A 57,671-nucleotide genomic window follows, 5' to 3' on the forward strand; every position below is an offset into this window, starting at 1 on the left:
ACTTCTGTCGATGACATGGCTTTGGCTCGATCGTTCTCTACTCAAGCCTTTATCCTAGCATTGATAACCCTTAGCTATTAGCCGTCAGCTATCAGAATCATTCCAACATCGTCGGGTTTGCTCGGTGACAGGTTGCCAATCCAGAACTCAACCCACCAGAGCAGCATCGCACTTTAACCCACGGCTGCAATAAATGTGCATGGTGCGTTCCCCAAAAATCGATCAGTGGAGCAGTAGGACTTGCATTAGGGAACGCACCCTACAAGATCGGCGATCGCACTTAACAAGCAATATAATCGTGAGTGGTTAATCAGTTTGAAGGTGGTCGCCATTCTTTCTGATCTGCTCTATTTCGCTCTACAAGAATTTTAATAGACTCATCGGGAAGGTTTAGCTCTCTTAATAAGCAAATTTGTAGAATCACAGTCAACGTATGAAAAAGTTGAAATAACTCCCGACCCCTTGCCGCCTGTTGTCGTTTTTCTTTATTATGATGCGTCAATGCATTCCGAGTTGCAGAAGCTCTCTTAGAAAATAATTCCCTATCTTTTTCGTTTCCTATAAAATTATTTGGCAGCAAGGAGGACACTTTATTAAGAATTTCTTTGAGTCTTGTCTCTAAAGTAAAGCTTGTTTGATTTTTTAGTTTTCCCTTTAAAGCCTTTCTAAACTCATCACTAATTCCATTTTCTTGATTATCACTTTCACTTGGAAATTTGTCCAATACCTCTCTAAATTTCTTATAAAGTCCTTTTTCGTAAATCTTTTTATCTTGATATGAATCTTCATACTTGCTTGTATGATAAGCCTCCAAAGCTTGGATTATATTTAGAAATTTATAACCCAAGTAAAGGCTAGAGCTATACATTGTTGCCATTAACAAGTCAAAAACAGGTTCATATTCCTCCCTTTTATTAATCCATGCTTCAAAGAATGATCCCAAATTGTTTTCTACATCACTAAATCGAAATAGCATTTTATCGTGGGACAAGTTTATCTCAGAACTCTTCGTAGGATTCCATAAATCAAATATTATGATGACTTGAGTTTCCCGCGCCTCTTTTTCCAGTGTGAAATCTCCATTTGCTTGCTGTACAGGCTTTTCATGAATGACATCTGCTTTCCCAGTAACCTTAATTACTGAAGTTGCTTTTGTCATTGCAAAGCTTAACAAATCACTAAATTTTATCAATAAATTGACACAATCATCTATTGGTTTATTGCAGGGATTTTGTATGGTCAGATAAGTTTTTTGCTCAATACTTGCATTGTACGCGTCAGGGTAAAATGGATAAACACATACTGAAGAAAAGGTAATATATAAATCCAGACTGCCAATTTTCGCCAAATGAATACTCGATGGCGGCTGATAACTCATCCATATTTCGTTCTCTTCTACAGAAAACTGCATTCCAGATTTGCCAACCCATTTCTCTAGATGAGAATATTGAACAGAAATAGATTTAAATTTTATGTCCTGTTCATATTCAAAGTGAATTTTTCTAAAAACATACCTGACATTGAATGAAAGACTCGCTGTGAGTTTTGTAAATTCAAAGCTTTTAACTTGTCCAGAACACCTGTATAAGGTAATTTTTTCATTGTTATCAAGCAAACCGAGAATAATGATTTCCTCAGGCTTTATAAAGTCAAGTCGTACACCTGATGTTAGATTTGATTCCCCTTCAATGGAAGAAATCTTTACCTGACCTATCTCTTTAAGGTGTGAACTATAAAACGAACCAATTAATTCTAATGTTGCGCCACTCTCAGGCGAAAAGATTAGTTTTCCTGGAACTACTACTTCTGGTTTGTTAGGAAGCCACCACTTCCCTAAGCTCACAAATTCTTCAAGCATCTGCGTTCAGTATGTATTTGGCTCGGCGCTGATTATACTATGAAATTTTCTCCAGAGCAATGTTTGCTCACAAGTAACCTTAAATTACATTTTACTAAAAACTTTCCGCCAGTCTAACCCTACATCCCAAAAGCTTCGCCTCCGGTTACGCCCCTACCAAGGACTAAGCGGCATAACTACATATTATAGGTCAACTTTCTGCATAACACTCTCCAGAGTAAAAATATACGAAAACTTTCTGCATAATACTCTATTTAGGCGCAATCGCCAGAAGTTTTCCCCATATCACCCCACATCTCCGAACAGTTGTCAAGACTCCTGGGGAAAAAGCCGCGTTTGTTTACACAGCTTAATTAAGAGTTGTAACTTTTAATGAACAGGAAGGGAGTCTAGGGCTGAGAGCTTGCTATAGTGAATCCTAGCCGTTTTTTCACGGCTGGTCATTATCATCTCAGAGCCTTTACTCGTCTCAACCATCACATCATCCCAGAGTAAAATCAATAATCCCTATGGTCAGCACGATCCAAAAACCAGAATTCGAGGAAATCCGTCCGGGTATAAAAGTTCCCGCTAAAGAAACGATCCTCACTCCCCGCTTCTATACCACTGATTTTGAAGCGATGGCGGAAATGTCGATCGCCGCTAACGAGGAAGAACTGAAAGCGATTTTAGAGGAATTCCGTACCGATTATAACCGGCATCACTTCGTTCGCAATCAAGAATTCGATCGCTCTTGGGAGCATATTGATGGCGAAACTCGTCGCTTATTCGTGGAATTTCTGGAAAGATCCTGCACGGCTGAATTTTCCGGCTTTCTTCTCTACAAAGAACTCGGCAGACGTTTAAAAAACAGAAATCCCGTCCTCGCAGAATGCTTTAACCTCATGTCCCGGGACGAAGCGCGTCACGCTGGGTTTCTTAATAAGGCTTTATCGGATTTTAACCTCTCCCTTGACTTGGGATTTTTAACCAAAAGCCGTAACTACACCTTCTTTAAACCGAAATTTATCTTCTACGCCACCTATCTTTCCGAAAAAATCGGTTATTGGCGCTATATCACCATTTATCGTCATCTCGAACAACATCCCGAAGATCGGGTTTATCCGATTTTTAACTTCTTCGAGAATTGGTGTCAAGACGAAAACCGTCACGGGGACTTCTTCGATGCGATCATGCGTGCGCAGCCTGATATTCTTAATGATTGGCGCGCTCGTCTCTGGTGTCGTTTCTTCCTGCTTTCGGTCTTCGCTACGATGTATCTCAATGATACTCAGCGCTCCGGTTTCTATGCCATTCTCGGTTTGGACGCTCGCGAGTACGATAAGTATGTGATCGAGAAGACCAATGAAACCGCCGGCCGCGTCTTCCCGATTGTTCTCGATGTGGATAGTCCTGAATTTTATGATCGCCTAGAAATTTGTGTTCGCAATAACGAGGGATTACGGGCGATCGATAGCGAAAACAGTGCCGCACCGGTTAAATTCCTGAAGAAATTGCCTATCTTCGCCTCTAACGCTTGGCAATTCCTCAAATTGTACCTGATGAAACCGATTCGGGTCGATAAATTAGCCGGTAGCGTCCGTTAAAAAGTTTGTTTTCTTGAGACATGGTGAGGGTGGGTAAAACCACCCTTTTTTTGTCGATAAAATTCTTAAGAAAATCCTCTAACATTTCTATCCTCGCTAGACTGGATCCTAGGGGTGTGAACTAGGTTTTTACTTTTTACTTTTCACTGTCAAAAATATGGCTATTTATAGTGAATTACCCACAGGACAACGTCTCTATCTCGATAATCAGGGGCTGCAGACGATTGTAACCCTCGCTAGTGGTGCAGTGGGACAACAACAGCAGTCTAGCAGTAGTTTTGCTACGGGAGTTTGGACACAAGAACCCCAAATAGAGATAATTCCCCAAGGGGCAATTATTGAAATTATCACCAAAACCGGACCCCACAGAATCCAAATTCAAGGAAGCAGTATCGGTTTTTCCTCCCCTCATACCTCTGGAGTTTCTCAGTCCTCTCAATCGACAACCGCTACCAGTTTCTCCTCCTCACCGATGCAACCGATGCAACCGATGCAACCGATGAAAATGGGTAATATGTCGATGAATTTTGCCCCCATGGAAATGGAGATGGGAGATATGAAAATGAGCATGGGAGACACAAAAACCGTCAGCAAAACGCGATTTTGTAGTCAATGCGGGGCAAAAGTAGCGGCAACCGATCGCTTTTGTAGTAGCTGTGGTCATCAGTTACAGTAATAAAACCTGTTTAGCTAAATCTATAACTCCTTTTCGGGCAAAATTTTGGGGAGCATCTCATTTATGCAGGTTAGTAGTTATACTTGTCACTAAAACTGTTTTCTAGCAAGGCTTTCAAAATAGCTTGACATAAAAACCTGATTTAAAGGTTACAAAGGTGAGATGCTACCAAATTTTGTTTATATTAGCTGAATTGACCTGCTTCTAACCAGATTCGTCCACAGCGATCAAAAAGTTTATCGAATAGGGAATTGGCTGTGCCAAAGTAATAAAGCAACCGGTGTAAAGATCAGTTGCTCTGGAGAAGAACTGTATTTCAAGGGGGAATTGCTGAACTGCCCAATTTTGCTATACTGAAACCCATAACTCAAAATAGCGTTTGTTAAGTCGAGGTGTTAATGCAAGCAATGACTCCTATATACATAGAACGCCCTCCTATCGAGGAGACCTGTCGTCAGGCAATTCAAAATCCGGCTCTTCTGGTTTCTGTGTGGAAACGAGGTCTATACTGATACTTTCTTCCGCAAAATAGCCCTAAAAGTCTTGCCCGATAAGCATTTCACGATTCCATAAGCAAAAATTATCACACAAAGTCGAGAAGAGCCAAAATCCTGGAGGCCTGATTCGTATTAAAGCTCCTCAAAAAATGGGCAAAACTCTCCTACTAAGAAAAACTCTAGATTATGCTAGAAGCCTTGGATACCGAACCGCTAGTATTGATTTCTCGGAGTGGGGACCGAATAATCCAATTTTTAATGATTATGACCAATTTCAGAGGTCACTATGTGCTGAAATTTCTAGGTGTTTACAAATGGAGGATGAGGATATTGAAAGTAAAATTTCTGAAACTTGGGAAACTGAAAGTGTAATAAAATCTACTAATTATTTTGAGGAATATTTACTTGATGAGGGAGGGCTAGTCGTTAGCTTTGATCGGTTTGAGGTTTTATTTGATAAAGTAAATATTTTTGAAGATTTTTGTTGTTTGTTGCGAGCATGGCACGAAAAAACAGAATTACAGTGGCAAAATTTGAAATTGATTCTTGTTAATTCAACAGATGACTACCCAGAACTTGATATTAATCACTCACCATTTAATGTTGGTATAGGAGTGAATGAATTAACTGGATTAACTGGATTTTCACCTTTACAAGCAGAAAGATTATTGAGATTTTATCTACAGGAAAATCCCAGTAGGACTAATGAGCTAATCCTGGAGGATTTTGTTGATTTTGTGGGGGGTCATCCTTTTCTTTTAGATGAATCCTTCAAGTATTTACGAAGAAACCCGACTCAAACTTTACAACAAGTAAAGGAGGAATCTCCTACACAAACAGGGATTTTCAATCATCATCTTGGAGAAATTCTAGAAACTCTATCCAAGGAGAGCCACGAATATCTTAAAAATGATTATATTAAAATAATTCAACAATATCCAAACTCAGTAGATTTACCTCAAAAATCTGCATTTAACTTGCGTAGTTTAGGATTAATCAAAAACGCTGATAATGGTTGTTTCGTTTCAAGCTGTGATTTATATCGTTTATATTTTATTTCTTCTTTATTTATGCAGGAAGTTGGTCAACTGCTAAGTGACATTTCCCCTGATATTACTGAGGAAGAAGCAAAAAAACTTGTTTCTAATAGATTAAACGACAATCTAAAACTAGGAAATAATAAAAGCAAATGGTCTCTTGTTTTAAGACAAAATTTCTTCAATAGAGATCGATTGTTTCAGTCTAGCAGAGCTGCTTTTTTTGCGGTTATCGACTATTATATTACAGATAGTCCAGTTGGCAAAGCTGCTGTAGCTTTTTTTGAAGAATGGAGCGATGACGAATGACAGCTATCAAACCTTCTCTTCTATAAAATTTCTCTTGTATATACTACTTAATTACTTTAATTTCAAGTTAAGGAGTTAAAAATGACAGAAAATTCAACAGGCTTTACCGTTGGCGGTCGCTTACACTTAAGTAATCAAACTTATGTTCATCGAACATCAGATGATGAGTTACTTCAAGAATTAACAAAAGGCAACTATTGCTATATATTAAATGCTAGACAGACTGGAAAATCCAGCTTACGTATTAAAATTGTTGATCGTTTAAAGAAGTGTAATCCAAAAGTTGATTCTGTGATCATTGATCTAAATAATGTAGCAATATCACAGATGAATTGGAGACAATGGTGTTTCGCAATCACTGAAACAATAGCTAAAGCTGAAAGTTTGCGAATCATGACAACAAAAGAACTGGACCAATGGTGGAAGAGTTTTGGAGATGATATAGCTCCATTGCAACGACATATAAATTTTCTTGAAGAATATGTACTTAAGCAACTAGATCGAAGAGTTGTGATTTTTATTGATGAAGCAGATCGTCTTTTTTCGTTTTCTGAACCTGCGAACACCGATGCTTTTTTTGCATTTATTCGTTCTTGCTCTGAAAAAAGAGAGCCAGGAGATGATAATAATCCTTATAATCGCTTGACTTACTGCATAGTGGGAACAACTTCCCCCAACAATTTCATTCGGGATCCTAAATCTACTCCATTTAATCTTGGTCAGGCGATCACCCTGGAACCGTTTAAGTTAGATGAGGTTCAACCATTAATAACAATGCTGGGTGAAAAGTTACAAACATCAGAAAGCGCATCTAAAGAATTAATGGAAGAAATTATTCATTGGACTGGAGGACAACCTTTTTTAACTCAAAAACTTTGTCATCTTATAGTAAAAGAACGTCAGAGTAACCCGTTTACTACTGTTGAACAAGTTGTAAATTTAAAGGTTATTAATAATTGGCAAACTCAAGATGAACCTGTTCATTTTCAAACAATAGAAAAACGTCTTTTGGATAATGAAGCAAAAGCTTTTGATCGGCTTGGGCTATACAAAGAAGTTTGGGAAAATGAGCAGATACACTATCAAAATACTCCTGAGCAAATAGAACTAACTTTGTCTGGTTTGGTTTTAGAAGATGAAGGTCAATTAAGACTTTATAATCCCATATATAAAGATATTTTTAATCTAAATTGGGTTGAACAAGAGAAAGCAAAACTGCGTTTATATATTGAAGAATTTGAGAATTGGGAAAAATGGGAAAAATGGAAAGAAACTAATAATCTGGCTTATGATCTACAAGAACGTTACTTATTGTACGGAACCAAATGTGATCGGGTACAGCAATGGAGGATAAAATTTAACAAGGATAATGGGAAGCTTTATGAAAAAGAAGGTAATTTTTTGGATCGATCGGAGACTTTTTGGCAAGAAGTCAAAAATTTATTTTCTGATTTACAGATCAATGAAGGGACGATGGAAAGTATAATTCAATCGGCCAATGATTTGACAGGAGGGTTACATAAATTCAATAGAATAGTTTTTAATATTGCTAAAAACAATAACGTTGTAGATTTACAACAGGATGAAGTTCAAGGTTGGCTAGAAAATTTAGTTTTATCGCACCTGAATCGTTTTAAAGATGATGAGCTATTTATCAAAGATCAAGGCCAATTTTCAAATCAAGATGATGCCAGTATTGATAGTTTTGCCTTGATTTCTACCTTTGAAAAAATTTATCAAAAGGAGCCGATTCGCTTTGATGAAAAAAATCCACAACATCGTAAACTAAAAGATATGTGTTTTATAATTCTAGATAAGGAGCATAATTTAAGAATACTCAACAAGATTTATGAAAAAATTCTAGATCAAAACTGGATCAAGGAAGTCATGGCGGGACTCCGTCCCTATAAAAAAGCTTTTCGAGGTTGGCAAGATTCGGATCGTCAAGAATCATCTTATTTATTACAAAATAATGATCTAAAACTGGCCCTAGAATGGCTAGGAAAAAAGCCCACACCTAAATTAGAGGAAGGAGAGATTGAATTTGTAATGACCAGTTTAGTGGCAGAAGTCTGGGCGAAAGCTTCACCTTCTGTTCAATCTGAAGCTGTTTCATTGATCACAACTTTTCGACCATCATTACAAGGGAAAAATAACTACTCCGATTTTCTACTCCGAGAGATTTTACAATGGACTAGACATGAGCCTCTTCTACTAAGAGAACTTTTAGAAGTGGTAAATAAAACTGAAATTTTTACGACCAACTATCATAACTGGATTGAGCAATTAGTAAAAACCCAAATCATCAACAACTGGCAAGATTCTAAGTTAGCCGAACATTTTCGTTTAATTGAACAACGCTTAACCAATCATCAATCTTCTGAGTCTTTTTGGTTGATAGTTAAATATCGACAAATTTTGCTACAAGGCAAGATTGAATTTGATGAAATCAGAGAAGATACCAAACTGATAGAACTAGGATTAGTTGTTAAACTTGATCAGCAATTAGAAATAGCTAATCCCATTTATGAAAATATCTTTAGCCAACGCTGGACATATCAAAAATTATCAGAATGTAAGCGAATTCGTGCTATAAATTTATTGAAATGGTGTCGTGCTAATATCCCTGAACAAAATGATCCTGTCCTGCGGTCTTATCTCGATGAATGGATCAACAACAACGCGACCATCATAGAAAAGATAGTTCAAGAGGCTAAGGGGGAAGTTCTTGATAATAAGTTTGATTTTATTGACGAAATAAAATTGCTAACTTATGATATTATGGGCATGAGAACCTCTGATACTCCCCAAATCAGTATTCAGCATTCTCTTAATCGTATCTTTAAGGATGACGTAAAAAAAATGGCACAAAACAACGATCTTGACTCCCTACTCAATAAAATTGTAGAAAATGCTACCGAAATAGAAGCCATTGTTATACTAGGGCTAAAGGCTGGGATGGTTTCTGGGAAAAACAGTAATTTGGAATCAAATAATTCCAGCTTATACCAAATTGTTCGTTCTGAAACACTTGTTAGTTTCGCCAAGCTAAAAACAATTCCTGATATTCTTGATAATTTTGGAGAGAAAACAAATTTTGGTAAATTGAGCTATGTCATGTTTACCTTAGAAAAAGGGGTAGTAATATCTCATTTCACAAAAATCCAAGGTAATCCTTTTGCAATTTGCTTTATTAGCAACTCTGAAGTTGATATGCCAGGACTCTTTCTAGCTCAATGTGAAGGAAAATTTGAAAAAATTCAAGAGGAGTTAGAAAAAGTTCTTCGTTAATTAATCTACTTGTTTGGACATCTGAAAAAGCTTGTTTTTTGTACAATCACTCCACATTATCAAAATAAAGGTATTTTTTATGGTTATTTTAGCTGGTAAGATTGACGGGCCGACAACCACTCTGGCATTATTTCAATACACCTTTAATACAAAACAAGAAAAATATGAAATCGATCCAAATCCTGCCTATAAAAAAGATTTTCCGCTAGAAAAATACAAGCAAAATCTTTCTGAGATGATTGACGACTTTTTTAATGATTGTCCCGATGAAAAGGAAAACATTGAAAGTGTTTGTTTTGGTGTAGCTGGTCCTCTGGAAGTTGATGACAGAGAACAAGGTAAAAGTTCTAGGATTAAAAGACCTGACTTCGGCTTAGAGACTTCCATTTTTTCTGAAAAGAGCTTTAGCCAAAAATTACCTTACGATTTACCTGTGTCTTTTATAAACGACATGGAAGCCATCGGTTATAGTATTTTCCTGGGAAATGAAGAACATTTAGAAGAACTTAATAAAATTAACTTGGAATTAGATCCCCAAGCTCCTCGTTCCCTGATGTTAGTTAGTGGTGGTTTAGGTAAAGCTTTATGGTTATGGGATGATCAGGAGAAAGAGTTTATTCCTCAATCTTCGGAGGGAGGGCATAGGGATTTTTCTGTAAGTTCAACTGATGATATGGATTTATGGAAATATTGGTCTGAACGAAATGATAATAAGCAAATTAGCTGGGAATTTTTTCTCTCCAGTAGTGGATTAATAAAAATATATAAATGTCTCAAAAAAGAAAATGAGCCAGAACTTGAACACATAAAAATAGCAATTGAGAAACTGGATCGCGATGAAGGTAATGAATCATTAACTATTTCTGAGATTTCATCTTTAATCGTTGCTGAAGTATTCGGAAATAGTGAACAACCTAATCTTTTATGCCTAAAAACAATAGAAACATTTATCTCTCTTTGGGCATCAGAAGCAGGTAATATTGCCCTTGACTATTTACCAAAAGGGGGTTTGTATATTGGAGGAACAATACTTCCTGTCGACTGGTTTAAAGATGAAAATTTGAAAAGAATTTTTATGGAGCGATTCACTACAAAAGGAGAAAATGCTGGACTTGCAAATCACGGTATTCCTGTTATGGTGTATCAGGAGGAAGACATTGTTCTGCGAGGGGCCGCCAGATTCGCTGCTCGTTTTATTGCTGAAAATAAATTATTTATTATGAGCAGTAAATAGCAAAGTTGTGGAGGCCCGTATATTCCTACATTTTTGTAGCAGCGTATTTTACTGCACCTCTTAATCCCTCCAGGGTATTCAAAACAATATGGACAGGAACTTTTTCTAGCAAAACAGGATTAACCCGTGCCTTATCTGTAAATGCCTTAATAAAACTGCCATTTTGCATCAATTCAATATTTTGGGCTGCAATTCCCCCCGCAATATATAAACCGCCAAACGGTAAAAAACTCACCGCCATATCCCCTGCGGCGGCCCCAAAAGCTTCTACAAAAATTGCCATTGTTTGCTGACAAAGAAAATGACCTGCTGCTGCTCCTTTAGCGATCGCCGCCCCAGGATCAAATTGACTTAAAAAATCACCCACATCTTCAGAAGCAAACTTGCGATCCTGCAAAAAACGAAAAATATCAACAATTCCTGGGCCAGAAACCACCCGTTCCACATCAACCTTGCCGTCGGCCCGAAGATATGCTAATAACTCCTGAGCTAACAAATTATCAGGAGCAAAACTTTCGTGGCCTCCTTCCGTTGGAAACACTCGATAGCTATCACCTTCAGGAACTGCAAACGCCTTTCCCAGACCCGTACCCGCCCCAATAATCGCGATCGGCGCATCAGGCAAAAATTCACCTTCCTGTAAAGTAACTAAAGATTTATTTTTTTCTAAGACAATATTGTAGCCAATTGCTACAAAATCATTAATAAGACTCACTTTAGCAATGTTCAATTCTTCTTGTAACCGGGCCGCATCTAATTCTGGCCAAGGTAAATTAGTGATTTTACATTTGTTGTTCAGAACAGGGCCAGCCAAAGCAAAACAAGCCTTATAAACATTACACTCATCACCCAGGAATTGTCGCACTAAAGGAACTAAACCCTCATTGCCGCTCGGATAAATTTCTTCTCGGAGGGTTGATTCATTTTTTCCGTCTGTTTCTACCAAACACAACCTGGTGTTAGTGCCACCAATATCACCGGCTAAAACTAGCATGGATTTAACTACTAACGAAACTGCTCAAGATTATAGCATATCGAATATATTGCGATCTCTGTTCCAATTATCAGAACACTTAAGTAGGGAGGCACAATTATTTGTAGGATGGGTTAGCGGTAGTGTAACATGAGCGGGCGTTGGGTTTCATGCTTCTACGTTCATCTTATATTTAATTCCACCCACCCACTTAGATTTATTCAGCAACCCCTAGCTAGATTTACAAGAACTTTTGTGGCAAAATTCTGTTTATATTAGCTAAATTGAGCCGCTTCTAACCGGATTAACCCACAGCGAGCGCATTTTTCCCACTAAATCGCCTGTTTATCTATGTACAACACTCTTAACACTGGGGACAAGGGAGGGAGTGTCTCCCTCCCTTCCCTGATGGGTTACACAAAAGCTAGAACCTCTGGAAATCTGTTACAAGGGATACCCTTGCAACGAGGTAAGACTATACAGAAACGAGAATATCCAAGTTATCGTTGAAACTGCTACAATTAATAAAATCTCAAGAATAGTAAAATTATATGAATGCACTAAAATACCAAACAATTATCAAAAATGGTCAACTTAGTTTACCTCCCCTCGACTTACCAGAAGGAACAGTTGTCGAAGCGATTTTGTTGATTAAAGAAGCTGCTGAAATCGATGAAACCGACTATCTGCTTTCCACAGAAGCTAACCGTCAACATCTCCAAGAGGCAATAGAATCTCTTAAAAATCCTGATAGTTATATTTATGTAGATGCTGCTAACTTATGAGGAAAGTCGCCTTTCTAACCCGAAGTTTTGATTAGTTTAATTAATGGGCGATCGCAGATAAAAAAGTTTACGCTAAAATTGTCAGCCTTATTAAAGATGTTCAAAGATAGCCTTTTTCTGGATTAGGAAAACCAGAAGCATTAAAACATGAACTATCAGGATTATGGTCACGACGCATTACAAAAGAACATCGCCTAGTTTATGGCGTGTCTGATTATGACACAAAAGCTAGAACCTCTGGAAATGCGTTGCAAGGGAGTTCCTTGCAACGAGATAGAAATGAGAAGAACCCTTTACTGATTAATTTTTCACAAAAGTAAATTTACCATTTTTACCATCGGCATCCATTTTAATTTGTGCCACGGAGAATTTATCCTGAATGATTTCCCCTTCGGGAGTAAAAGCAATATCTCCCAGGACAGTCACATACTTACCCGCTAAAATTTCCTGATTTAATTGTTGGCGAATTTGTTCGAGGGAAAGTGTACTGAGTTTATTTTTATCATCTACCCGTTTTAAGGCCTCGACAAAAACTTGAATTCCCGTAAAAGCTTGAGCGGTAAATTGGGGCGGTGCTTTTTTATTTTCTGCTGTATAAGCGGCGACAAAATCCCGATTAATAGGATTATCTAATTCCGGGTTATAAGCTTGAGCAATGAGAATACCATCACATTGAGCTTGACAAACCGGGAAAATATTAGAGGTATTTAAACCGTTGCCCCCAATAATTAACCCCTGATAGCCTAATTGTCGCAACTGTTTGACCAAATTGCCCCCGTCAGCAACCAAACCAGAAATAATCACTAAATCCGGTTTAATATTAATAGCGGCGGTGGCTTGGTTTTGAAAATCTGTATCGGTGGTTTGGAATTTCTGCACGGTGACGATATCAAGATTTAAACTCTTCAGGGTTTCTTGAAAAGTTTCCGTTTCCGATTTACTAAAAGCATCATTTTGGGCAAAAAAGACAGCCACTTTTTTAATCTTGGGATCGATTTTTAAAGCGGTTTTAACCGCATTGGGAGCGACCACAGCCACAGGAGCGGACACCCTACCCACATATTCACCGATCTGGGGGATACCTTTAGCGGTATTAGACGGACCGAGAATGGGAACTTTAGCTCGATCGGCGATCGGACTAGCGGCAAAAGCTTGTTGGGACAGGGACGGACCAAGAATACCCACCACCTTATCTTGGGTGATCAGGGTATTAATGGCGTTGATTGCGCCCTGTTCATCCCCAGCCACATCCTGGATAATAACTTTAATCGGTGTTCCATTGACTCCGCCCTTTTTATTAAAATATGTTTCAGCCATCTTGACACCGATCACCTGTTCCTGTCCCAATAGGGCGAGATTGCTGGTTTGAGCTAAAGCTGCACCGATAGGGATAGCAGCAGTGGCGGCGTTTTCTGCGGGACTGGGGTTAGTTTGACTGGTGGGAGTGCCGGAATTACAGGCCACCACTAAACCAAAAGTGACTAGGGATAATATTAAGGGGATTAATAAACGTTTTCTGAGCATCTTAACTCTCCGGGGACTGATATTGTTGATGACACTATTATTTCGCTAATCGGGTTGATTTCAGCGATAATTCTCGACGCGATCGAATCGGATTTTGCTCCCTTAGCACCCTTTCTTTCCCCTAATTTTGTCGATTAACCTCCCAGTCTCATACTAAATCCTGTTTAAAAGGCATAGGAGAGTGGGGTGTAGGGTGTAGGGTGTAGGGTGTGGGGAGAAGGGAGAAGGGAGAAACAATTCATAACTTGAGAGTTAATCACACTATTGAAAACGGATTTGGTCTCACCTCCCTTTTCAGAAAAACGATTTGCCTTTTCTGGTTCTGTCGCCTAACCTAGTAGTTAGGGAATCTATTATCGCCTTTCCCGTCCACAAACCCCAGCAAGCGAAAACATCCATTTAAGATTATGACTAACCCCGTTATTCACGCCTTTTTCCTCGGACGAGCGATCGCTGAAGTGGTCAGTGAACAGCTAGAAGATGCGTTTACCAACGCTTTAAGCGAATTAGGCAAATTTGATGCCGAACAACGGGAAAACCTGCGGCAATTCGTCGAAGAAGTGCAAATGAGAGCCGATCGAGCCATGGAAAAGGGAGTATATACTGGTACAGACTCCAGTGGTTCCTCCAGCGCCGATGTGCAGGAAAACATCGACGAAATGCGGGCCGAAATCGCCCAATTGCGCTCGGAACTAAAAAACTACCGGAATTAACCAAAACCCCTCTTTTAGTCGCTTTAAAGCCCCAAAAACTGCGTGTCAGCCCTTCTACCCGTCCCCGTTACCCCAGAGTTAAACCCAGCAATGCCGGCCCTCCAAGTCGCCAAAAATAGCTATCGTTGGAATCGAGAAAACTATTCCATCAATCGTCGTCGTCTAGATATTTGGCGATTCGTTCTGACTGTACTTTATCAATTCTGGCTCAACGGTAAAAAATGGAGCTATAACGGCGGCTATAGTGAGGAAAAACTCGCCAGCAGACGCAGAAAACAAGCCGCTTGGATTCGGGAAACCATGCTAGAATTGGGTCCAACTTTTATTAAAGTCGGTCAACTGTTCTCCACCCGGGCCGATCTTTTTCCCCTCGAATATGTGGAAGAATTATCGAAACTACAGGATCAGGTTCCCGCATTTACCTACGAACAGGCCAGCAAAATCATCGAGGTATCCCTCGGTAAACCCCTCAATCAACTCTTTAAAAGCTTTGATCCTATTCCCCTAGCAGCCGCTAGTTTAGGGCAAGTTCACCGGGCCCAACTGAAGACCGGGGAAGATGTGGTGGTCAAAGTCCAACGGCCCGGATTGAAAAAATTATTTAGTATCGATCTGACCATCCTAAAAAAAATCGCCCAATACTTCCAAAATCATCCCAAATGGGGTAAAGGTCGCGATTGGACTGGTATTTATGAAGAATGCTGTAAAATCCTCTGGGAAGAAACCGATTATCTCAACGAAGGTCGTAACGCTGACACTTTTCGCCGTAATTTTCGCGGGGAAGATTGGGTCAAAGTACCGAAAGTCTATTGGCGCTACACCTCTCCCCGGATTTTAACCCTAGAATACCTCCCCGGCATCAAAATCAGTCATTATGAAGCCCTAGAAGCGGCCGGACTCGATCGCAAATTGTTGGCTAAACTAGGGGCAAAAGCTTATCTAATTCAACTACTCAATAACGGCTTTTTTCACGCAGATCCTCACCCTGGCAATATTGCCGTTGATAGTGATGGCTCCCTAATTTTCTACGATTTCGGCATGATGGGACAAATCAAAACCAACGTGCGCGAAAAATTAATGCAGACTCTCTTGGGAATTGCCCAAAAAGATGCCGATCGCGTGGTCACTTCTCTGGTGGATTTAGGAGCATTAACTGCTAATGGTGATATGGGAGCAGTGCGGCGATCGATCCAGTATATGCTCGATAACTTCATGGATAAACCCTTTGAGGAGCAATCCGTGGCCTCTATCAGCGATGATCTCTATGAAATCGCCTACGATCAGCCTTTTCGCTTTCCCGCTACCTTTACCTTCGTCATGCGGGCATTTTCCACCCTAGAAGGGGTAGGCAAAGGACTCGATCCCGAATTTAACTTTATGGAAGTGGCCCAACCTTTTGCCCTGCAATTAGTAAATGATATGACAGGAAATAATGGCAGTAATATCCTCGATGAGTTAGGACGACAAGCAGCCCAAGTGAGCAGCACCGCCCTGAGTTTACCCCGACGCATCGATGATACGATCGAAAAATTAGAACGGGGTGATATCCGTGTCCGGGTGCGTTCCAGCGAATCTGATCGACTTTTACGGCGATTGGGTATGATTCAAATGGGAACCAACTATACTTTACTGATCAGTGCTTTACTTATCTCAGCGACGCTTCTATTCGTCAGTGGTTTTGGTTGGTTAACTTTAGTGCCGATGGCAATTTCCCTGCTGCCGGGGATAGCTCTTGTGAGACTCTGGCGAAAAATTGAACGTCAGGATCGCATGATGTAATTGATTGCGGGATAATAAATATTGTGTTAAAAGCAGAAATTTCGATGAACAATCTTTCTTTTGGAGGACTGACCGATCCTGGTGTAGTGCGATCGGTTAATCAGGATAGTTATTATATCGACCCCGAGCGGCGCTTTTTTATCGTTGCTGATGGTATGGGGGGTCATGCGGGGGGCCAGGAAGCTAGTCAAATCGCCACTGAAACTATCCAAGCTCATCTAGAAGAACACTGGAATTCGCCCCTGACTGCTGGGGAATTGCTGCAGGAGGCAATTACCGTCGCTAACGAGAAGATTATCGAAGATCAGCTGAAAAATCCCGAAAGACAGGACATGGGGACAACCCTAGTCATGGCTATCTTCCGAGATGATGGCTCTTGGTACACCCATATTGGTGATTCCCGTCTCTATCGCTTTCGTGAGCAAAAATTAGAACAGGTGACGGAGGATCATACCTGGGTAGCTAGGGCGATAAAAATGGGCGATCTGTCCGAAGAAGAAGCCAAAAACCACCCTTGGCGGCACGTTTTATTTCAATGCCTTGGTCGTCGCAATTTGCCCCCAGTGACCGTGTCTCCCCTCGATCTGCAATCCGGCGATAGTTTGATTCTCTGTAGTGATGGTTTGACGGAAGAACTGTCCGACGAGGAAATTAGCGATTATTTGCAAACCGGTGCCGATTGTCAGGAAATTGTCGAGAATTTAGTGGCAGCAGCCAAAAAAGCTGGCGGTTCCGATAATATCACCGTGGTCATGGTCAGTTGTTGACTATCTAGGGTTTGCGGCAAAAAGTTTCTCGTGGGGAAGTGGGAAAGTGGGAGAATTTCAACTAAAACCCTAACACCCTAACACCCCAACACCCCAACACCCTATCTCCTGCCGATCGCCGATCGCCTCATCTCCACAAGCAATTTAAATGAGTGGGCAGCTTACTCGATCGCTCCCGCTTGTTGTAATAAAGAAGCGATCGCCTGATGGTGATTAAATTTAGCTAACATTAAAGCGGTCATTCCCCCTTGATTTTTCTGATTTAAGTTCACTTTTCCCCCGTCTAACAGGACTTTAACCGTGTCGAGACAACCGTGATAACTGGCCCACATTAAAGGGGAAGCGCCGCTAAAATCGAGTTTATTGACATCGGCGCCGATATCGATTAACCAACGCACCAATTGACTATTATTGTCCTCACAAGCTTTCATAAGGACGGTTTTACCATCGGGATAAACGGCGTTGGGATTAGCCCCGTAGTCGAGGAGATAACGGCAGATTTCCGTAAATTGGCGCTGTAAAGCTAAAGTTAACGGTGTTTCTCCCTGCTGAGTTAGGTTAGGATCGGCTCCCTGTTTTAACAATTCTAAAACGATCGCTTCGTATCCCTGCACCGTGGCGATAAGCAAGGGTGTATCACCAAAATGGTTGCGGTGATTGACAAAAGCGCCGGCTTGTAGTAAGGCCTGGACGATCTCTAAATGTCCTTCGATCGTCCCTAAATGCAGGGCCGTTTCTCCCGCCTGATTTTGATTGTCAATACTAGCCCCCTGAGCGAGTAAAAGTCGGACAATATCGAAATATCCCTCAGCAGCGGCGATCATCAGGGCAGTTTCTCCCTCCTCCGTGCTAATGTTCGGATTGGCTCCCGCTTGCAGTAAAGTTTGCACGCTGCCGAGATTTCCCTTCTCTACAGCCAAAATTAGGGGAGTTTCCCCAGATAAAGTGGGAGAATCGAGGGGCATACCACGGGTAATAAACAATTCGAGGACTTCTGGGCGATTAGCGTTGAGAGCTTCTAACCAAGCTTCTTGACGGATTTCTTCATCTACACCATTATCGAGCAGTAAACCGACAATTGCGGCGCAATTTTGTTTGATCGCTACAGATAAAGCCGTATCTCCATCCCGATCGCGCATATTGACCCGAGCGCCGGCGGTTAATAACTGTTCTGCGATCGCTGTATGACCCTTATAAACGGCGATCATTAGTGCTGGTGTACCATCTTGATTAACCTTATTGACATTGGCACCGGCGGCGATTAATTGAGCAAGGATTTGACTGTGATTGAGGGCAGCCGCTAACATGAGAGGGGTTAAACCTTGAGGTTGTTTACTTTTGTTGATATCAGCCCCAAATTCTCGCAAAATTGCCACAATTTCCCCATAACCCCCCTGCACGGCATAGATTAAAGCCGTAGTATTTTGGCTATCGGTGGCGTTGACATTTGCCCCCTGACTCAGTAAAGCTTGAACCCGCGCGAGATTGCCCTGACGCGCCGCTTGTATTAACAGGATATCCCAATTAGAAGCCATTAACAGTGACCGATCGGCAGAAAGTATTTTTTCTATTATCGATCTTTCTAGACAGGTAAACGGACAGAAACGCTAGTACCCCGTTCTAATTCTGAGGTGACGGCAATAGTTCCCCCATGAGCATCGATAATGCGACGGGAGAGATAAAGTCCTAACCCATTGTTGGAACTGTCTGGGGAACTGGAGTACAGGCGCTCAAAAATCCGGGGTAGTTCTTCTGCTGAAATGCCTATACCAGTATCCTCGACGACAATAGTGACAAAAGTATCTTCCTCTGTAGCGGGGATGAGATGAATTTTCACATCACCCTTTTGGGTAAATTTAATCGCATTGCCGATGAGATTGGTAAAAACGCGCCGCAGTTCCAAGCGATCGCCAGTTAGGAAAATTTCCGCAGCATTTTCGGCATTTAAGCTTAATTCTAGTCCTTTTTCTCGGGCAAGGGGAGTTAACTGCTGACAGACTTCTTCGAGAATATCGATAATCTTTAATTTAGTAAAATTAAGTATCTTTTCGCCGTTTTCATAACAATAAACTTCCAAAAGATTATTAACCATTTCCAAGAGATTTGTATTACTGCGAATAATCACATGAATGACTCGACTCATTTCGGGAGTAATCTCACCGTATAAACCTTCTTGAAATAGTTCTAATATATGATTGACAGACACTAAGGGAGTTCGCAAATCGTGGGTCATCCTCGAAACAAAATCTTCTTTTTGTCTAGCCAATTGCTCTTTTTCTTGTTTGGCAATCGCCACTTCTTCTTCCGCGTCATAGATGCGTAGGGCGTTTCGCATCGCTTGATTTAAGCGCGAGGCAGAAAGACGAAATTTACTCAGATAATCGGAAGCACCGGCTTTCATCATATCTACGGCAATTCCTTCGTCTCCGTGACCGGTTAAGACAATTAGGGGTATTTTAAGTCCCTGTTGCCGAATTTCCCGCACCAAAGTCAAACCATCTCCATCGGGTAGAAGATAATCGATAAACATACAGTCGAAAATATTATTGGACATCTGTTCTTTAGCCTCTTGATAGTCAGCGGCTTCTGTTATTTCTATCGCCATCTCCGATGTTCTTAAGAATCGGCACACGGCGATCCGATCTACTTCATTATCATCAACAATTAGAATTCTTAACTGGTTTAACATTGCCAATTTAAATCTGAATTTTATTACTGTCTGATCTACCCTGATAGAATACCTCGAATCGGGTTCGATGGTCAAGACATTTTCGGGGACGATTCTGACAGCGTTTTTCCTAAAGATGAATTATAACCTAATTTGCTATTGACGACCGAATCGTGACGACTGGCCCCCCAAAACGAAAAATTAGTACCTCACTATTAAGATGACTGCCACAATCGGAAACAATACTTAGGGTTTGCTGAATAAATCTAAAAACCTTTTTGGATAAGACTTTTGGACTTTTTTCCCCTCAAAAAGTGCCAGCCATTGCGGGGATCGGGGGGAAAATTCCTGGACTTTTTCCCTGAAAATTAGGTAGTTGACCACCTGAAAATCGATGAAACCCCACACCCCACACCCCACACCCCACACCCCACACCCTGCCCCCAGGAAAAGCTTTTTCAGCAGACCCTACTTAAACAAAACGGCAATGCTTCAACAGAGCGCTTTCCAGTCGGGCATGATATTCTTGTTCGGGGATAGTATAGGCCCCAAATCTAGCCAGATGGGGATTTTGCATTTGGGCATCAAATAGACAGAAATTCCGTTCTCTGAGGTGTTCAACTAACTTGACCATGGCGACCTTAGAACCATCGGGAATTTTATAAAACATCGATTCCCCGATAAAAACCCCGCCAATGGCCAAACCTAAAATCCCTCCCGCTAATTGATCCCCTTGCCAAGTCTCGAAACTGTGGGCCCAACCAGCCTGGTGTAATTGCTGATAGATTTGCATTAACTCCGGGGAAATCCAAGTCAGCGAGCGATCAGCACAACCAGCACACACCCCAGCAAAATCGCGGTTAATAGCCACGGTAAAGCGATTTTGATTCAAAACTCGTTTTAGGGACTTGGGATACCTAAAACGCTGATCGAGGGGGATAAGAGCGCGATTTCTACTAGAATACCAATCCAATCGCCCCCCCTCATCGGCCATGAGAAAGTAACCGCGTGCGTATCCTTGTATAATAGAGGCGGTATCCACGACTCCCCCCAAGAATTCAGTCTTGTAGCCTGATCATTCTCTAATTATGCCCGATCATCCCCCAGCAATTCCGCCTATTACTTTACCACCGATCGAAAATCCCCAACAGGAACAAACTTGGCTGCGCACGGCTTTACATCGTTGGTTAGATGCGGAATTTATTCCCGAAGCTATTAATGAAACTATCGCTGAACGCGCTAGTCAGATTTTTCTGCGTCAGCGTTTGGAAGGAGAAAACGATCTCGGTTGTCTAGTAATTGCGATCGTTACCGAGATGCAAGCTTTTGATTTCCGCGAAAGTTTTTATAGTGAATTTGCCATCGCTAACGCCGTCAGTGATTTAATTTTAGATAGTTTAGGAATCGATCGCTGTTGTGGGCAAAGTTAGACAGTTTTGCTTTGTTATTGGGGTTTAATTTCTATTAGCTGCTCTGCTGATTTTTTTGTACGAATGGGGTAAGCTGCACTGCCTATTAGAAATTTTAGGACAAATGAGCAAAACCTCTCTCCTCGATCATAGACAGTCTTAACCAGTAATTTAGAGAGTCAACAGCTTATTGCTTATTTAAGAAGTTAACAAAATCCTTAATCGACAAGAATTAATTGATAGTTGTTGGAAAGGTTTAATTGATTTCCAACCCAGCGATCTCAGCGATCGTATAAGCGGGTCTGCCTTTAACTTCTTCGTAAATTCGCCCAATATATTCCCCTAATATGCCAATACTGATCAATTGTACCGAACCCAAGAAAAACACAGCGATCAAGATAGTAGCTAAACCAGTAACGGGAGAGTCGGGTTGCTGTAAGCGCCAGTAGAGAACCAGTAAAGCCATCAACAGGGCAATTAAAGCGGAAAATAAGCCTAAATAAGTGGAAATACGCAGGGGAATCTTAGAAAAAGACACCAAGCTATTAATCGCTAAAGCTAGGGATTTTTTAAAAGTGTATTTGACTTCGCCAGCAAACCGGGGATCCCGCTCAAATTTAACAGCAGTTTGTCGGAAACCAATCCAAGCGCGCAAACCGCGAATATAACGATTGCGTTCTGGCATAGAATTTAATAGGTCCACTACCTGACGATCCATCAGACAAAAATCCCCCGTGTCCGCAGGGATATCCACGTCAGCTAATCGTCGCAGCAATCTATAGAAAACGTAGGCAGTTAGGCGTTTAAACCAACTTTCTTTTTTCCGTTTTGTTCTCTGGGCGTAAACCACATGATAACCTGCTTGCCAAGACTCGATCATTTTGGGAATCAATTCCGGTGGATCCTGCAAGTCGGCATCGAGGACAACAATAACTTGACCCCTAGCAAAATTAAGTCCTGCCGTTACTGCTGCCTGATGACCAAAGTTACGAGCAAAGCTAATGTAACAGACCCTAGCATCTCTTTCCTGTAGTTCCCGCATTAAATTTAAGGAACGGTCCCGACTGCCATCATTAATCAGAATCAGTTCCACAGAATCATCTAAACTATCCATGACGGCACTAAGACGGCGATAGAGTTCTGGAATGGTTTCTTCCTCGTTATAAATCGGGATAATTAGCGAATATTTCGGCATTTTCGAGAGGTTTAACGGACAACAGCCGTGTTTTTATGGCGGCTGCTACGCTAAATATTCTGCTAAAGTATCCCTTTTGTCAACTTAATAGATTACTGCTAGACAGTGCCTTTAAATTGCCAAGGAATGATCGACCATTGCTTGCCGACGTAAACAATTCCAGTAAGCTGCATAGAGATCCGTCTGTTGACCGCGTAGGGAAGCGATCGCCGGTGCGGCAGGAAAAGGCCAGAGACGATCAAAAACCACTTCTCGATGAGCCAGACGAAACTGTAGCAAATAAACGGAAGCAGGAGCCTGTAAATTATCCAGTAATTGCGCTGCCAGCCGATATAAAGACTTAAGACTCTCTCTTTCTAGACTAATCGGCTGACTGTAGGCATTAGGGATCATACCCTCCCCGATTACTTCACCGTATTCTAAACCCTTAGATGTCACCGTGATCGGCAACCAAAGATCCCCAAAAGAAGAATCTCCCTGACTGGTTTTATAGTGCAGGGTATGGGCAACCCAAGCGCGTCTTTCCTCGATATCTCGACAAGCTTGATAAACTTTTTTACCAGGAAAATTCACCCAATTGGGCAATTGAATTGTTAAGGGACACCAGATTAAATTATTTTGGCTGGTTTTACCCGACTCCATTTTTGACCACAAAGAAGCCGTCCCCGTCACCTCCACCGCCAAGGATTTAGGAACCGCATTTTTTAAGGCAATCACCATCTTTTCGGTAACGGGCGATAGCCGAGACATCTGACCACTGGCTTGAGCTTCGGCATTAACGAGAATGATAACTTTGTCCATTTCTTCTTGTGGGTTGGGTGAACTTGAACGATCAGCGGTGAGGTTGGTTAAGAATGCGAACTGACTGGGGTTCAATGCTTCTGTAGTCGCCATGGCAAAAGCTATTTCTCTGGATTTTAGCGAATTATACAAGAGCGCAACTATTTTTTACGGATTTTTTCAACAACAACCATCTTCAAGGCGGGATTTTTCTGCTCCCCCTCATAGAATACCTTAAGTAATCAGTGATCACTGATTACTGATTACTCAAATCTGAATAACTGGTAACTGATCACTGAAATTACTCGTCTTCGGCAAAAATAAAGCGAGTTAGTTCACTAGGATCGGGTTCGGGGCTAGATTCGGCAAATTTAACCGCTGCCTCGATTTCAGCTTGAATTTTCTCCTCGATTTCTTTTAATTCTTCTCTCGTGGCCAGATCTCGCTCGTAGAGGTAGGCGGCAAAGCGAGTGATCGGATCCCTTTCGCCCCAGAATTGTTTCTCGTCAGCACTGCGTAACTCGTCGGGATCTGCCAGAGAGTGACCCCGGAAACGATAGGTTAAGGCCTCAATCAAAGTCGGTCCCTCACCGGCGCGGGCGCGGGCTACAGCCTCTCTGGCGGCGGCATGAACGGCGACCACATCCATACCGTCCACTTCCACACCGACCATACTAAAAACACTGGCTTTTTTATAGATTTCCGGTTGAGAAGTGGCTCGATCGTGGGCCATACCGATCGCCCACTTATTATTTTCCACCACATAGATAATCGGCAACTTCCAGAGGGCGGCCATATTCAGACACTCAAAAAACTGGCCATTATTGCTCGCCCCATCCCCAAAGAAACAAACCGTTACCTGATCGGCACTGGCATCACCCATGGCTTCGCGACGGTATTTACTCTGAAAAGCCGCCCCGGTAGCGACGGGAATCCCCTCGGCCACAAAAGCGTAACCCCCTAAAAGCTTATGTTCGGCGGAAAACATATGCATGGAGCCGCCCCGTCCTTTACTACAACCAGTAGCTTTGCCGAATAACTCCGCCATTACCTCCTTAGCGGGAACTCCGGCACTAAGGGCGTGGACGTGATCGCGATAGGTGCTAGAAACGTAATCTTCTCCCTGACGCAAGGCTTTAATAATACCGCTAGATATCGCTTCCTGACCGTTGTAGAGATGGACAAAACCGAACATTTTGCCCCGATAATACATTTCGGCACATTTATCTTCAAACATCCGCCCCAAAACCATATCCTCGTATAGGCGAAGACCTTCAGCTTTGGTAATAATGATGGAAGCAGGATTAAAGGTTGGTAAAGTACGTTCGGAAATCATAGGGTCTGTAGTATCATTTAGACAACAAAAAGGCAAGGGGAGAGGAAGCGGTAGATTTTTCGAGAATTCTGGCAGTGAATTTTTTGGTCTTAAACCAAGGGGTTCTTGGTATTTTCTCTCTCAAATCTAATCTTAGTCAGTCAGAGATTGGCTAGGATAAGATGGTATCTTGTTATTTTACTCGCTCCGCTCTCACTTACATCATTTAATTCACTAAGGACTCTCCAGAGTTGAGGTACAGCTAACCGTGCGCATTCCTCTCGACTACTACAGGATATTGGGAATCCCTTTTCAGGTGAGTGCCGAGCAAATTGATTTGGCCCACGCCGATCGGGGACGGCAATTGCCACGTCAAGAATACAGTCAAACAGCGATCGTTGCCCGTCAGCACTTGTTAGATCAAGCTTACCAAGTGTTAAGTGATCCAGATCGCCGTCGTGATTACGATGCCCAATTTTTCGCTCCCAATCCCCTGCTTCTCAACCCAGAAAGCAGCACCGAAAACCTCGATTCTCAGGATGGGGAGGTGGCCGCTGCTTCCTCAGAATATGCCACTCCCCAGATTACCATTGCCCCCGCCGATCTGGTGGGAGCTTTGCTCATCCTGCAAGAGTTGGGAGAATACGAGTTAGTGATTCGTTTGGCCGAAACTTATCTGGATTTGGAGCCAACTACTCGCCCAGACATGATCTTAACCTTGGCTTTGGCCTACGGGGAATTAAGTCGGGAATATTGGCAGGATAAAAATTATGAACAGGCGGCCAGCACCGCAACCAAAGCCCTGACTTGGTTGGAACAAGAACAAATGTTCCCGCAAGTGGCCAGCGAGATTCGCCATGATTGCGATCGCCTGCGTCCCTACCGGATACTGGAATTGTTATCCCAAGAAAAAAAACCTAGTCTTGCCCGTCAGCGCGGCTTAAATCTCTTGGAAGAGATGTTGGAAGCTCGCGGCGGCATTGATGGCCAAGGCGATGATCGCTCTGGGTTGGGGGTGGATAATTTTTTACGCTTTATTCAACAGTTACGGGTTTATTTAACTCAGGCCGAACAGGAGAAAATCTGGGTAAAAGAGGCACAACGCCCCTCGGCGGTGGGTAATTATCTGCTGGTCTATGCCTTGATTGCCCGCGGTTTCGCCCAAAAACAACCCGCCGCTATTGTCGCAGCCAGCGATCGCCTGCATCAATTACAAAAACATCAGGATGTCTCCATCGAGCGATCGATCTGCGCCCTGCTGCTCGGTCAAACCGAACAAGCAAGCACAATTTTAGAAACAAGTCAAGAGCAAGAAATATTAAATTATATTAAGGAACAATCTGGGCAATCTCCCGATCTCTTACCTGGGTTATGTCGTTACGGTGAGCGTTGGTTACAAACAGAAGTTTTCTGTCATTTTAGGGATTTAGTCGATCAGAAAGCCTCACTCAAAGAGTATTTTGCCGAGGAAGAGGTACAAAATTATTTAGAAGAATTGTCAGGTTTTCCTGACGAAAAAGTTCCCGTGTCGGTTCAGGAAAAGGTTGGCGAACCTTTAGAATCGGAAGTAACTGTTCTCAAAACCCACACCCCCCCCACCCATTTAAACCCAGTGCCAGGAGCGACACCGATGAGGGAATCTGCTTATTCTTCCCACTCTCGTACCCAAAAACCGTCTTTAGCTAGAGTTAACGGTGAGCGGACAAGCGCTGCTGTACCTGCTCTGAGAGCCACCCCTCAGCAGGAAACTTTCACCCCCTATACTCAGGGCAATGTGGTGGTGAAGGCAGCTGATCGTCAACCGGCACTTAATCCTCCCCGTCGTCGTCCTAGTCGCTCCCGTCCTCCAGCAGCGGGTAACTCCCAGCAAGCGGCCCCAGAAACGGTAAAAACCTCCGCAGTCACACCGAAACGGAGACGACCGGCCCGCAGAAAACTACGACTCGATCGAGTGGCAATATTGGGGGTAGGATTAGTGGGAACGCTTGTGGTTTTGTCCTTGGGGGTAAAGGCAATTGTCGATAGTCAATCTCCTTTGGCAGCCTTGCAAGGGGAACAGTTACCGATTTCTTTAAATACTCCCATACTAGAAATTCCTTCGGCTAACGCCGAGGTGATGGAAAGGACTCCCTTAGACAAGGAAACGGCCAAGGAGACGATTCAAGCTTGGTTAGGGGCAAAATCGGCCGCTTTTGGCAGTGAACACCAAAAAGAGCCATTGAAAGAGGTTTTAACGGGTTCAGCTTTGGAAATTTGGCAAAAACGGGCGGCGGCTTTACAGGGAAATAACTATTGGCGCTACGATCATCAGGTGGATGTGCGATCGGTCACTAATAATGCCAAAAATCCTAATTTAGCGACAGTAGAAGCGATAGTGAACGAAAAGGCCATGTATTTCCATAATGGCAAGGAAATTGTCGAGCGTTCCTATAATGAGTCCTTGAAGGTGCGCTATGATTTGGTACGGCAAGGAGATAAATGGTTGATCGAAAAAACCCAAGTCTTACCCTGATTTTTCCCGATTAAATCCCCAAAAAACTAGGTTTTAAGCTGCCCGCACCTTCAATTAAGACTGCATGGCAGCTTTTTCAGTGGCAAGTGGCAAGTGGCAAGTGGGGGAGCAGGGGAGCAGGGAGAAAAAAACTGATAACTGATAACTGAAGACCGACTGCCCCAAAAGACCAACTTTGTATCTCACCATTAAGATAACTTCTATATCTTTAGACTGATAAATGCTCGATTTGCTTAATATTTTTTAACATAAAATACGCCCTTTGATTGCTGTAATTGGTTCCATAGAAGTCAAGCTAATGAGTTATAATCGTAGGTAGGAACCCATAGTTCTTAGAGGAAAAGAGCTGGGCAATCTCAATGTTTTGCCCACCCACAAGACCATGATTTTGATGTTTTAAAAATCTCGTATAAGTCTTTAAGAACTTTCAAAATCAGCATTCACACAGGAGGGATATTATGACAGGTAAGAGTAAACGCGGTTTTGCCTCTATGGATCAAGCTAAACAAAAGGAAATCGCTAGTAAAGGTGGTAAAGCTGCTCATCAAAAAGGCACAGCCCACGAATTTACCTCCGAAGAAGCTCGCGAAGCGGGACGAAAGGGTGGTGAAGCGGTTAGCCGAGATCGCGCCCACATGGCAGCTATTGGACGGGAAGGAGGCAAGAATTCCCACAAAGGCAGTCGCAAAAACTTAAACTCCGGCGAAAATTCCCCAGTCAACGAGTCTATAGGCGAAAATTCCTCAGATTTCAGCAACTCGGAGGCAAATAGTTGACTTTTCTTGACTTTTTCTCAGACTGAAAGGGTGTTAGGGTTTTGGGGTGTTAGGGTTTTAGGGTGTTGGGGTGTTAGGGTTTTAGGGTTTTAGTTGAATTACCCCATTTCCCTATTTCCCTATTCCCAATAAATACTTTAAGGTTCGATACTGACAATCCAAGTACCGACGTAGAGACGGACGGGAATATTGCCAGAGGCAGTCACATCACAGGTAAAGTAATAAGTGCCTAATTCGGGATTTCTGACATTAGACATGACGATTTCAACTTTGCTGGTGGGATCGATCGCTTGTTCGGGGACAATTTGAATAACGCGACTATCCTTATCCCAAACCACTTCCTTTAAAGGTAAAGATTTGCCGTTGATGCGTACCTCGATTTTATTGGTGTCAAACTGGCCGTTAAAATAATCAGGATAGGAAATAAAAAAAGCTGAAGCCCCTTGGGAGAGTTTTTTCGGCGGAATGTAGAATTTATAACGATCCATTTGCTTGGGACGACCGCCAAATTGCAAAAAATAATCTAAGATATCCTTGCGATCGACTCCACTAAAAATTGTTAAGCCGGGGTTGCCATTGGCTAAAGTTATTTTTGGTAAAATAATTCCCGCACCCACCCCTAAGGATAGAGCAATCAAAGCGGGTGTCTTAGCATATTTAATTACTTTTGTCAAGAGTTTTAACATAAATTTTAACCCAAGGTGAGGGGGGTGGTGATGGCCGCAAGGAGCCGAATACAGTTCAACTTTAACAAAACTCGCTCGTTTCTTACCTAGACCTTTGCCAGTCCGATAAGTGTCTTGGTTAACGCTTCATCGCTCGTGCCATATCCCGTTGATCCTGACGACGTTTCAAATCTTCGCGTTTATCGTGTAATTTCTTGCCTCTACCGAGGCCAATGCTGATTTTTACCCAACTACCTTTAAAATACATCTTCAAAGGCACAAGAGTTAAGCCTTTCTGTTCCACTTGACCGATGAGTTTGCTGATTTCCTTTTTGTGCATCAACAATTTTCTCGTCCGGCGCGGATCGTGATTAAAATATTCGCTACTCTGTTCGTAGGGGGAAATATGAACATTAATTAACACCGCTTCACCATTGCGGACTAAAACGTAACCATCCCGCAGGTTTACCTTACCAGCGCGCACAGATTTAACCTCGGTCCCCAGCAACTGCACCCCCGCTTCAAAAGTCTCTAAAATCTCGTAGAGATGGCGTGCTTGCCGGTTATCACTGATAATTTTGATTTTGTCGTCTTGATTGGCCATATAGTCAAGTGAAAAGTGAAAAGTAAAAAAGCGATTGGTAGAGGCGGTATCGGCTAATTATCTCGATTTTTCCATGTCCTTATATTTATATCTTAATCGCTCTTTTGCTCTCTCTGGACTGACTGCTTGCCGCTCTTTGGTGATCACTGGCCTTGTCAGGGGGAACGAGAAGGGAGAAAATGAGAGCAGTGTTAAATTTTTATGAAGTTTGGTTCTGTGGACAAAATTCGTACTGTTTCCGATAGTAAGCGTGATTTTTATACTCGCCACACCCGCCCCATCAATTCGGTGTATCGGCGCGTGGTTGAGGAATTATTAGTTGAGATGCACCTGCTCTCCGTCAATGTAGATTTCCATTATGATCCAATTTATGCCCTTGGTGTGGTTACTTCTTTCGAGAAGTTCATGGAAGGCTATCGTCCGGGGGAGGATAAACCGAATATTTTTAATGCTTTGTGCCAAGCGGTTAACGGTAATCCCGAAGTCTATCGTCGTGATGCCGAAAATATGATCGCTATTGCCAAAGAAACTAATATTGATTCCTTGCTTTCCCAACTGCAAAACCCTGCCCTAGGTGGTAACAATCAGTTGTCTGATAGTCTAGTTTCAGTTATCAACGCGCCTAAGTTTAAGTATAGTCGCCTGTTTGCCATCGGTCTTTATACTATTTTAGCCGAAGCACAACCGGACATGATCAAGGAAAAAGAAAAACGCGAACCAATTTTGCAAAAGTTCTCAGAAATTCTCCATCTCTCCGGCGAGAAACTGCAAAAAGACCTCGATGTTTATCGCGGTAATCTTGATAAAATGGATCAGCTGCTCAAGGTTATCGAAGATGCTCTAGAAGCAGAAAAGAAAAAACGTCAACAAAAAGAACAGGAAAAACAAACCACCCCGCAATAAAGGCTCTCAACCGGAAATTACCGCGTGCAGACAAGGGAATAGGGAACAGAAAAAGGATTAAATTGGCTCTCTTTCTTTACTGTTCCTTCTGACCTCGTTCTACAATTAGGATCGGCAACCCTTAATATTTATCTCCCGTGACTAACTCCTCCATCACCGCACCCGTAACCGATATTTTGGCAAAAGCGCGGTCAGGGGCGAATTTATCGGCGAAAGAAGCGATTATCTTGCTAGAAACTACCGATAACCGTTTAATTGCCCGGATTCGGGAAACGGCCGACTTCTTGCGTCGTCAACAGGCGGGAGATACCGTCACCTACGTTATCAATCGCAACATTAATTTTAGTAACATTTGCGAGCAGCATTGCAGTTTTTGTGCATTCAGACGCGATGAAAATGAAGAAGGGGCTTTCTGGCTTAATTTAGAGGAAATTATCGCTAAAGCGGCGGATGCTGTCCGTCGTGGGGCCACAGAAATTTGTATGCAGGGAGGATTAAACCCAAAAGCCAAGATTAAGGGCAATTCCTTAGACTATTACCTAGAAATTGTTAAAAACCTGAAACAAGCCTTTCCCAACCTCCATTTACACGCTTTTTCGCCCCAAGAAGTCCAATTTATCGCTAGGGAAGACGGTTTAAGTTACGAAAAAGTTATCGCTTCCCTGCAAGAAGCAGGAGTCAATTCTCTGCCGGGGACGGCTGCCGAGGTGTTGGTGGATGAGGTAAGACGGGTAATTTGTCCAGAAAAAATCGATGCCGCCACTTGGTTAGAAATAGTCGGTATTGCCCATCGCTTGGGGTTACATACCACCAGTACCATGCTCTGCGGTCATATTGAAACCCCTAGCCAACAGGTGCAGCACCTTGAAAAAATTAGAAAACAGCAAGAAATCGCCCTAGAAAATAATTATCCAGCTAAAATCACCGAATTTATTTTATTGCCTTTTGTGGGACAATCAGCCCCCAAACCCCTGAGAAATCGAGTCGGACGGGATCAACCAATTTTAGCCGATACATTAAAATTAACAGCAGTGGCGCGGATTTATTTGGGCAATAGCATTAAAAATCATCAACCCAGTTGGGTAAAATTGGGCTTACAGGGGGCAACAGAAGCCTTAAACTGGGGTTGCAACGATCTTGGTGGTACTCTTATGGAAGAACATATTACCACTATGGCCGGGGCCCTGGGCGGTACTTGTTTGACCGTCGAGGAATTAGCAACGGCGATTAAATCCCTCGATCGCCCCGCCCGTCAACGGGATACAATCTATTAAGTAGGGTTTGCTGAAAGAGTTTTTTTAGCCTAATCAAGCCCAACAATTTCCCCCTTACCGGCAATCACTTCGCCGATTTGGTAGGCATTAATCCCAGAGGATTGTAGTTGATTAATAGTCGATTGCGCCAGATCTGATGGGACAATGATCACAAAACCGATACCCATATTAAAAGTATTGAACATGGCTTCGGAATTAACCGAACCCATCTGGGCTAACCAGTGAAAAATCGGCAAAACCGGCCAACTTTCGCGGTAAATCTGCACGGAATGCCCTTTACCTAAGCAGCGGGGCAAATTTTCCGGGATGCCACCCCCAGTAATGTGGGCCATGGCGTGAATATCTAACCCAGAGCGCAGCAGTTCTAGCACAGGTTTAACATAAAGTCTAGTGGGAGTTAACAAAACTTCACCTAAGCTAGAGCCGGCCAAAATTGCGGGGCAATCTTGCCAATTTAAGCCCTGGGTGTCGATAATCTTACGAACAAGACTAAAACCGTTACTGTGAACCCCACTACTGGCTAAACCGATAGCCACATCGCCGATTTGCACCTTACTGCCGTCGAGTAATTGACTTTTTTCGACAATCCCGACGCAAAAACCCGCTAAATCGTACTCTCCGGCCGAATAAAACCCCGGCATCTCCGCCGTTTCCCCTCCCAAAAGAGTACAACCACTATCACGACAGGCACTAGCGATTCCCGATACCACCGCCGCTAACTGTGACGCTTCCAGTTTACCAGTGGCGAGATAATCCAAGAAAAATAAAGGTTCAGCCCCAGAGGTTAAGACATCGTTGACGCACATGGCCACGAGGTCAATTCCCACCGTATCATGGCGATTGAGACTATGGGCAATTTTCAGCTTGGTTCCTACACCATCAGTTCCCGATACTAACACCGGTTGCCGATAACCGGAAGGTAACTGAAAATAGCCCCCAAAACCGCCTAAACCGCCGATAACTTCGGGACGGAAGGTACTTTCCACATTTTGGCGAATTTTCTCGACAAAAGCGCGTCCCGCTTCCACATCCACGCCCGCTTCTTTATAATCCATGCCCAATTGACCGATTGTATCTCTCAAATTTTACCCAGATTTCGGTCGCACTCGCTCCCTTTTCCAGCTAAACCTAACAACAATTTGTGATTGTTGCAAGAGGTCTAATCTTCTTGGGGATATTTTTCCCAAAGATCCGTGATTTGGCGAAGACTTTGGAAGTTGCCATTACCGAGGATCAAATGATCTAGGAGAGGAATGGCTAAATAGGTAGCCCCCTGTAATAATTGTTCTGTGAGTAAAATATCGTCTTGACTAGGCACAAGTGACCCGGTGGGGTGATTATGGGCGATAATTAACTTAGTAGCTGATTGTTTAACCACTTCTCGAAAGATTTCTCGCGGATGTACCAGGGTTTCCGTGGCTGTGCCGATAGTAATCACTTTTAGTGCGATTAACTGATTTTTGACATCGAGTAAAATAACGGCGAAACGTTCCTGAGACTGATACATTAGTTCGTGTCCAAGAATAGCGGCAGCGGTATCGGGACTATCGATGACCATTTTTTCCGTCGGTCGTCGTTGAAAAGCTCGTTTTCCCAATTCGATCGCCGCTAGAATAGTAGTGGCCTTAGCCGGTCCAATGCCATGAATAGCGGTTAATTCTTGGGGCTGAATATCCCTCAAAACGTCCAAGGGATCCCGGCGATATTTACTCAATTCGTTGAGAATATGCTGTCCTAAACCCACTGCCGAGAGTTTCCCCTTACCTTGACCTGTAGCCAGTAAAATCGCTAATAATTCGGCGTTGCTGAGGTTTTTCGCCCCGACACTGATTAAACGTTCCCTTGGTCTTTCACTGACGGGAATATCGGCAATTCTTAAGCTGTAGGTCATGGAAGTGGCAAGCTACCGCGATAAAATTCCATCATACAATTTTAGTCAGTGCCTAGAGGGATTTGGTGGGTAAATCAGGGGGAAAAATTCTCCTCACTGATAGCGAATTCCCGCATCTTCGAGGCGCTGTAAAGCTTCCCCTAATCGCGGGATATCGGCGATTAAACTGACGCGCACATAACCTTCCCCTCCCTCTCCAAAAGCATTGCCCGGAGTGACGACGACACCAGTTTTTTGCAGGACACTGAGGGCGAAATCCGTCGAAGTCATGCCGACGCTACAGGGAACCCAGAGATACATTGTCGCCTTAGAGGGGGGAATATCCCAACCTAATTGCCCCAAACCTTTGATTAAAAAATCTCGTCGCTGCCGGTATCTTTCCTGTACTTGTTTAACGTATTCATCCGGCAGTTGTAGGGCGGTTTCGGCCGCTTTTTGGATGACGGAAAAGATGCCATAATCGAGATTGGTTTTCAGGGTGCGTAACCCTTGAATAATATCGGAATTGCCCACGACAAAACCGACGCGCCACCCGGCCATATTATAGGTTTTCGAGAGGGTATGAAATTCCACACTAATCTCATTTGCCCCCGGAATTTCTAATAAACTGGTGGGCTGATAACCATCAAAACTTAATTCAGCATAACAGAGATCGTGGACGAGCATAATCTCATATTGCTGGGCCCAAGCAACGATTTTTTCAAAAAATTCCCGGGGGGCAACGGCGGCGGTGGGATTACTGGGATAGTTAAAATAGAGGATTTTCGCCTGTTTAGCCACATCTTCGGGGATAGAATCGATATCTATCAGCCAATCCTGTTCCGCTTTTAAAATGATCGGGTATAGCGTCGCCCCAGCAATCAAGGGACCGCGAAAATGGGCGGGATAAGCGGGACTAGGAACCAAGACTACATCACCGGGGTTAACATAAGCTAGGGCGAGGTGAGATAGGCCCTCTTTGGAACCTAGCAGCGGTAAAGCTTCGTTATCGGGATTGAGTTCCACACCATAAGAGCGATCATACCATTTAGCGATCGCTTCTCGGAAACTGGCGGTTCCTTCAAAGGGTGGATAACCGTGAAATTGGGGGGTTTCAAAAGCTTGAATGGCCGCTTCGATAACTGGACGCGGGGCAGCACCGTCCGGGTTGCCCATACCTAAATCGATTAAATCTAGTCCTTCTTTGCGGGCTAAGGCTTTTAATTCATCCAAGCGGGCGAAAACGTAGGGGGGTAAGGCACTTAATCGCTTGGCGCGGCTATTCGTCCAATTTACACTCATTACTTCTTGGCTTACTGATCGAGGTAATCTACCATTATGGCACGAGTGTATGGCTAATTTGGCAGTTAAGCTGTTCGTAATTTAAATTGCTTGTTGAGACGAGGCAAGAGGCAAGAGGCAAGAGGCAAAAGGATAATTTTCCCTTTAACCTTTCGCTTTTTCCCTACATTTGCCGAAAATTTTTTGATTTATGCAAGAGAGCTTTTTTACTGCTTCAGTATGACTAGAATTGCCTGACATGGGAGATGGAGAGCCAAACTAAGGTAATCTGATTAACAGAGGCTGAAAATTACCGATTAGCCCCAGCATTACCCCCATTCTTCGCCATTATCGGCCGGTAAGTCCTGACTCCTCACTCCTCAATTCTTTTGTAAAATATGACTGCGATCGCTGTTCAGATAACTTCTATTTTACCCCCCGACACGACGGTTATTGCCTGGCCACAAGTGCCAAAAGAGGAACAAGAAAGATTATCAAGGGCAATTAGGGGCAAAAGTCCTGAAATTATAGTCTATCCCGCTAATACGGCCGCTTTAGCCTCTCTGGTGCGTTTTGCCAACGAAAATCGTCTGTCTTTATTGGCCTACGGTCAAGGCAGTAAATTAGATTGGGGTGGGTTAGTCGAGTCGCCCGATATTTTAGTCAGTAGCCAAAATCTCAACCGGATTATTGACCATGCTCAGGGAGATTTAACTATAACCGTGGAAGCTGGGCTTAAACTAGCGGATTTACAGGCTTTTTTAGCTCCTAGCGGTCAATTTATTCCTCTTGATCCCAGTTTCGCCCATAATGCCACGATTGGCGGTATTATGGCCACGGCCGACGCGGGAACATGGCGGCAAAGATACGGTGGGGTCCGGGATCTGATCCTAGGATTCTCCTTTATCCGTCACGATGGGGAGATTGCTAAAGCGGGAGGGCGTGTGGTCAAAAATGTGGCGGGATACGACATGATGAAGCTATTTACGGGTTCCTACGGCACTTTAGGGATTATCGATCAAATTACCCTGCGACTCTATCCCGAAACTGCTAACTCAGAAACCCTGATCATCACTGGAAATAGCGAAAATATTAGCAAATTGAGTCAAGTTATTCGGCAATCGGCCTTAACTCCCACTGTGGCTGAATGTTTAAACCCAGGGATGACGCAAGCACTAGGATTAGGGGAAAAAGTCGCTTTACTGCTGCGTTTTCAAAGCATTCCCGAAAGTATTAGCGAACAATCGCAACAGGTGAGTTATTTAGGGCAACAGTTAGACTGTCAGACTAATTATTATCGGGATGAGGAAGAAATTTCTCTATGGCAAAGATACCGAAAAACAATCGATAATTATGACCAAGAGGGCAATTTTTTCGGCAAAATAGGATTATTACCCAGCAGTTTAGCTCTAGTTATCGACCAAATTAACGGACTAGCCTCGATTAATATTAGTAGCGGCGTGGGTAAAGTTATCTTAAAATCGGAGGAAAATCTTGACAAAATTCGCTCTTTATGCAGTGCCAATCAGGGTTATTTAACTGTGTTAACCGCACCTCCATCCCTAAAAGAAAAAATTGAACCTTGGGGTTATACAGGTAACGCGATTACCATGATGAAAACCCTAAAAACTAAATTCGATCCTCAAGGTATTTTTAGTCATGAACGCTTTCTTAACAAAATCTAATTAAAAATCATGCAAACCTCCGAACATTCCGTTAACTTTCAAGAATTAATCGACCAAAAAAATCAAGGATTTGACCCCAAGAATCCCCCCGCTCAAGAATTAATCGATAGTTGTGTTCACTGTGGTTTTTGTCTATCTACCTGTCCCAGTTATCGAGTCATTGGCAAAGAAATGGACTCCCCCCGGGGTAGAATTTATCTGATGAATGCCATCAACAAAGGGGAAGCGGTTTTAGACGAAACCACTAGCCAACATTTTGATACTTGTTTAGGTTGTTTAGCCTGTGTTAGTACTTGTCCATCGGGAGTACAATACGATCAATTAATCGCCGCAGTCCGTCCGCAGGTGGAACGCAATCAACCCCGCAGTTTTAAAGATAAAATTATTCGTTTTCTCATTTTTAATCTCTTTCCCTATCCCGTCCGTCTCAAATTATTTTTACCCTTCCTCTGGTTATATCAAACCCTGGGATTACAAACCTTAGTCAGGAAATCGGGTATCTTAAAAATGCTCTTTCCCCGTCTAGCGGCCATGGAATCAATTTTACCCAAAATTACTCTAAATTCTCTGTTTAAAAACTATGCCGATGTTATTCCTTCCCAAACGGAAAAACGCTATCGGGTAGGGGTGGTTTTAGGTTGTGTGCAGAGACTCTTTTTCTCGCCGGTAAATGAAGCGACAGTGCGGGTTTTAACTGCCAATGGTTGTGAAGTGGTTATCCCAAAAACCCAGGGTTGTTGTGCCGCTTTACCCGCACATCAAGGACAGGAAAAACAAGCGCAAAGTTTAGCCAGACAAATGATCGATAGTTTCGCAGCAACCGAGGTTGATTATATTATTATCAATGCGGCGGGTTGTGGTCATACTCTCAAGGAATATCATCATATTTTAGCCGATGATCCTGAATACAAAGATAAGGCTAAGGAGTTTGTGGCTAAAGTACGCGATGCTCAAGAATTTTTGGCAGCAGTGGGATTAACTGCTGATTTATCGCCGATTACCGAGACAGAATTAACCCTAGTTTATCAAGATGCCTGTCATCTTTTACACGGACAAAAAATCTCGGTGCAGCCACGACAATTATTGCAAAAAATCCCCAACATTAACTTAAAAGAACCTATCGATGCAGCCCTGTGTTGTGGTAGTGCCGGAGTTTATAATATGCTACAGCCAGACACTGCCGATGAATTAGGTCAGCAGAAAGTACGCAATTTATTAAATACTGGGGCCGCGGTGATTGCTTCTCCTAATCCGGGTTGTTCCCTACAAATTAAAAAACATCTACAATTACAGGGAAAAGATACACCCGTTATTCATCCTATCGAATTATTAGATTATGCGATTCGCGGGCTGAAAATTGGCTAACTCCCACCATTTGAGTTGTGTTAGTGGTGTCAGGGAAGCAAAAGAAAACCCCACAGACAAAGACCTTGTAATGATAGAATCGACAATGGCGACGGCTTGGCCATTAGTATTTTTTGCGTCGGACTAGCAGGAGATAAAAGCGTGACCTTTAAGATTGGTTTACTCGGTTTCGGGGTTGTGGGGACGGGAACAGCGAAAATCCTCCTCGATCCTTTTGGTCGTCATCCCGTACTCAAAGAGATTACCATTGGACGAGTGGGAGTTAGATCCCTAGATAAACCGAGAGAAATCGAGCTTTCTCCCCAACTGTTGACCACTGACCTAGAATCGATCGTTACTGACCCCGAAATTGATATTATTGTCGAATTATTGGGGGGTTTGGAACCGGCACGCTCTTTAATTCTCCAAGCAATCGCATCGGGAAAGCACGTTGTTACGGCAAATAAGGCGGTTATTGCCCGTTTTGGCGATGAAATCTACGCCAAGGCCAACGAAAAGGGGGTTTATGTCCTCCTAGAAGCGGCCGTGGGTGGTGGAATTCCCGTCATTAAACCCTTAAAACAATCCCTCGGCGCTAATCGCATCAGCAGCATCATGGGAATTGTCAACGGCACAACTAACTATATTCTCACGGAAATGAGCCAAAAAGGGGCAGATTTTAGCGAAGTTCTGGCCAAAGCTCAGGAATTAGGCTATGCAGAAGCTGATCCCACTGCGGACGTGGATGGATTCGATGCAGCCGATAAAATCGCTATTTTAGCCTCTCTGGGTTTTGGAGGTCGGGTAAAAAGGGAAGATGTTTACTGTGAAGGTATCCGGCAAGTTAGCGCCGTCGATATCGCCTACGCTGATAGACTGGGATTTGTGATTAAATTATTAGCGATCGCAAAAGATACGGTTAAGGAGGATTCCGATACCCTAGAGCTGCGGGTTCATCCAACCCTAGTACCGAAAACCCATCCCCTCGCTAATGCTAACGGAGTCTATAACGCTATTCTGGTCGAGGGGGAACCCTTGGGACAAGTGATGTTTTATGGACCGGGTGCCGGTGGCGGACCGACGGCCAGTGCAGTAGTATCGGATGTGATGAATATCGTCGGAATTTTAAAAAGTAGTGGCAAAACCAAGGAACTTGACCCGCTTTTAAGCTGTGTTCACCAGCATTATTGTCAAATCGCCCCCATGGAGGATTTATCGACCCGTTTTTATGCTCGTTTTCTCTGTCGCGATGTGCCGGGGGTAATCGGTCATTTAGGTATGGCTTTCGGCGACCATGGGGTTAGTCTAGAATCCGTGGTACAAATTGGTATTAGGGGTGATTTAGCCGAAATTGTCGTTGTCACCCACGATGTACGCGAGGGCAATTTCCGCAACGCTTTAGCGGCAATAGAGTCTTTAGAAGCTATTGACAGTATTCCTAGTATTCTCCGGGTTTTGTAATTATAGAGATCGCTTTTTTTATGGTCATGGGTCGGAGAATCAGAAGTGAGAAAAGTTGGCTAAGTTTGACTAGCACAATTTTGTTTTTTTGTCTAGGTTTTTTGGGCTTAAATCAAAAATTAATTTTTGCCCAAGGGTCTGATAATGTTTGTCCCCTGCCGATTTTATCAAGGTTACAACGCCATAAAATCCAAGCGGGAGAAACGATCGCCTCCATCGCCGAAAAATACGCTCTCATCCCCGCAACGATAATTAAACTCAATCCGACTATTCTCAAAAATGGTCTGGCCCCCGTGGGTAAAGAAATCTTCATTCCCCCCATAAACGGCATTCGCATCGAAGCACCCAAGGGTTCCACTTGGCGAGATTTAGAAGCGGCCTATGGTATTCGTGCCGATATACTCTTTGAGCTTAACGGTTGTGGTCGCCGGCCGACAATAGTTTTTATCCCCGGCACCAATTGGTCCGCCGCCGGCAAGCGATCGGATTATACTGGATTAAGTTCTTATCCCTTACCCTTGGCCAGCACTGTCGGATTAGCCTACGGTTGGCAGAAAAGCCCCACGGAACAGAAAAATCTCTTTCATAGTGGTATTGATCTTCTTGCACCAATAGGTACACCCGTTCTAGCCGCCGAAGATGGTCTAGTGATTTATGTGGGTCAGGAAGGGGCCTATGGTAATTTGGTAGTAATTAATCATTTAGGTCGCCGGCAGACCCGTTATGCCCATTTAAGCAGGGTTACAGTGAGAATTGACCAACGGGTACGAGCAGGAGACGTTATCGGTGCGGTTGGCACCACCGGACAACCGGATATTATTCCCCCCCATCTTCATTTTGAGGTGCGCTTAGATACTCCCGTCGGTTGGACAGCGCAGGATCCCGCTTTGCATTTGCCCTCACGGGGGGACAGAGAGCCTGAAAAGTAGAGAGGGGATGGGGTGTAGAGGTTGGGTAAAATTTTTTGACTTACCCTGAGAGGCTAAAAAGTAAACCCAAATAACCGATTTGCTATCAAGGAGGGATCGAGAAAGCGGCTTTTATGGCTCTTCACTATCCCTTCAACCCTGATTATTGGCGGAAATTCTGCCAACCGGCATAACGAGCGGCTGCACCTAATTCTTCCTCGATGCGGAGTAACTGATTATATTTGGCCAGACGTTCACCACCACAGGGAGCGCCAGTTTTTAATTGAGCTGCCGAGGTTGCAACGGAGAAATCTGCGATCAAATCATCGGGAGTTTCCCCAGAACGATGGCTAATATAGACACTATAACCGCCAGAACGAGCGATTTTAATCGCTTCTAGGGTTTCCGTGACGCTGCCGATCTGATTGACTTTAATTAAAGAGGCATTGGCAACACGTCGATCGATCACTTCCTGAATAATTTTCGGATTGGTACAGAAAATATCGTTTCCTACCAGTTGAATGCGATCGCCTAATCGTTTGGTCAATTCTTGCCAACCCTGCCAATCTTTTTCACCTAAACCATCTTCGAGGGAAACGATTGGGTATTGATTCAGCCAACTTTCCCACATATCGATCATTTCCTCGCAAGATTTCCGACTTTGATCGGATTTGAAAAATTCGTAGTAACCGCCATCACGCCAAAGTTCGCTAGTGGCAGAATCCAGAGCGATGGCAAAATCTTCTCCCGGTTTGTAACCGGCTTTTTCAATCCCAGCCAAAATTAACTCTACCGCCTCCACGTTAGCCTTTAAACTAGGGGCAAAACCGCCCTCATCACCGACACTGGTATAGTAACCTTTATGATTGCGTCAATGGTAGGGGAGCACCGTGGTCAGTGAGTTTATCGAACTGCGTGCGCCCAAATTATCCCTATTCTTCTTTCTTCCACACAAAAACCAGAAGAGCCGTTTTTCTTATTTTCTTTGTCCTTGTTTTTTATTCTGGAATGTGGGGTAAAACTCTACCCCCCTGCCCCCACGAAAAAATTTTTCAGCAAACCCTACTGAAAAAACCGCTAGTTATTTCTATAACTAGCGGTCTTTTGCCGGGGGAAATTACCTGCAATGGAATTACATAGAGGAACCTAAACCGGCGTAAGCTCCGTAGAAGAAAAGACCAACCACGGCGATAACGCCTAGACCGGCGATGGTGGCGACTAACCACAAAGGAATACGACCTTCTGCGAACATGAATAACACCTCCTAATTGCGATGACAATAAATCGGGACTAATTAGTTAAAGAAATAGCTGGAAAATAAAATTCCCAAGACAGCAACTAGGAGTAAACCTAGATAAAGAGAAGTACGATTTAACTCGACGGCTTGCCGATTCGGATTAGGTGTTCTTTCCATAATTGTTCTCCTAGCGTTGAATAAACTGCATTGCCGCAATCGCACCGATAAAGAAGACAGTGGGGACCGCTAAGGTATGAACTGCCAACCAGCGAACGGTGAAAATGGGGTAAGAAATGGGTTGATTGGGATTACCACTAGCCATTGTTTTTATCCTTAATTAAAGTAAACTACTGATTAAACTGCTCGATTTGATTTTTGGCCTCAAAGCGATCATTAATGATCGGTAATTCTTGACGCTCTTGAGTGTAATACTCATCGGGACGGGGAGTGCCAAAAACATCGTAAGCTAAACCGGTACTCACGAATAACCAACCTGCGATAAACAGCATGGGGATGGTGATGCTATGGATAATCCAGTAACGAATACTGGTAACGATATCGCCAAAAGGACGTTCGCCGGTACTACCTGACATGGACGGTTCTCCTCGGAATGATAGGACTTGAAAAATTCAATCTCTATAATAGAGACTTTGTTGACCCTGAGACAAGTTTTAGGCCGGTTCGCTGGGGGGATTATATTTCAGTAAAACCCCATCTTGTCCCAAGACAAAACCTTTGTCGGAATTGATAAAAACAATTCGATAGAGATTGGAGGGGACACTTTCCACCGCGCGATCTTTTTGCCAAGATTGGCCGCCGTCATCACTGACCAAGAGATTGCCGCTACCACCAGCGACCCAAATTTCTTCGGGGGTGCGGTAGTTGAGGTCTAAAAGTCCCCAACTGGTGGAAAACTCGGGGAATACCTTATCTTCCCACGTATCGAGATCATTGGGGCTAGTAAATTGTAGTTGACCACCCCGGGCCAGGGCCCACAGTTCCCCATTTTCACCATAACCGACTTTTTGTAAGCGGCGGGAGGAAAGACGATTGTGGGGTTGCCATTCTGTTGACCCCGGTTCCCAGGTGGAATAAAAGTTCCCGCGTGCGGAAACGGCCACGTATTTACCATCATGGGAACGAACAATTGTCCGGGCCACACCCACAGCACCTTCCACTAAAGCTTGCCAAGTTTTGCCCCCGTCTTTGGTGCGGTAGATAGCGCCTAAATCCGTGACCATTTCGGCGGTTTTGTCGTTAAGGGCGATAATTCCGTAGGGGGAACCGGGTAATTTTTCACTTAAGGGGATACGGGACCAGCTGCTGCCCCCGTCTTCGCTATGGAGAAGAATCGAGGGTTTACCGACAATCCAACCCTCTTGGTTGTGGAAACTGACGGCGCTAAAGCTAACTTTTTCGTCACCAAGGTTGAGGACTTTTTGCTGCCAACTGTCCCCCCCATCGCTGGTTTCAAAGAGGGTAGATTTGGTTCCCACTAACCAACCGTGCTGCAGGTCGCTGGTAAAGGCGATATCGGCAAAAGTCGAGTCGGTGTCGAGGGTGAGAATTTGCCAAGGACTATTGCTCAGGGATGGCACATTACTACAGCTAAAGCAGAAAAAGGCTACAGCTAGAACTATTACGAATTGTTTCAGTTTTCTCATCAATGGTTCAGAGGTATTGGTCAAGAAATCGGGACGGATTAGGGTTTGTAGCCCATGGTTTACAGGCTCATAAGAGCCGTTGGATTAAAGATAATGAGTGCTTGAGTTAGTTTAAACCATATAAACTAATAAAGAAAACAAATCCTAGCGCTAAAGCCCCGAAAATCAAAATATTTTTTTGTGCGGGAGTGAGACGGTTGACTCCAAAACCATAGCTAAGATTTTCTTGGAATCCCGAAGGAGCATCTTTAGCTCCGATGTTGATAAATTGGGAACGACGCACACCACACACGGGACAGCGCCACGTTTCTGGCAATTCCTCGAAGGGGGTTCCAGCGGGAGTGTTGGTTTTACTATCTCCTTTGCTGGGGTCGTAAACGTAGCCGCAGGAGCGACATTCGTAGTTGGCAGGGGCCTGGTCGGCTAGGGTTAGTTCTGGTGGGCGATCGCTCATAACTAAGATTAAAGGAATTTTCAACACTCTGTTACAAATTATCCTTGAAAATTGACCCCTCTCACGGGTAAGCCCTGACAGAATAGCCAGTTTTCAAGTCTTAAAAGGATTATCGAGGCAGCATATCGGCTTTAAAAAAAGTAAGATTGATCTATTAGGGCTTAAATGTCTATTAAAACTTTATTAAGTTTATATTTGGATTATTTACCCTGATTTTGGTACTCAAATTTATTCCGAAAAATTGAGAAATTTTAGGCAGGGAAGAAATTAGGGGTCTAATAGCAAATCCTGTTTAAAAGGTGGAGGAGAGTGAGGAGTGCCGGAGCGGGGAACTGGGAGAAGAGAGAAACAATCCATAACTTGGTAGTTAATGATGGTATTAAAAGCGGATTGGCTATCATATTAAATAAATTTAATCAATTTTAGCGATCACTTTTATATTTTGGCATAAATGGCCTGCTCCCTCCCCGTTCCCGAAAACGAAAACTTCGCAGCTCACCATTAAGATAACTGCTATCAACCTTATATTATAGGTATATATAGCATTTCTCGCATCTGTGCGGCACACTTAAATCTTTGCTGATTAAGCTGTTCAGGATCGGGAATGTACCTCTTGTGAATCAGAAACGCTATAATTAACCTTAACTATCCCTTAAAAAGAGAGTAAAAATTATGTTCAACCAGCTTGATTGGAATCCAGCCTACTCAATTGAAACCCTAGAACCAAATACGGTATTTTTTCTATCTGAGCGAGAATCAATCTGTTTTGAAGAGCCGCTTTATTATCGTTTAGTAAGATTAATCGATGGTCAACGTAATCTTGACGAAATTATTGATATTCTTCAGCTAGAATCTTTACAAAATCAAGAAATTAATCCCAATAATCCTAATTCGTTTGCAGTTATTATTAATTATAGTCTGGCAATTCAAAAAGCAATTTTTCAGTTATATAAACGAGGTTTTTTGTTAGAAAAAAAAGAATTACTGCCGTCTAATTTAGCAATTTTATGCCATCATCTTCAGGTTTCTCAATCCCAAGCTTTTGAACGATTACAATCTCTTAAAGTTACGGTTAAAAGCCTAGTCTCAATTCCCCAGCAAGATTTGATCAATATTTTAAATTCCTTGCAAGTTCAAGTCGCAGATGAAGGAGATTTAACCATTATTTTAACCGATAATTATCTCCATCCCGATTTAGATAGTATTAATCAACAAGCTTTAGCCTCGCACAAGCCTTGGTTATTAGTTAATCCCCTGGGAAATCTAGCATGGATTGGTCCCTTATTTGATACGGATAAAACTGGTTGTTGGCATTGTTTGGCTCAACGATTGCGAGATAATCGTCCCGTGGAGGAATTTATCATCAGACAGAGAGACAATAAGATTTCTTTAATTTCTCCTTTAGGGTTTTCTTCAGCGACAATACAGACGGTTTTAAATCTGACGGCTATGGAGGTTTTTAAGTGGATTATTCAAGGTAAAAATCAACGTTTAGAAGGAATGCTGATGACTTATGATACTTTAAATTTACAATTTCAAGAGCATATTTTAGTTAAACGTCCGAACTGTCCTAGTTGTGGATATTCTCAGAATAAAACACCTTTACCTGTGGTTTTGGGACATCGGAAAAAGGCTTTTACCAATGATGGGGGACATCGTTTTTGTTCTCCTGAAGAAACCTTAAGAACCTATCAACATCATATCGATCCTATTACCGGAATTGTGCGAGAATTAAATAAGATACAAGGGAATGCTTTAGTTCATACTTATGTAGCGAAACATCATTTTCGCAGTGTCTTTGATGATTTAGACAGTTTACGACAAAATATTGGAGGTAGAAGTGCGGGAAAAGGCCGTACAGATAGTCAAGCAAAAGCAAGTGGATTTTGTGAAGCTATTGAGCGGTATTCGGGAGTTTTTCAAGGGAATGAAATCAGAGAAAAAGCGAATTATCAAGAGTTAGGAGATAAAGCTATTCATCCTAACAAATGTATGAATTTTAGTGAAAAACAATATCAACATCGAGAAGAATGGAATGCGAAGAATCAAGGATGGTTTCAAAAAGTACCTGAACCTTTTGATGAAACTAAAATCATTGATTGGACTCCTGTATGGTCTTTAACTGCTCAAGATTTTAAGTATTTACCGACAGGATATTGTTATTATGGTTATCCTCAATCTGAACCCTTAGATTGTTGGGCTGATTCTAATGGCTGCGCCGCAGGAAATACGATAGAGGAAGCGATTTTACAAGGATTTATGGAGTTAGTGGAACGAGATTGTGTGGCTTTATGGTGGTATAATCAATTAGTTAAACCTTCCGTTAATTTAGAGAGCTTTAATGAGCCATATTTTGAGCAATTAAAGCAATATTATGAGTGGTTAAATCGGGAGCTATGGGTGTTAGATATTACCAGTGATTTGAATATCCCTTGTTTTGCCGCTATTAGTCCGAGAAAGGAGCGGGAAGTGGAGGACATTTTGTTAGGGTATGGGGCGCATTTTGACCCGAAAATTGCCATTAGTCGAGCGTTAACAGAGGTTAATCAAATCTTACCGAATGTGCTATCCTTTAAGGAAGATGGGACAACGATTTATCCTCCCTCTGCTGATCCTTTGGCGGTTAAATGGTGGCAAACGGCAAGGTTAAGCAATCAATCTTATTTAGTTCCCGATAGTAAAATAATACCCAAAAAAATTTATGATTATTTACAATTAGCCAGTGATGATTTATTAGAGGATGTTAAATTGTGTCAGCGAATTGTTGAGTCAAAGGGGATGGAAATGTTAGTCTTAGACCAAACTCGTGCTGATATTGGTTTAAGAGTTGCTAAAGTCATTATCCCCGGAATGCGTCATATGTGGAAGCGTTTAGGGACAGGAAGATTGTATGATGTTCCTGTTAGCATGGGATGGTTAAAAGAAGCTTTAACCGAAGATGAATTAAATCCTTTTCCCATGTGGATGTAACCCTTGTTCATGGTCAATTATTGATGATTTTAAGTTACTTACTTGGTGAAGATTTCGAGTTTAACTTTCATTCCCGTTTTATCTAAAAGACTGAGTAATTTATCAACAGTAAAACGGCTAATTTCTCCATTCATCAAATCACTAATTTTCGGTTGTGTTTCCTCGAAAAAAGTGGCGGCTTCTTGCTGTGTCCATCTTTTTTCTTGGATAAAAGACCGCAAGGTTAACATCAAATCGGCTCTAATTTTTAAGTTAGTTGCTTCTTCACTGTTAAATCCTAAATCTTCAAAGATGTTATCGCTACCAAAAGTGATCTCAATAGGGTTAGATTGTGTCATGGTTATCCCTCCTGTAATTGTTGTCTAAATTTAATCATTTGTTGATAAAGTTTTTGTCCCAATTCAATTTCTTTTTTCGAGGTTTTCTGTGTTTTTTTACCGAAAGCATGAAGGAAATAAATCGCTTCTTTAAACCTTGCCACATAAAAGATTCTGTAGGTTTCTCCTGTCCAAATTCTAATTTCTTCTGTTCCTTGACCAATAATGGGAATGGGTTTAAAATCATTGGGTTTCTCTCCTTGTTGAATAGCTCTCAGTTGAAAACCTGCTTTACGCTTTGCGTCTTCAGGAAAATCTCTAATATCTTCCCTTGACGTCCCAATCCAGTAAATGGGTTTATCTCCCATGTTGGGGTTAATGATTAAGGTTTATACCTAATTTAGTATAACAGGATCATCAGTTTGTCAATTGTTCGTTAGTTAACAAGCAAGATGATGATCATTTTAGTTTAACTCGAACCTTCAAGGACTTCACCATCAGGGATTGAGACAATTACTTCATCCTCTTGATACCTAGCGTTAATGTGCCGTATATGGTGTTGTTTGTTATCTATAAAATACCTATAAACGATGATTCCATAGAACATCGATATTGCCAGCATCTTTGATTCCCTCTCATGTTAAGGTTAAGTACGAAGATAAACCCAATTTCTAGGCCGATCATTCCTCAATTTTAACTGATCTAAGCAGAAAATAAAGGCTCTTCGGGACTTGGTATGGTTCGATATGATGGGGGCATAAATCGACTCAATCCTTATCTGGCAAGAGATTTAATTGATTAGTTCGCTCCAGATCGCAAACAATTGACAAAAATTGCGGCAATGTCTGTCTCTATAAAGGTTTCATTCCTTATAACCCCGTCCATTGCATAAGACAAACCGAAGAACTAAAATAAATAAGCTCTCCTGATGACTGATAGATAAAAGGTATGTCACCGAAGTAACACACCTTAAATAAAATATTGTTGGGTTTCGTTGCCTCAACCCAACCGACAAGAGCGGCGATCGCTTATGACAAAAATTGCTATTATAGAAACTATTGATATTCAATGATTTAGGGGTAATCATAATGACACAGTTAACTGAAGAACGAAAACAAGAGATTATTGCTGAAGTTTTAGCAGCGAGAGCAAACCGTGAACAATTTCTATTAGAGATGAAACAACGGCAACAAGCAGGGTTAAAAATTGCTCAAAAATGTGCTAGTCTCCTTAAAGAGAAGTATGGAGTCACGAAAGTTGTTTTATTTGGTTCATTGTTAAATTATGAAGAAATAACTCCCCATTCTGATCTTGATTTAGCGGTTTGGGATTTACCAGAGAAAGATTATTTTAAAGCGATAGCAGAGTTAGATAATCGACAGGATTTTGAGGTGGATTTAGTAGAAGTTCAAAAGGCTCATCCTTATATTTTAGAGGCAATTGCTCAGGGGGTCGAATTATGACTAATTTATCAATTCAAGATAGAATTAATCAAGAACTCAATAAAATTTTTCAAGCCCTACAACAGTTAGAGATATTTTTAAGAGAATTATCTCATCAATCGAATGTCATGTATCAAAACGCATTAATTAATTCTATTGCGCTTAATTTGCATGGAGTTTATACTGGAATTGAGCGTATATTTGAAGCGATTGCTAAAAAAATTGCTCAAAGATTCCCAACGGGGGATAAATGGCATCGAGATTTATTAGAGCAAATGTCTGTTGATATACCTAGGGTGAGAAAAGCAGTTATTACAGAAGAAACAAGGCTCATTTTGGATGAATTAAGGCGGTTTCGTCATCTGGTGAGAAGTGCTTATTCTTGCCAATTAGATGAGGAAAAGGTTTTAATCATCGCCCATCAAATTGTTAATTCTTATCAAACCATAATCAATGAAATTCAATTGTTTTGTAATAATTTAAGTAAGGGAGAAACTTAATTAAAGATAACTGGTGATCGCACTGAATCTAAGTAAAGTGTATCAGGGCAAACATCTTGTTCATGAGGCCATAAGCAAAGTTATTCTGGACTTAAACGTACCTGTAGGGGCAAACCCCCTCTGGTTGACCCCGTGTTGCCCCTGTAGCGCACTAAGCAATACAAGCGCGTAAATCATTAAGAGTAATCATCAACGTCATCGGTTCAAGAGGAGACACATCAAAACCTAAAGCCAAATAAAAATTCTTAGCTTCTTCTGAAATAGCATGAACAATAATTCCCCGAATACCAATGGTATCAGCCGCTTTAACAACCCGTAGCGCACCATCACGAAATAAACCGCATCCTAAACCTTGACCTTGGTAAGAAGTATCTACTGCCAATCGTGCCAAAATTACCACTGGAATTGGGTTAGGCATATTCCGCCGAAATTTACCATTAGCTGATTGTATACTAATCGCCCCAGAAGCAAAGGCGTAATACCCAACTACCCTATTGTCAACGCAGGTAACAAAAGTTCTAGTTGCACCACTGGCTTGATTAGCATAAGCTCGACGCTTCAACCAATCATCAAGAGAAGTAATTCCGCAGGAAAAATCAGTGATTGAGTGATAACTAGCCAGAGGTTCAGGTGGTGTCAAATTCATTCCTTCTCCCAAGGTGCGAGCGTCTGCATGGTTTTGCGTAAACGTTCATTAGGTTGAGGTGGTGCATCTAGAAGTGCGATAAATTCTGCATAAGCCTCTGGACTAGCCCAAAAAATAGTACGTTCGAGCAAAGTTTCCTCCGCAGCATTCCGCGCGGCTTCCAAAATAAAATCAGTTCTATTCTTACCTTGCACTTTGGCTGCCATATCGATCAAATTGCGTTCTTCTGGCTTAATTCGCAAATTTAGGGTATTACGCGGAGTCTTACTTTTTGTTTTACTACTCATAAGATGGGTGTGTAATTCCAAACTTAATTATTTTAACATAATGTAGTGACAACGACATTACACTATGTACGATACGATACCAGGATTTTTCAGAGAGATGAGCATCATTTGATGAAAGTCTAGGCTTCAAACCTTTCCATTATAACTGATAGGTAAAAGCTGCATCACCGCAGTAACACACCTTAAATAGTCTTGGGTTTCGTTGTTTCAAACTAATCGAGAAGAAGGGGCGTGCTGCTATGCAGTGCCGTAGGCATCGCACTATTATTGAGGAATTAATTTAATTAAACTTCTTAAGGTCGCATTAACGGATTCCGAATTAGGAAAATACTTTTTAACATCAGGATCAAGAATAATTACATCATTTTGCGCTGGAAAATGTTCAACCGTTTTTGTTCCATCTTCATGATGAATAGTAACGCTATGACTTTCCCGATACTGTTGGTAATATTTTCCGCGAACAGGATTTTTAAGTTGACTTAAATCATATTCTTCTCGCAAGTCATCTTCTAATTCATCTTGGATTTTCTCGTTCATAATATCTCCTTTCTTTGGGTGTAACTAATCTTGCACTAATTAGACCTCTTCATAATATAATCTCAAAACTAAAAGTCTTTCTAGTTAAGGAATCTACCCGAATAAAAATTATTTTAATTGCCTCATATTTTTTCAGTAAAATTGAATTAGCAACGATAGATACACATTACAGCTATCGAACTGTTTAGTTAGTACATAAACCAAAAGCAAGCTGTGACTGGGTTATAATTTTTGGAGATGTCTATTAAACGAATTTTATGATCACGATCCGTATAAGAAACAAATAGAAATTTACTTTGATCTGATAAACCTATTATAAGATAGCGATTCTCTCCTGTAGAATGGTCAGGATCATCGAAATTTACAGCTAAGGGATCATCAAATACGGTGGATGCTTCTTCAAAAGAAATGTTACGTTTTCTTTGATTTATTTTTGCTTTCTGTTTATCCCATTCAAATGCTAGTTCCAAATCATTGCCACTTTGCCAACTGAAATATCCCGCATTTAGCATATCCTGATGGCGGAATAACAATTTTTCCTGTGCGATCGCGTCTTGCCAAAGTTTGACCAATAGAGAGATATATAAGCGATCGCCGCTGATAGTAAAAGGTGTGTCACCGCAGTAACACACCTTTATTAGTGTTGATTTTCGTTGTTTCAACCCAATCGAGAAGAAGAAGCGATCGCAATTTAGCTATCTTGATCCTCAACCTTTTCAATAATCCAAAATTCATCAACATCTTTTTTAGTGGTTAAATAAAGACCATTACTAACAAGATTCTGGTCTTTATAGTATATATTCTTAAAATAAACTTGATCCCCATCTTGGATGAGTTTATCATTAGGATTATTTTTAAAAATTTGCCAATTTTGTTGTTGATAGTTTGTTTCAGTAGAGTAGTAATAACAGCTTGGGGTTGTCCAAGCACCCAAGACGTTATATTTACCGACAAATTCCTCAGTAGTTTTGATTTGAACAATCATTCCATTCTCAACATTACCTATTCCACCTCTAAATTCTAAGGCAATTTTACCTGTGTTTCCCAATCTGGGATAATATTGTGATCCATTTAATCCCAAAGATTTATCTGCACCTACAATATATTGACCATTTTGATTTCTTAAATAGAATTGATCACTAAATTTAATTTTTTGGATATAATTCTTGAGAGTAAGAGAAACTTGATCGGGTGGATAGCTGATGACACCACCGATTATATGAGCTATCTTATTTTGAGCAGGAATTGTTCCTGATGAACTGTGTGGAGAAGTTAATGTTATAGTTAATGGTTTATTTGTATCGTGATTAATACTCTTAATATTTAATGCGTCTGCGGTCAAAATATCTGCAAAATTAATTTTAAATGACTTCGCTTGTTTGAAATTTGATTCAATTTTTGATAAATCATTACCATAAAAAGTTAGTTGAATAGTTGGCTCTTCACTGATTAAAAAGGTTTTTACAAAAGCAAACTTTTTACCAAAACCAAATAAATTTTGGGCTTGATATCTATCACTGAATAAGTGAAAACCTGTTGTGTTTTTCTCAATTATAATGTTAGAAAGAATTGTGTCAGAGTACCAGCCTGTTTTCAGATCAGTTGAAAGCAATAAAGGTTTTGCTGATATTATTGTCAAGCCAGTATATATTATCTCGACTTTAATTTTTGAAGCAGAAATACCCAAAGTTTTTAAGCTTTTATTATCTTTTTCATCAAAACCTATCATGATAGTGTCCTCAGTTGCTGGCAATGAATTTTCATCTCCTATACTAAAGGTAGGTTGAGGAGAGAATAGATTTTGAATTTCCCAAGTAATTTTCAAAGTGTTTTCAGCATTCTTGAGATTATCTAATATTTGATTCACAACAGGAAAACCTGTGTAAGCAATCATATAGTGATCCTTGCCAGTTTGCAAACCACCATTAGTTTCTAAGGGAAACATAGTATTTTCTTTAGCTGCGGCTAATTGACGTTGAGCAAAATCGAGTTGTTGAGTAAACTGATTTAGAGTTATAGAAACGTTTATAAATATTTGATATTCACTTTGTAAAATAGCAAGTGTGGAGGGAAGTTTTTGGGTACATCCATCATATTTTGTATTGATAATATATTGAACATAGCCAATCTTTGTCGCAGGATAACACTTACTTTTACTAATTTTTTTTTCTGTTATTATTTCGACATCACGTTCATAAATAGAGACAACTCTTTGTGATACTTGTTCATAGCACTGCTCTCGTTTTTTCAGGAGGTCTTGATCTTCATCTGATAATTTAAACTCAATATTGTTTAGAATATCATTATATAACTGACTCAAACGGGTGTTTGAGAATGTCCCAAAACCATTATCATTGATACAAATAGTCTGATCTACAAGATTGAGCGTTGCTTCATTGTAGTAACTGTTTTCTCCATAAACGATAAAATAAGGATACCCTTGAGGATGTACGATAACTGAGAACTGTCCATCTAATTGAATTCCTAAAACTTGTGATACTTCAGCTTGGATTGCTTTTACAAACGCTTGTTGTGTAGTGTTTTTTGATAGGTTTGTCATACTAAGTTTATCCTAAAAAAAATTGTTATGATCTCGAACTGAAGTTAAAGTAACAAGGTAATAGGATCTGATTAGCTAAGATCCTATTACGCTAGATGGAATATCTAATTAGATATTGTTAGGTGGATAAGAAGCAACACCACCGAGTACATAAGCAACCTGCTGGTTTAAGGGGATAGTACCACCGACAGCTGGTGGTCCCCAAGTAAGGGTCACTTCTCCAGTTTGATAATTTGTCTCAACTTTCTCAACTTTGTAGCTTTCTGACACATGACCAATCGTGAATAGTCCAAACAACTTAACGCTTAACGAAGCATTTTGTTGGAAGTCCTGTACGATCTTACTGGTGTCAGCTCCTTTAAAGGTCATGGAAATCGTAGGCTGTTGAGAAATAACGAAGGTTTTTAGACGTGAAAATATTTTTCCTGATCCAAAAGTATCGGCGATATTATACTCGCTTCCTTGAAGTTTATAACCCGTAACATCTTTACCCGTATTTTTAACAACTTCCTGAAGGATATCGATAGCATACCAACCAGAAGTGTTGTCGTTTGAGATGATAGAAGGCATGGATGGGAATTTTGCTAGTCCAGGATAGCTGATATTCATGGTCATTGAAGACGATGAATATGTGTATTTGGATAAGTCATAGGATGCCGAGCCACCAACAGAAACACTCAAAAAGTCAAGAATAGGAATTGTTCCTCCTGCACCTCCTTCAATGCTAAATTGGGTTGCTTGTGAGTCAAAATGGGAAACAGAGATGGATACTGTTACTTTATTTGATTCTTGGTTTAGCCAATTTAGTAATTGATTATCAGTCGGCAACTTTTTAGGTGTATAACCGACATAATAGGACTGATCGCCAGTCTGCATCCCTCCGTTTGCCTTAGTCGGATTCTTCGCATTTGTTACAGCAGCACTCAAATATTCATTAGCTCGATACCATTTATTATGAAGTGCGTAACTATCTGCGGCTTGAGCTTTATAGGTGGCAATAGCATTTCTCAGTGAGTTGAGGGCATCAGGAATGTTGTCTAAGCTTTTGTATTCCGCAGTAAGTTGATTAAAAACATCTTGCAGTTTTCCCCCAAGTTTAGGAAGCGGATCTGAGTAAGTACCTCCCGCATTTTCAAATTCAGTTAATATGGAAGCAATTTGCGCTTGTGTGGCTGTATCCTGATCATTCATGGTTTTTTGATCGGCGGATGAAAAAGAAAAGGTAACAGCTTGCAAAAGTCTTAGATAATAACCAGAAAATCCACCACCAGTTAACTCTAACCCGCCACTACTAGAAGTTCCCAGTAGGGTATCAATATCTTTTAGAGTCGCTTCATTATAATAGGCATTACTGCCATAAGTTATGCCGTAGTTAAAACCTGATGGATAGCTAACCATTTGGAATTTGCCATCGAGTTGGCTTCCCAGTTGCTCGTTCACTTTACTTTCAATGGCTTTTACAAAAGCTTTTTGAGCAGGGGTAATGTCACTTGCCATAATAGGTAATCTCCTTTGAGAGTTTATTGCTTTCTATACCCATAAAACACTCTCAAAAATCCATTTCTGAATTTTTTAGATTAGCCATAGTGCCTTAAGCAAAATGTCTTGTCTTTTGGGTCAAAAGTGATTTGTTTAATCACCTTTGATACCAGAATAAGTTTTATTTGTGGTAATGGCAATCTCTAAAGTTAATACTTTTCTAATAGGTTTTTTTGAGTAGAATATTAACTTTTATATTAGATTTATATTAGATTTATATTAGATTCAAAGGGTGACTTTATGGTATGACTCCCTCATCCCTGAAAGTAGAACTAATGAATTAATCGGGCGACTAAAATCATCAAAACCCTTTTATCCTCTGACTTGTAGCGGTTTTAGGGGATGAAAAGAAGGCAGCAAAAAAGCGATCGCAATTCTTGAAAACAGACAGCGATCGCCTTCTTCCTTGAATAAAGAGATGCTATGATTAGATGATGAGTATAACCTTCCAATTAGTTCTGGCTTTACTTTCCCGTGGGCAAGTCAAAATATCAGCCCATGGCTACGATGAACTAGCAAATGACGGTATTCTGGTAAGGGATGTGATAACAGGTATTAGAGAAGCTGTCATTCTCGAAGATTACCCGGAATATCCTAAAGGGCGTTGTGTGCTAGTCTTACAGAAAGATAGTCAGGGTAAACCCGTTCATGTGGTTTGGGGTATAGCCAAGAATACCGAATCGCCTGCTGTTCTAGTCACTGCCTATAGACCTGATCCAGCACGTTGGTCAAGTGATTTTACAAGGAGAAAACCATGACAAAAAAGCCTCACATTAAACTCATCCACATTGGAGAGTACATGGCTGAAGTGGAAGTAGAACTGATTGAGACTCCCGAAGGATGGTCGCCCTATTTATCATTAGAAGATGCTCAAAAATTAGATGATGTCCGAGAAGCCCTTCGTCAAGGTGATCTACAAAAAGCTTCCAATTTAGCACATCTTTACAAAATTACCCCTCTTACCGTTTAACTAAACTTTGACAAGAAAAAATTAAAAAGCGATCGCAATCCTTGAAAACAGACAGCGATCGCCTAACTTTTAACTATCACAAGCAACATTATTGGAGGGCTGATAATTCTTCCCGAAGAATACGGCGTAAATCGGACTGAGTGAGCGATCGCTCAGAAGGAGATTGGATATATTGTTTTAAAGCCTCATTAATTAGGGTTTGATAACCCATTCCTGCGGTTTCAGCCTGTTCTCGAAAATAAGCTAGAATCTCATCATCTAGATAAATGGTAATGCGTGTTTTTCCCTGAGAGGAAATGAGCGCCCCTCGTTTTCCTTTAGAAAAATCATATTCCTTTCTCATAAGTTTTTCTCTCTTGTTTTGTAGCACGACGAGCGGAAATCAAGCGAATGACTTCACCCCGCAAAGTATAAATAACCACTAATAGTGATCCCATGTTTCCCATCCCCACGGCAATAAAACGTTCTTCTGTTATAAGCTTAGACGCACTTACATTGCACTTTAATATCCTGGAACGCCTTGTAGATAGGGATACGAGTAGGAAACTTAAATGCGTCTAAGCTTACAACCGGGATCAAGATCATGAATAGCGAGGGGATCAAAAAACACCATTTCAGCTTCTGCAAAGGAAACACCGTGCTTTTGCCAGTTGGTTTTTGCTTTTCTGGGATCATATTCAAATGTTATACATACATTATATGTATTTTAGAAGGTTGAGTCAAGCTCAAAACCCCTTCAGAGTATCACACGGATCGCCTTACCTTCCCACTTAGAGGGGTATTCAGGGGGAATGACAACTGTGCCATGATGAAGAATCATTTTAAATTCAATCGCTTCCATTCGTTAAGTTTAATAAAGTGTTGTATCAAGTTTAACCCAATCAATCCATGCAGTTTTAGGGGATGAAAAAAAAGCCTAAAAAAAGGGACTGCTTTTTCCCAATCAAATATAATTTAGGTAGAAAATTGCCGAAAAACCTCTATGCTCAACGGGTACAAAATTATTGATGCTGATTCCCATGTCATTGAACCCCCCGCAATGTGGGGCCAATACCTAGAACCTAAATTTAGGGAATTTGCTCCTTCTGCTGACATGAAAATCAAAGGAGAACCGATTAGTCAAAAAATCTCCCCACAAGTCCAAGCAGAAGGGAATAAGCAGATGATGCAAGCTCATCCCCATGCTTATCTCAATCGCTATAACCCAGAGTCCCATGTTCAATCTATGACACAAATGGGCATAGATGTGGCTTTTATTTATCCTAATTACGGACTGTGGTTATTTGCCATTGATAGCCTACCTGCTGAAGTGATGGGGGCTTTTGTCCGTGCTTACAATACATGGTTATATGAAGAATTTTGTAGCTATGACCCCGCTAGACTGAAAGGAGTCGCTGCAGTCAATCAACATGATCCCGAAGATATGGTCAAAGAGCTACACCGCATGGCAAACTTGGGCTGGAAGGCGGTTTTTTTGCGCCCTAATCCCGTTAAAGGCAGAATTTTGAGCGATCCAGCCTATGAACCCTTTTGGGCGGCCTGCGAGGATTTGGACATGGCTGTAGGAATTCATGAGGGACATTGGAGTCGTTTACCCACCACCGGCGCCGATCGATTTAACACCCGTTTTGCCCTTCATGCTTGTTCTCACCCCATGGAGCAGATGATGGCACTGTTAGCGTTAATAGAAGGGGGAGTGTTAGAACGTCATCCTCAGCTAAGAATCGGATTTTTAGAGTCGGGCTGCGGTTGGCTACCCTATTGGTTATGGAGACTTGACGAAGAGTATCAAGTTACACCTTGGGAGGTCAAAGATCGGGTAAGATTAATGCCATCAGAGTATTTTCGCCGTCAATGCTTTATTGCCGTTGAACCCTCTGAACCTTATCTGTCCCAGCTTATAGACTACATTGGCAGTGACAATATTATCTTTGGCTCAGATTATCCACACATGGATCATAAGCCCGATATTGTTAGTCAAGTGCTTAAGCTTGAGAAAGATTTAGCTAAGGAAACAGTAGAGAAGATACTTGCGGACAATCCTACCCGTTTTTATGGCTCAGTCTGAGTTTTTACAGTAGAATCAAATTTATTAACCAACTTCCTGGAGGAATTCACCAATGGCACAGGTCTTTACTCGCAGTTATGTTCAAAATTTACAATCAAATTTGTCTATAAAGATTGGACAAGGACCAAAATCGATCGATGGCAATCAATACAATGATTACTATTTTCAGCTACTTATTTTTGAAAATGAAGACCCCCCTAAATTAGTCTATGGAACTAAGAAAGCTTTACAAACAAAATATAATTTAGCTCCCTCAAGTTTTCCTAGCTCAGGAGCTAAGGTTGACCCAAAATTTTTCCCATCACAACCTAAGGATGATCCTTTAGCTCAAGCAGAATTGAGTACCGTTTATTTCTTATTACAAACACGAAAGCTATCTCAGATGATTGCTTACACATGGCTTGAGCCGGAAAATATACCAGATGAAATGAAAGCAAAAGTGAATTTGGTTAGAAAAATTTTGAGATTTCCTCACCAAAAAGTGTGTACTTATTGGCTTGATAACCCCCAAGAAGCTGAATCGCCTATAAGTGAGATCGATTTATCCAGAAAACTATTAGGAGATAGTGAAACCCACCCCAAAAAATATAAATATAGTTGGTTGATTCAACCAGACAATATAAATTATGACTTTATTGCTTTGGCTCTTTTGCTGTGTGGGCAAGCTTTCTATAAAGATAAAAATGGACAGTTCGCCCATATTTGGGAGCCAATTGGCAGTATCTATCAGCTAATCTTTGAATACGGCCTTGATGTTACTTGGGAGCTTTTTCATGGTGTTATGACAGAACTTGTTCATAC

58 protein-coding genes and 2 pseudogenes (1 of these 60 running past the window's edge) are annotated in these 57,671 nt (G+C 41.7%); 27 read left to right on the plus strand and 33 right to left on the minus strand.

Annotated features, from left to right (window positions below):
- Positions 1–310: 310 nt before the first annotated feature.
- Complete coding sequence (locus IM485_RS10780) at positions 311–1,858, minus strand: ApeA N-terminal domain 1-containing protein (protein WP_287742975.1); 1,548 nt, start codon at positions 1,856–1,858, stop codon at positions 311–313.
- Positions 1,859–2,367: 509 nt separating this feature from the next.
- Between IM485_RS10780 and acsF the strand changes: the two genes are divergently transcribed.
- From acsF to IM485_RS10805, 5 genes are all read left to right on the plus strand, one after another.
- Entirely contained in the window at positions 2,368–3,444 is a 1,077-nt protein-coding gene (gene acsF / locus IM485_RS10785) for a magnesium-protoporphyrin IX monomethyl ester (oxidative) cyclase (RefSeq protein ID WP_002752007.1), read from the plus strand.
- Between the two features lie 157 nt (positions 3,445–3,601).
- Positions 3,602–4,120 (plus strand): zinc ribbon domain-containing protein, encoded by a 519-nt coding sequence (locus IM485_RS10790; RefSeq protein ID WP_287742978.1) that lies wholly within the window; start codon positions 3,602–3,604, stop codon positions 4,118–4,120.
- A 646-nt stretch (positions 4,121–4,766) separates the two neighbouring features.
- A complete protein-coding gene (locus IM485_RS10795; RefSeq protein WP_287742981.1) occupies positions 4,767–5,963 on the plus strand; it encodes an AAA-like domain-containing protein in 1,197 nt (398 codons plus the stop codon).
- A gap of 81 nt (positions 5,964–6,044) precedes the next feature.
- Complete coding sequence (locus IM485_RS10800) at positions 6,045–9,254, plus strand: AAA-like domain-containing protein (protein WP_287742984.1); 3,210 nt, start codon at positions 6,045–6,047, stop codon at positions 9,252–9,254.
- 79 nt (positions 9,255–9,333) lie between these two features.
- Complete coding sequence (locus IM485_RS10805) at positions 9,334–10,488, plus strand: glucokinase (protein WP_104396729.1); 1,155 nt, start codon at positions 9,334–9,336, stop codon at positions 10,486–10,488.
- Positions 10,489–10,513: 25 nt separating this feature from the next.
- On the opposite strand, the gene glk is transcribed toward IM485_RS10805, so the two are convergent.
- Entirely contained in the window at positions 10,514–11,482 is a 969-nt protein-coding gene (glk, locus tag IM485_RS10810; protein ID WP_104396728.1) for a glucokinase, read from the minus strand.
- Positions 11,483–12,012: 530 nt separating this feature from the next.
- On the opposite strand from glk, the gene IM485_RS10815 reads away from it, so the two are divergent.
- Positions 12,013–12,246, plus strand: a complete 234-nt coding sequence (locus IM485_RS10815; protein ID WP_104396727.1) for a hypothetical protein — start codon at positions 12,013–12,015, stop codon at positions 12,244–12,246.
- A gap of 50 nt (positions 12,247–12,296) precedes the next feature.
- Positions 12,297–12,461: pseudogene (locus tag IM485_RS22995) on the plus strand (Txe/YoeB family addiction module toxin); the annotation flags it as partial.
- An 85-nt stretch (positions 12,462–12,546) separates the two neighbouring features.
- Here IM485_RS22995 and IM485_RS10825 read toward each other — a convergent pair.
- Entirely contained in the window at positions 12,547–13,770 is a 1,224-nt protein-coding gene (locus tag IM485_RS10825; protein WP_002792887.1) for an ABC transporter substrate-binding protein, read from the minus strand.
- A 407-nt stretch (positions 13,771–14,177) separates the two neighbouring features.
- Between IM485_RS10825 and IM485_RS10830 the strand changes: the two genes are divergently transcribed.
- The 3 genes from IM485_RS10830 (at position 14,178) to IM485_RS10840 (ending at position 17,029) form a co-directional block, all read left to right on the plus strand.
- Positions 14,178–14,483: a DUF6825 family protein gene (locus tag IM485_RS10830; RefSeq protein ID WP_002742311.1), complete on the plus strand. Its 306-nt coding sequence runs from the start codon at positions 14,178–14,180 to the stop codon at positions 14,481–14,483.
- 90 nt (positions 14,484–14,573) lie between these two features.
- A complete protein-coding gene (locus tag IM485_RS10835; RefSeq protein ID WP_287743032.1) occupies positions 14,574–16,262 on the plus strand; it encodes an ABC1 kinase family protein in 1,689 nt (562 codons plus the stop codon).
- Between the two features lie 44 nt (positions 16,263–16,306).
- Positions 16,307–17,029: a Stp1/IreP family PP2C-type Ser/Thr phosphatase gene (locus tag IM485_RS10840; RefSeq protein ID WP_104396742.1), complete on the plus strand. Its 723-nt coding sequence runs from the start codon at positions 16,307–16,309 to the stop codon at positions 17,027–17,029.
- A gap of 161 nt (positions 17,030–17,190) precedes the next feature.
- Here the strand turns inward: IM485_RS10840 and IM485_RS10845 are convergent, their stop codons facing one another.
- From IM485_RS10845 to aat, 3 genes are all read right to left on the minus strand, one after another.
- Positions 17,191–18,591, minus strand: a complete 1,401-nt coding sequence (locus tag IM485_RS10845) for an ankyrin repeat domain-containing protein (RefSeq protein WP_353846008.1) — start codon at positions 18,589–18,591, stop codon at positions 17,191–17,193.
- Positions 18,592–18,611: 20 nt separating this feature from the next.
- On the minus strand, positions 18,612–19,718 hold the full coding sequence (locus IM485_RS10850) for a hybrid sensor histidine kinase/response regulator (protein WP_287742992.1): 1,107 nt from the start codon (positions 19,716–19,718) through the stop codon (positions 18,612–18,614).
- 451 nt (positions 19,719–20,169) lie between these two features.
- A complete protein-coding gene (gene aat, locus IM485_RS10855; RefSeq protein ID WP_287742995.1) occupies positions 20,170–20,751 on the minus strand; it encodes a leucyl/phenylalanyl-tRNA--protein transferase in 582 nt (193 codons plus the stop codon).
- A 34-nt stretch (positions 20,752–20,785) separates the two neighbouring features.
- On the opposite strand from aat, the gene IM485_RS10860 reads away from it, so the two are divergent.
- Complete coding sequence (locus tag IM485_RS10860) at positions 20,786–21,127, plus strand: DUF8822 family protein (protein ID WP_052276481.1); 342 nt, start codon at positions 20,786–20,788, stop codon at positions 21,125–21,127.
- A gap of 235 nt (positions 21,128–21,362) precedes the next feature.
- Here the strand turns inward: IM485_RS10860 and IM485_RS10865 are convergent, their stop codons facing one another.
- The 3 genes from IM485_RS10865 to pdhA all read right to left on the minus strand — a co-directional run bounded on the left by IM485_RS10865 (position 21,363) and on the right by pdhA (position 24,417).
- Positions 21,363–22,301, minus strand: a complete 939-nt coding sequence (locus tag IM485_RS10865) for a glycosyltransferase family 2 protein (RefSeq protein WP_104396720.1) — start codon at positions 22,299–22,301, stop codon at positions 21,363–21,365.
- A 111-nt stretch (positions 22,302–22,412) separates the two neighbouring features.
- Entirely contained in the window at positions 22,413–23,195 is a 783-nt protein-coding gene (locus IM485_RS10870; RefSeq protein WP_104396719.1) for a hypothetical protein, read from the minus strand.
- Between the two features lie 187 nt (positions 23,196–23,382).
- Positions 23,383–24,417 (minus strand): pyruvate dehydrogenase (acetyl-transferring) E1 component subunit alpha, encoded by a 1,035-nt coding sequence (gene pdhA, locus IM485_RS10875; RefSeq protein WP_008200476.1) that lies wholly within the window; start codon positions 24,415–24,417, stop codon positions 23,383–23,385.
- Between the two features lie 247 nt (positions 24,418–24,664).
- Here pdhA and IM485_RS10880 point away from each other — a divergent pair, with 247 nt between their 5' ends.
- Positions 24,665–26,908 carry an IMS domain-containing protein gene (locus IM485_RS10880; protein WP_287742999.1) on the plus strand — a complete coding sequence of 748 codons (2,244 nt, stop codon included), beginning with the start codon at positions 24,665–24,667 and terminating at the stop codon, positions 26,906–26,908.
- Positions 26,909–27,366: 458 nt separating this feature from the next.
- A complete protein-coding gene (locus IM485_RS10885) occupies positions 27,367–27,684 on the plus strand; it encodes a KGG domain-containing protein (protein WP_104396717.1) in 318 nt (105 codons plus the stop codon).
- Between the two features lie 137 nt (positions 27,685–27,821).
- Here IM485_RS10885 and IM485_RS10890 read toward each other — a convergent pair whose 3' ends face one another.
- A complete protein-coding gene (locus IM485_RS10890; RefSeq protein ID WP_104396716.1) occupies positions 27,822–28,370 on the minus strand; it encodes a DUF2808 domain-containing protein in 549 nt (182 codons plus the stop codon).
- A 118-nt stretch (positions 28,371–28,488) separates the two neighbouring features.
- The gene (gene smpB, locus IM485_RS10895) at positions 28,489–28,953 is read right to left on the minus strand and encodes an SsrA-binding protein SmpB (protein WP_004162719.1); all 465 of its coding nucleotides are present in this window, start codon (positions 28,951–28,953) and stop codon (positions 28,489–28,491) included.
- Positions 28,954–29,026: 73 nt separating this feature from the next.
- On the opposite strand from smpB, the gene IM485_RS10900 reads away from it, so the two are divergent.
- The 3 genes from IM485_RS10900 to cofH all read left to right on the plus strand — a co-directional run bounded on the left by IM485_RS10900 (position 29,027) and on the right by cofH (position 31,130).
- The gene (locus IM485_RS10900; RefSeq protein ID WP_287743003.1) at positions 29,027–29,158 is read left to right on the plus strand and encodes a hypothetical protein; all 132 of its coding nucleotides are present in this window, start codon (positions 29,027–29,029) and stop codon (positions 29,156–29,158) included.
- A gap of 11 nt (positions 29,159–29,169) precedes the next feature.
- Positions 29,170–29,856, plus strand: a complete 687-nt coding sequence (gene psb29 / locus IM485_RS10905) for a photosystem II biogenesis protein Psp29 (RefSeq protein WP_192575992.1) — start codon at positions 29,170–29,172, stop codon at positions 29,854–29,856.
- A 137-nt stretch (positions 29,857–29,993) separates the two neighbouring features.
- On the plus strand, positions 29,994–31,130 hold the full coding sequence (gene cofH / locus IM485_RS10910; RefSeq protein ID WP_104396714.1) for a 7,8-didemethyl-8-hydroxy-5-deazariboflavin synthase subunit CofH: 1,137 nt from the start codon (positions 29,994–29,996) through the stop codon (positions 31,128–31,130).
- A gap of 29 nt (positions 31,131–31,159) precedes the next feature.
- Here cofH and purM read toward each other — a convergent pair whose 3' ends face one another.
- The 3 genes from purM to IM485_RS10925 form a co-directional block, all read right to left on the minus strand.
- A complete protein-coding gene (gene purM / locus IM485_RS10915) occupies positions 31,160–32,185 on the minus strand; it encodes a phosphoribosylformylglycinamidine cyclo-ligase (RefSeq protein WP_287743037.1) in 1,026 nt (341 codons plus the stop codon).
- Positions 32,186–32,289: 104 nt separating this feature from the next.
- Positions 32,290–33,021 carry a RadC family protein gene (radC, locus tag IM485_RS10920; RefSeq protein ID WP_002732646.1) on the minus strand — a complete coding sequence of 244 codons (732 nt, stop codon included), beginning with the start codon at positions 33,019–33,021 and terminating at the stop codon, positions 32,290–32,292.
- Positions 33,022–33,114: 93 nt separating this feature from the next.
- Positions 33,115–34,302 (minus strand): aspartate aminotransferase, encoded by a 1,188-nt coding sequence (locus tag IM485_RS10925; RefSeq protein ID WP_287743006.1) that lies wholly within the window; start codon positions 34,300–34,302, stop codon positions 33,115–33,117.
- A gap of 377 nt (positions 34,303–34,679) precedes the next feature.
- Here IM485_RS10925 and IM485_RS10930 point away from each other — a divergent pair, with 377 nt between their 5' ends.
- From IM485_RS10930 to IM485_RS10945, 4 genes are all read left to right on the plus strand, one after another.
- Positions 34,680–35,966: an FAD-binding oxidoreductase gene (locus IM485_RS10930; protein WP_104396711.1), complete on the plus strand. Its 1,287-nt coding sequence runs from the start codon at positions 34,680–34,682 to the stop codon at positions 35,964–35,966.
- Positions 35,967–35,975: 9 nt separating this feature from the next.
- Complete coding sequence (locus tag IM485_RS10935) at positions 35,976–37,331, plus strand: (Fe-S)-binding protein (RefSeq protein WP_104396710.1); 1,356 nt, start codon at positions 35,976–35,978, stop codon at positions 37,329–37,331.
- Between the two features lie 141 nt (positions 37,332–37,472).
- Positions 37,473–38,771, plus strand: coding sequence for a homoserine dehydrogenase (locus tag IM485_RS10940; protein ID WP_104396709.1), 1,299 nt, complete (start codon positions 37,473–37,475; stop codon positions 38,769–38,771).
- A 20-nt stretch (positions 38,772–38,791) separates the two neighbouring features.
- Positions 38,792–39,700, plus strand: coding sequence for a LysM peptidoglycan-binding domain-containing M23 family metallopeptidase (locus IM485_RS10945; protein ID WP_287743011.1), 909 nt, complete (start codon positions 38,792–38,794; stop codon positions 39,698–39,700).
- A 142-nt stretch (positions 39,701–39,842) separates the two neighbouring features.
- Here IM485_RS10945 and eno read toward each other — a convergent pair.
- From eno to IM485_RS10980, 7 genes and pseudogenes are all read right to left on the minus strand, one after another.
- Positions 39,843–40,532, minus strand: a pseudogene (eno, locus tag IM485_RS10950) (phosphopyruvate hydratase); the annotation flags it as partial.
- 279 nt (positions 40,533–40,811) lie between these two features.
- Positions 40,812–40,931 carry a photosystem II reaction center protein J gene (locus IM485_RS10955; RefSeq protein WP_043995402.1) on the minus strand — a complete coding sequence of 40 codons (120 nt, stop codon included), beginning with the start codon at positions 40,929–40,931 and terminating at the stop codon, positions 40,812–40,814.
- Positions 40,932–40,973: 42 nt separating this feature from the next.
- Positions 40,974–41,093, minus strand: a complete 120-nt coding sequence (gene psbL, locus IM485_RS10960) for a photosystem II reaction center protein PsbL (protein WP_002735805.1) — start codon at positions 41,091–41,093, stop codon at positions 40,974–40,976.
- A 10-nt stretch (positions 41,094–41,103) separates the two neighbouring features.
- A complete protein-coding gene (psbF, locus tag IM485_RS10965; protein WP_002736175.1) occupies positions 41,104–41,238 on the minus strand; it encodes a cytochrome b559 subunit beta in 135 nt (44 codons plus the stop codon).
- A 25-nt stretch (positions 41,239–41,263) separates the two neighbouring features.
- On the minus strand, positions 41,264–41,509 hold the full coding sequence (gene psbE, locus IM485_RS10970) for a cytochrome b559 subunit alpha (protein WP_002749269.1): 246 nt from the start codon (positions 41,507–41,509) through the stop codon (positions 41,264–41,266).
- 78 nt (positions 41,510–41,587) lie between these two features.
- A complete protein-coding gene (locus IM485_RS10975; protein WP_104396707.1) occupies positions 41,588–42,580 on the minus strand; it encodes a photosynthesis system II assembly factor Ycf48 in 993 nt (330 codons plus the stop codon).
- A 106-nt stretch (positions 42,581–42,686) separates the two neighbouring features.
- The gene (locus IM485_RS10980) at positions 42,687–43,034 is read right to left on the minus strand and encodes a rubredoxin (RefSeq protein WP_002757647.1); all 348 of its coding nucleotides are present in this window, start codon (positions 43,032–43,034) and stop codon (positions 42,687–42,689) included.
- A 672-nt stretch (positions 43,035–43,706) separates the two neighbouring features.
- Between IM485_RS10980 and IM485_RS10985 the strand changes: the two genes are divergently transcribed.
- Positions 43,707–46,004: a TOMM precursor leader peptide-binding protein gene (locus tag IM485_RS10985; protein WP_287743012.1), complete on the plus strand. Its 2,298-nt coding sequence runs from the start codon at positions 43,707–43,709 to the stop codon at positions 46,002–46,004.
- A gap of 38 nt (positions 46,005–46,042) precedes the next feature.
- Here IM485_RS10985 and IM485_RS10990 read toward each other — a convergent pair whose 3' ends face one another.
- From IM485_RS10990 to IM485_RS11000, 3 genes are all read right to left on the minus strand, one after another.
- On the minus strand, positions 46,043–46,342 hold the full coding sequence (locus IM485_RS10990; RefSeq protein ID WP_012266232.1) for a helix-turn-helix domain-containing protein: 300 nt from the start codon (positions 46,340–46,342) through the stop codon (positions 46,043–46,045).
- Positions 46,343–46,344: 2 nt separating this feature from the next.
- A complete protein-coding gene (locus IM485_RS10995; protein WP_104396705.1) occupies positions 46,345–46,689 on the minus strand; it encodes a type II toxin-antitoxin system RelE/ParE family toxin in 345 nt (114 codons plus the stop codon).
- Between the two features lie 101 nt (positions 46,690–46,790).
- Complete coding sequence (locus IM485_RS11000) at positions 46,791–46,943, minus strand: DUF4160 domain-containing protein (RefSeq protein ID WP_080949777.1); 153 nt, start codon at positions 46,941–46,943, stop codon at positions 46,791–46,793.
- A 466-nt stretch (positions 46,944–47,409) separates the two neighbouring features.
- Here IM485_RS11000 and IM485_RS11005 point away from each other — a divergent pair, with 466 nt between their 5' ends.
- Both IM485_RS11005 and IM485_RS11010 read left to right on the plus strand, forming a co-directional pair.
- Entirely contained in the window at positions 47,410–47,784 is a 375-nt protein-coding gene (locus tag IM485_RS11005; protein ID WP_104396704.1) for a nucleotidyltransferase family protein, read from the plus strand.
- Positions 47,781–48,263: a ribonuclease toxin HepT-like protein gene (locus tag IM485_RS11010; RefSeq protein WP_287743014.1), complete on the plus strand. Its 483-nt coding sequence runs from the start codon at positions 47,781–47,783 to the stop codon at positions 48,261–48,263. Before IM485_RS11005 ends, IM485_RS11010 begins: the two co-directional genes overlap by 4 nt.
- 151 nt (positions 48,264–48,414) lie before the next feature.
- On the opposite strand, the gene IM485_RS11015 is transcribed toward IM485_RS11010, so the two are convergent.
- The 6 genes from IM485_RS11015 to IM485_RS11040 all read right to left on the minus strand — a co-directional run bounded on the left by IM485_RS11015 (position 48,415) and on the right by IM485_RS11040 (position 53,790).
- A complete protein-coding gene (locus IM485_RS11015; RefSeq protein WP_104396702.1) occupies positions 48,415–48,909 on the minus strand; it encodes a GNAT family N-acetyltransferase in 495 nt (164 codons plus the stop codon).
- Positions 48,906–49,196 (minus strand): type II toxin-antitoxin system TacA family antitoxin, encoded by a 291-nt coding sequence (locus IM485_RS11020; protein ID WP_002778803.1) that lies wholly within the window; start codon positions 49,194–49,196, stop codon positions 48,906–48,908. The genes IM485_RS11015 and IM485_RS11020 overlap by 4 nt, the downstream gene beginning before the upstream one ends.
- 264 nt (positions 49,197–49,460) lie before the next feature.
- On the minus strand, positions 49,461–49,733 hold the full coding sequence (locus tag IM485_RS11025) for a hypothetical protein (RefSeq protein WP_104396701.1): 273 nt from the start codon (positions 49,731–49,733) through the stop codon (positions 49,461–49,463).
- A 188-nt stretch (positions 49,734–49,921) separates the two neighbouring features.
- Positions 49,922–50,203, minus strand: coding sequence for a BrnT family toxin (locus IM485_RS11030; protein WP_104396741.1), 282 nt, complete (start codon positions 50,201–50,203; stop codon positions 49,922–49,924).
- 221 nt (positions 50,204–50,424) lie between these two features.
- Positions 50,425–52,293, minus strand: coding sequence for a hypothetical protein (locus IM485_RS11035; protein WP_104396700.1), 1,869 nt, complete (start codon positions 52,291–52,293; stop codon positions 50,425–50,427).
- A gap of 108 nt (positions 52,294–52,401) precedes the next feature.
- Entirely contained in the window at positions 52,402–53,790 is a 1,389-nt protein-coding gene (locus tag IM485_RS11040) for a hypothetical protein (RefSeq protein ID WP_104396699.1), read from the minus strand.
- 476 nt (positions 53,791–54,266) lie between these two features.
- Between IM485_RS11040 and IM485_RS11045 the strand changes: the two genes are divergently transcribed.
- Complete coding sequence (locus tag IM485_RS11045) at positions 54,267–54,590, plus strand: DUF4258 domain-containing protein (RefSeq protein WP_016516510.1); 324 nt, start codon at positions 54,267–54,269, stop codon at positions 54,588–54,590.
- Positions 54,587–54,802, plus strand: a complete 216-nt coding sequence (locus IM485_RS11050; RefSeq protein WP_002757627.1) for a hypothetical protein — start codon at positions 54,587–54,589, stop codon at positions 54,800–54,802. Before IM485_RS11045 ends, IM485_RS11050 begins: the two co-directional genes overlap by 4 nt.
- A gap of 88 nt (positions 54,803–54,890) precedes the next feature.
- Here IM485_RS11050 and IM485_RS11055 read toward each other — a convergent pair whose 3' ends face one another.
- The 3 genes from IM485_RS11055 to IM485_RS22715 form a co-directional block, all read right to left on the minus strand.
- Positions 54,891–55,145, minus strand: coding sequence for a BrnA antitoxin family protein (locus tag IM485_RS11055; RefSeq protein WP_002738362.1), 255 nt, complete (start codon positions 55,143–55,145; stop codon positions 54,891–54,893).
- The gene (locus IM485_RS11060) at positions 55,129–55,248 is read right to left on the minus strand and encodes a BrnT family toxin (protein ID WP_306438739.1); all 120 of its coding nucleotides are present in this window, start codon (positions 55,246–55,248) and stop codon (positions 55,129–55,131) included. Before IM485_RS11060 ends, IM485_RS11055 begins: the two co-directional genes overlap by 17 nt.
- Positions 55,249–55,349: 101 nt before the next feature.
- Positions 55,350–55,490: a BrnT family toxin gene (locus tag IM485_RS22715; RefSeq protein WP_104396740.1), complete on the minus strand. Its 141-nt coding sequence runs from the start codon at positions 55,488–55,490 to the stop codon at positions 55,350–55,352.
- Positions 55,491–55,784: 294 nt separating this feature from the next.
- On the opposite strand from IM485_RS22715, the gene IM485_RS11065 reads away from it, so the two are divergent.
- Both IM485_RS11065 and IM485_RS11070 read left to right on the plus strand, forming a co-directional pair.
- Positions 55,785–56,870: an amidohydrolase family protein gene (locus tag IM485_RS11065; RefSeq protein WP_104396697.1), complete on the plus strand. Its 1,086-nt coding sequence runs from the start codon at positions 55,785–55,787 to the stop codon at positions 56,868–56,870.
- Between the two features lie 52 nt (positions 56,871–56,922).
- Positions 56,923–57,671: the 5' portion of a hypothetical protein gene (locus IM485_RS11070; protein ID WP_104396696.1), read on the plus strand. Its footprint extends 217 nt past the window's final position; 749 of the gene's 966 nt are visible here — the first part of the coding sequence; the start codon lies at positions 56,923–56,925; its stop codon lies beyond the right edge, outside the window.

The organism is Microcystis sp. M169S2 (assembly GCF_020245865.1).
Taxonomy (GTDB): domain Bacteria; phylum Cyanobacteriota; class Cyanobacteriia; order Cyanobacteriales; family Microcystaceae; genus Microcystis; species Microcystis ichthyoblabe_A.

What these genes read in the sequence shown, in the direction of transcription:
- IM485_RS10780 (WP_287742975.1), bottom strand. Translation starts at nt 1,858, where the DNA reads ATGCTTGAAGAATTTGTGAGCTTAGGGAAGTGGTGGCTTCCTAACAAA.
- psbE (WP_002749269.1), bottom strand. Translation starts at nt 41,509, where the DNA reads ATGTCAGGTAGTACCGGCGAACGTCCTTTTGGCGATATCGTTACCAGT.
- IM485_RS10955 (WP_043995402.1), bottom strand. Translation starts at nt 40,931, where the DNA reads ATGTTCGCAGAAGGTCGTATTCCTTTGTGGTTAGTCGCCACCATCGCC.
- purM (WP_287743037.1), bottom strand. Translation starts at nt 32,185, where the DNA reads ATGGATTATAAAGAAGCGGGCGTGGATGTGGAAGCGGGACGCGCTTTT.
- IM485_RS10800 (WP_287742984.1), top strand. Translation starts at nt 6,045, where the DNA reads ATGACAGAAAATTCAACAGGCTTTACCGTTGGCGGTCGCTTACACTTA.
- IM485_RS10995 (WP_104396705.1), bottom strand. Translation starts at nt 46,689, where the DNA reads ATGGGAGATAAACCCATTTACTGGATTGGGACGTCAAGGGAAGATATT.
- IM485_RS11035 (WP_104396700.1), bottom strand. Translation starts at nt 52,293, where the DNA reads ATGACAAACCTATCAAAAAACACTACACAACAAGCGTTTGTAAAAGCA.
- IM485_RS10925 (WP_287743006.1), bottom strand. Translation starts at nt 34,302, where the DNA reads ATGAGTGTAAATTGGACGAATAGCCGCGCCAAGCGATTAAGTGCCTTA.
- smpB (WP_004162719.1), bottom strand. Translation starts at nt 28,953, where the DNA reads ATGGCCAATCAAGACGACAAAATCAAAATTATCAGTGATAACCGGCAA.
- IM485_RS10975 (WP_104396707.1), bottom strand. Translation starts at nt 42,580, where the DNA reads ATGAGAAAACTGAAACAATTCGTAATAGTTCTAGCTGTAGCCTTTTTC.
- IM485_RS10935 (WP_104396710.1), top strand. Translation starts at nt 35,976, where the DNA reads ATGCAAACCTCCGAACATTCCGTTAACTTTCAAGAATTAATCGACCAA.
- IM485_RS10980 (WP_002757647.1), bottom strand. Translation starts at nt 43,034, where the DNA reads ATGAGCGATCGCCCACCAGAACTAACCCTAGCCGACCAGGCCCCTGCC.
- IM485_RS10930 (WP_104396711.1), top strand. Translation starts at nt 34,680, where the DNA reads ATGACTGCGATCGCTGTTCAGATAACTTCTATTTTACCCCCCGACACG.
- glk (WP_104396728.1), bottom strand. Translation starts at nt 11,482, where the DNA reads ATGCTAGTTTTAGCCGGTGATATTGGTGGCACTAACACCAGGTTGTGT.
- acsF (WP_002752007.1), top strand. Translation starts at nt 2,368, where the DNA reads ATGGTCAGCACGATCCAAAAACCAGAATTCGAGGAAATCCGTCCGGGT.
- IM485_RS10790 (WP_287742978.1), top strand. Translation starts at nt 3,602, where the DNA reads ATGGCTATTTATAGTGAATTACCCACAGGACAACGTCTCTATCTCGAT.
- psbF (WP_002736175.1), bottom strand. Translation starts at nt 41,238, where the DNA reads ATGGCTAGTGGTAATCCCAATCAACCCATTTCTTACCCCATTTTCACC.
- IM485_RS10835 (WP_287743032.1), top strand. Translation starts at nt 14,574, where the DNA reads ATGCCGGCCCTCCAAGTCGCCAAAAATAGCTATCGTTGGAATCGAGAA.
- IM485_RS11065 (WP_104396697.1), top strand. Translation starts at nt 55,785, where the DNA reads ATGCTCAACGGGTACAAAATTATTGATGCTGATTCCCATGTCATTGAA.
- IM485_RS11060 (WP_306438739.1), bottom strand. Translation starts at nt 55,248, where the DNA reads ATGGGAAACATGGGATCACTATTAGTGGTTATTTATACTTTGCGGGGT.
- IM485_RS10945 (WP_287743011.1), top strand. Translation starts at nt 38,792, where the DNA reads ATGGTCATGGGTCGGAGAATCAGAAGTGAGAAAAGTTGGCTAAGTTTG.
- IM485_RS10815 (WP_104396727.1), top strand. Translation starts at nt 12,013, where the DNA reads ATGAATGCACTAAAATACCAAACAATTATCAAAAATGGTCAACTTAGT.
- IM485_RS11000 (WP_080949777.1), bottom strand. Translation starts at nt 46,943, where the DNA reads ATGCTGGCAATATCGATGTTCTATGGAATCATCGTTTATAGGTATTTT.
- IM485_RS11025 (WP_104396701.1), bottom strand. Translation starts at nt 49,733, where the DNA reads ATGAACGAGAAAATCCAAGATGAATTAGAAGATGACTTGCGAGAAGAA.
- IM485_RS11015 (WP_104396702.1), bottom strand. Translation starts at nt 48,909, where the DNA reads ATGAATTTGACACCACCTGAACCTCTGGCTAGTTATCACTCAATCACT.
- IM485_RS11045 (WP_016516510.1), top strand. Translation starts at nt 54,267, where the DNA reads ATGAGTATAACCTTCCAATTAGTTCTGGCTTTACTTTCCCGTGGGCAA.
- IM485_RS11020 (WP_002778803.1), bottom strand. Translation starts at nt 49,196, where the DNA reads ATGAGTAGTAAAACAAAAAGTAAGACTCCGCGTAATACCCTAAATTTG.
- psbL (WP_002735805.1), bottom strand. Translation starts at nt 41,093, where the DNA reads ATGGAAAGAACACCTAATCCGAATCGGCAAGCCGTCGAGTTAAATCGT.
- IM485_RS10850 (WP_287742992.1), bottom strand. Translation starts at nt 19,718, where the DNA reads ATGTTAAACCAGTTAAGAATTCTAATTGTTGATGATAATGAAGTAGAT.
- IM485_RS10860 (WP_052276481.1), top strand. Translation starts at nt 20,786, where the DNA reads ATGCCCGATCATCCCCCAGCAATTCCGCCTATTACTTTACCACCGATC.
- IM485_RS10795 (WP_287742981.1), top strand. Translation starts at nt 4,767, where the DNA reads ATGGGCAAAACTCTCCTACTAAGAAAAACTCTAGATTATGCTAGAAGC.
- IM485_RS10900 (WP_287743003.1), top strand. Translation starts at nt 29,027, where the DNA reads ATGTCCTTATATTTATATCTTAATCGCTCTTTTGCTCTCTCTGGACTG.
- IM485_RS10885 (WP_104396717.1), top strand. Translation starts at nt 27,367, where the DNA reads ATGACAGGTAAGAGTAAACGCGGTTTTGCCTCTATGGATCAAGCTAAA.
- IM485_RS11055 (WP_002738362.1), bottom strand. Translation starts at nt 55,145, where the DNA reads ATGAGAAAGGAATATGATTTTTCTAAAGGAAAACGAGGGGCGCTCATT.
- radC (WP_002732646.1), bottom strand. Translation starts at nt 33,021, where the DNA reads ATGACCTACAGCTTAAGAATTGCCGATATTCCCGTCAGTGAAAGACCA.
- IM485_RS10830 (WP_002742311.1), top strand. Translation starts at nt 14,178, where the DNA reads ATGACTAACCCCGTTATTCACGCCTTTTTCCTCGGACGAGCGATCGCT.
- IM485_RS11050 (WP_002757627.1), top strand. Translation starts at nt 54,587, where the DNA reads ATGACAAAAAAGCCTCACATTAAACTCATCCACATTGGAGAGTACATG.
- IM485_RS11005 (WP_104396704.1), top strand. Translation starts at nt 47,410, where the DNA reads ATGACACAGTTAACTGAAGAACGAAAACAAGAGATTATTGCTGAAGTT.
- IM485_RS10870 (WP_104396719.1), bottom strand. Translation starts at nt 23,195, where the DNA reads ATGGCGACTACAGAAGCATTGAACCCCAGTCAGTTCGCATTCTTAACC.
- IM485_RS11040 (WP_104396699.1), bottom strand. Translation starts at nt 53,790, where the DNA reads ATGGCAAGTGACATTACCCCTGCTCAAAAAGCTTTTGTAAAAGCCATT.
- IM485_RS10985 (WP_287743012.1), top strand. Translation starts at nt 43,707, where the DNA reads ATGTTCAACCAGCTTGATTGGAATCCAGCCTACTCAATTGAAACCCTA.
- IM485_RS10840 (WP_104396742.1), top strand. Translation starts at nt 16,307, where the DNA reads ATGAACAATCTTTCTTTTGGAGGACTGACCGATCCTGGTGTAGTGCGA.
- IM485_RS10825 (WP_002792887.1), bottom strand. Translation starts at nt 13,770, where the DNA reads ATGCTCAGAAAACGTTTATTAATCCCCTTAATATTATCCCTAGTCACT.
- IM485_RS10990 (WP_012266232.1), bottom strand. Translation starts at nt 46,342, where the DNA reads ATGACACAATCTAACCCTATTGAGATCACTTTTGGTAGCGATAACATC.
- IM485_RS10805 (WP_104396729.1), top strand. Translation starts at nt 9,334, where the DNA reads ATGGTTATTTTAGCTGGTAAGATTGACGGGCCGACAACCACTCTGGCA.
- IM485_RS11010 (WP_287743014.1), top strand. Translation starts at nt 47,781, where the DNA reads ATGACTAATTTATCAATTCAAGATAGAATTAATCAAGAACTCAATAAA.
- pdhA (WP_008200476.1), bottom strand. Translation starts at nt 24,417, where the DNA reads ATGATTTCCGAACGTACTTTACCAACCTTTAATCCTGCTTCCATCATT.
- IM485_RS10890 (WP_104396716.1), bottom strand. Translation starts at nt 28,370, where the DNA reads ATGTTAAAACTCTTGACAAAAGTAATTAAATATGCTAAGACACCCGCT.
- IM485_RS10865 (WP_104396720.1), bottom strand. Translation starts at nt 22,301, where the DNA reads ATGCCGAAATATTCGCTAATTATCCCGATTTATAACGAGGAAGAAACC.